The sequence below is a fragment of the Pseudomonas cremoris genome (assembly GCF_014230465.1).
In genome coordinates, this window is record NZ_JAAXCY010000002.1 from 517,588 (window position 1) to 575,258 (window position 57,671).

At 60.5% G+C, this 57,671-nt stretch carries 51 protein-coding genes (2 of these 51 only partly in view); 35 read left to right on the top strand and 16 right to left on the bottom strand.

The window, feature by feature from the left end; all coding sequences use genetic code 11:
- The 5 genes in view from rfbC to HF257_RS05910 are tightly spaced (at most 36 nt apart) and all read left to right on the top strand, a layout consistent with a single transcriptional unit that may run on beyond the window.
- Nucleotides 1–288: the 3' portion of a dTDP-4-dehydrorhamnose 3,5-epimerase gene (rfbC, locus tag HF257_RS05890; protein ID WP_185704638.1), read on the top strand. The gene continues 258 nt to the left of window position 1, outside the view; only the last 288 of its 546 coding nucleotides appear in the window; the start codon falls outside the window, past its left edge; its stop codon occupies nucleotides 286–288.
- Nucleotides 285–1,166 carry a dTDP-4-dehydrorhamnose reductase gene (gene rfbD, locus HF257_RS05895; RefSeq protein ID WP_185704636.1) on the top strand — a complete coding sequence of 294 codons (882 nt, stop codon included), beginning with the start codon at nucleotides 285–287 and terminating at the stop codon, nucleotides 1,164–1,166. The genes rfbC and rfbD overlap by 4 nt, the downstream gene beginning before the upstream one ends.
- A 36-nt stretch (nucleotides 1,167–1,202) precedes the next feature.
- The gene (locus HF257_RS05900; RefSeq protein WP_185704634.1) at nucleotides 1,203–3,011 is read left to right on the top strand and encodes a sensor histidine kinase; all 1,809 of its coding nucleotides are present in this window, start codon (nucleotides 1,203–1,205) and stop codon (nucleotides 3,009–3,011) included.
- Nucleotides 3,008–4,384 carry a sigma-54-dependent transcriptional regulator gene (locus tag HF257_RS05905; RefSeq protein ID WP_185704633.1) on the top strand — a complete coding sequence of 459 codons (1,377 nt, stop codon included), beginning with the start codon at nucleotides 3,008–3,010 and terminating at the stop codon, nucleotides 4,382–4,384. Before HF257_RS05900 ends, HF257_RS05905 begins: the two co-directional genes overlap by 4 nt.
- A 20-nt stretch (nucleotides 4,385–4,404) precedes the next feature.
- Nucleotides 4,405–4,860, top strand: a complete 456-nt coding sequence (locus HF257_RS05910) for a YiiD C-terminal domain-containing protein (RefSeq protein ID WP_185705365.1) — start codon at nucleotides 4,405–4,407, stop codon at nucleotides 4,858–4,860.
- 129 nt (nucleotides 4,861–4,989) lie between these two features.
- Here HF257_RS05910 and cysQ read toward each other — a convergent pair whose 3' ends face one another.
- Together cysQ and nudE are read right to left on the bottom strand one after the other, a co-directional pair.
- A complete protein-coding gene (gene cysQ / locus HF257_RS05915; protein WP_185704631.1) occupies nucleotides 4,990–5,826 on the bottom strand; it encodes a 3'(2'),5'-bisphosphate nucleotidase CysQ in 837 nt (278 codons plus the stop codon).
- Nucleotides 5,823–6,389, bottom strand: a complete 567-nt coding sequence (nudE, locus tag HF257_RS05920; RefSeq protein WP_185704629.1) for an ADP compounds hydrolase NudE — start codon at nucleotides 6,387–6,389, stop codon at nucleotides 5,823–5,825. Before nudE ends, cysQ begins: the two co-directional genes overlap by 4 nt.
- An 87-nt stretch (nucleotides 6,390–6,476) precedes the next feature.
- On the opposite strand from nudE, the gene yrfG reads away from it, so the two are divergent.
- The gene (gene yrfG / locus HF257_RS05925; RefSeq protein WP_185704627.1) at nucleotides 6,477–7,139 is read left to right on the top strand and encodes a GMP/IMP nucleotidase; all 663 of its coding nucleotides are present in this window, start codon (nucleotides 6,477–6,479) and stop codon (nucleotides 7,137–7,139) included.
- Nucleotides 7,140–7,248: 109 nt separating this feature from the next.
- Here yrfG and lysM read toward each other — a convergent pair whose 3' ends face one another.
- Entirely contained in the window at nucleotides 7,249–7,689 is a 441-nt protein-coding gene (gene lysM / locus HF257_RS05930; RefSeq protein WP_185704624.1) for a peptidoglycan-binding protein LysM, read from the bottom strand.
- Nucleotides 7,690–7,821: 132 nt separating this feature from the next.
- Between lysM and HF257_RS05935 the strand changes: the two genes are divergently transcribed.
- From HF257_RS05935 to HF257_RS05950, 4 genes are all read left to right on the top strand, one after another.
- The gene (locus HF257_RS05935; protein WP_185704622.1) at nucleotides 7,822–8,709 is read left to right on the top strand and encodes a LysR family transcriptional regulator; all 888 of its coding nucleotides are present in this window, start codon (nucleotides 7,822–7,824) and stop codon (nucleotides 8,707–8,709) included.
- A gap of 97 nt (nucleotides 8,710–8,806) precedes the next feature.
- Entirely contained in the window at nucleotides 8,807–9,646 is an 840-nt protein-coding gene (gene fdhD / locus HF257_RS05940) for a formate dehydrogenase accessory sulfurtransferase FdhD (RefSeq protein ID WP_185704619.1), read from the top strand.
- Entirely contained in the window at nucleotides 9,643–11,991 is a 2,349-nt protein-coding gene (locus HF257_RS05945; protein ID WP_185704615.1) for an FdhF/YdeP family oxidoreductase, read from the top strand. Before fdhD ends, HF257_RS05945 begins: the two co-directional genes overlap by 4 nt.
- 341 nt (nucleotides 11,992–12,332) lie before the next feature.
- Nucleotides 12,333–12,812 (top strand): glycine zipper domain-containing protein, encoded by a 480-nt coding sequence (locus HF257_RS05950; RefSeq protein ID WP_065899612.1) that lies wholly within the window; start codon nucleotides 12,333–12,335, stop codon nucleotides 12,810–12,812.
- A 148-nt stretch (nucleotides 12,813–12,960) separates the two neighbouring features.
- Here HF257_RS05950 and HF257_RS05955 read toward each other — a convergent pair whose 3' ends face one another.
- Complete coding sequence (locus HF257_RS05955; RefSeq protein WP_185704613.1) at nucleotides 12,961–13,392, bottom strand: acyl-CoA thioesterase; 432 nt, start codon at nucleotides 13,390–13,392, stop codon at nucleotides 12,961–12,963.
- Between the two features lie 23 nt (nucleotides 13,393–13,415).
- Nucleotides 13,416–15,353 carry a RecQ family ATP-dependent DNA helicase gene (locus tag HF257_RS05960; protein ID WP_185704610.1) on the bottom strand — a complete coding sequence of 646 codons (1,938 nt, stop codon included), beginning with the start codon at nucleotides 15,351–15,353 and terminating at the stop codon, nucleotides 13,416–13,418.
- A gap of 163 nt (nucleotides 15,354–15,516) precedes the next feature.
- Between HF257_RS05960 and HF257_RS05965 the strand changes: the two genes are divergently transcribed.
- The 3 genes from HF257_RS05965 to HF257_RS05975 all read left to right on the top strand — a co-directional run bounded on the left by HF257_RS05965 (nucleotide 15,517) and on the right by HF257_RS05975 (nucleotide 18,087).
- Nucleotides 15,517–16,566 (top strand): S8 family peptidase, encoded by a 1,050-nt coding sequence (locus tag HF257_RS05965; protein ID WP_185704608.1) that lies wholly within the window; start codon nucleotides 15,517–15,519, stop codon nucleotides 16,564–16,566.
- A gap of 136 nt (nucleotides 16,567–16,702) precedes the next feature.
- On the top strand, nucleotides 16,703–17,059 hold the full coding sequence (locus HF257_RS05970) for a DUF1493 family protein (RefSeq protein WP_185704606.1): 357 nt from the start codon (nucleotides 16,703–16,705) through the stop codon (nucleotides 17,057–17,059).
- A gap of 164 nt (nucleotides 17,060–17,223) precedes the next feature.
- Entirely contained in the window at nucleotides 17,224–18,087 is an 864-nt protein-coding gene (locus tag HF257_RS05975; RefSeq protein ID WP_233081256.1) for a DMT family transporter, read from the top strand.
- Between the two features lie 57 nt (nucleotides 18,088–18,144).
- Here the strand turns inward: HF257_RS05975 and HF257_RS05980 are convergent, their stop codons facing one another.
- Together HF257_RS05980 and hslO are read right to left on the bottom strand one after the other, a co-directional pair.
- Nucleotides 18,145–19,686 (bottom strand): phosphoenolpyruvate carboxykinase, encoded by a 1,542-nt coding sequence (locus HF257_RS05980; RefSeq protein WP_185704604.1) that lies wholly within the window; start codon nucleotides 19,684–19,686, stop codon nucleotides 18,145–18,147.
- A gap of 179 nt (nucleotides 19,687–19,865) precedes the next feature.
- Complete coding sequence (gene hslO, locus HF257_RS05985) at nucleotides 19,866–20,768, bottom strand: Hsp33 family molecular chaperone HslO (RefSeq protein ID WP_185704602.1); 903 nt, start codon at nucleotides 20,766–20,768, stop codon at nucleotides 19,866–19,868.
- A gap of 105 nt (nucleotides 20,769–20,873) precedes the next feature.
- Between hslO and HF257_RS05990 the strand changes: the two genes are divergently transcribed.
- Nucleotides 20,874–21,671, top strand: coding sequence for a phosphatase PAP2 family protein (locus HF257_RS05990; RefSeq protein WP_185704600.1), 798 nt, complete (start codon nucleotides 20,874–20,876; stop codon nucleotides 21,669–21,671).
- 130 nt (nucleotides 21,672–21,801) lie between these two features.
- Here the strand turns inward: HF257_RS05990 and HF257_RS05995 are convergent, their stop codons facing one another.
- Nucleotides 21,802–22,209 (bottom strand): RNA-binding S4 domain-containing protein, encoded by a 408-nt coding sequence (locus HF257_RS05995; RefSeq protein WP_185704598.1) that lies wholly within the window; start codon nucleotides 22,207–22,209, stop codon nucleotides 21,802–21,804.
- Between the two features lie 298 nt (nucleotides 22,210–22,507).
- Here HF257_RS05995 and rimB point away from each other — a divergent pair, with 298 nt between their 5' ends.
- Both rimB and rimK read left to right on the top strand, forming a co-directional pair.
- Complete coding sequence (gene rimB, locus HF257_RS06000; RefSeq protein WP_005783815.1) at nucleotides 22,508–22,990, top strand: retropepsin-like aspartic endopeptidase RimB; 483 nt, start codon at nucleotides 22,508–22,510, stop codon at nucleotides 22,988–22,990.
- The gene (rimK, locus tag HF257_RS06005; RefSeq protein ID WP_003187674.1) at nucleotides 22,987–23,892 is read left to right on the top strand and encodes a 30S ribosomal protein S6--L-glutamate ligase; all 906 of its coding nucleotides are present in this window, start codon (nucleotides 22,987–22,989) and stop codon (nucleotides 23,890–23,892) included. Before rimB ends, rimK begins: the two co-directional genes overlap by 4 nt.
- Nucleotides 23,893–24,047: 155 nt before the next feature.
- On the opposite strand, the gene HF257_RS06010 is transcribed toward rimK, so the two are convergent.
- Both HF257_RS06010 and ompR read right to left on the bottom strand, forming a co-directional pair.
- Complete coding sequence (locus tag HF257_RS06010; RefSeq protein ID WP_185704596.1) at nucleotides 24,048–25,361, bottom strand: ATP-binding protein; 1,314 nt, start codon at nucleotides 25,359–25,361, stop codon at nucleotides 24,048–24,050.
- A 117-nt stretch (nucleotides 25,362–25,478) separates the two neighbouring features.
- A complete protein-coding gene (ompR, locus tag HF257_RS06015) occupies nucleotides 25,479–26,219 on the bottom strand; it encodes an osmolarity response regulator transcription factor OmpR (protein WP_185704594.1) in 741 nt (246 codons plus the stop codon).
- Between the two features lie 357 nt (nucleotides 26,220–26,576).
- Here ompR and HF257_RS06020 point away from each other — a divergent pair, with 357 nt between their 5' ends.
- The 7 genes from HF257_RS06020 to tauD all read left to right on the top strand — a co-directional run bounded on the left by HF257_RS06020 (nucleotide 26,577) and on the right by tauD (nucleotide 34,783).
- A complete protein-coding gene (locus tag HF257_RS06020) occupies nucleotides 26,577–28,901 on the top strand; it encodes a Tex family protein (protein ID WP_185704592.1) in 2,325 nt (774 codons plus the stop codon).
- Nucleotides 28,901–29,284 carry a PaaI family thioesterase gene (locus HF257_RS06025; RefSeq protein WP_185704590.1) on the top strand — a complete coding sequence of 128 codons (384 nt, stop codon included), beginning with the start codon at nucleotides 28,901–28,903 and terminating at the stop codon, nucleotides 29,282–29,284. Before HF257_RS06020 ends, HF257_RS06025 begins: the two co-directional genes overlap by 1 nt.
- A gap of 214 nt (nucleotides 29,285–29,498) precedes the next feature.
- Nucleotides 29,499–31,082, top strand: coding sequence for a glutamate--cysteine ligase (gshA, locus tag HF257_RS06030; RefSeq protein ID WP_185704588.1), 1,584 nt, complete (start codon nucleotides 29,499–29,501; stop codon nucleotides 31,080–31,082).
- 246 nt (nucleotides 31,083–31,328) lie between these two features.
- Complete coding sequence (gene tauA / locus HF257_RS06035) at nucleotides 31,329–32,306, top strand: taurine ABC transporter substrate-binding protein (protein WP_185704586.1); 978 nt, start codon at nucleotides 31,329–31,331, stop codon at nucleotides 32,304–32,306.
- 16 nt (nucleotides 32,307–32,322) lie between these two features.
- Entirely contained in the window at nucleotides 32,323–33,102 is a 780-nt protein-coding gene (gene tauB / locus HF257_RS06040; protein WP_124526214.1) for a taurine ABC transporter ATP-binding subunit, read from the top strand.
- Entirely contained in the window at nucleotides 33,099–33,935 is an 837-nt protein-coding gene (gene tauC / locus HF257_RS06045; protein ID WP_185704584.1) for a taurine ABC transporter permease TauC, read from the top strand. The genes tauB and tauC overlap by 4 nt, the downstream gene beginning before the upstream one ends.
- Before the next feature lie 11 nt (nucleotides 33,936–33,946).
- Nucleotides 33,947–34,783, top strand: a complete 837-nt coding sequence (gene tauD, locus HF257_RS06050) for a taurine dioxygenase (RefSeq protein WP_185704582.1) — start codon at nucleotides 33,947–33,949, stop codon at nucleotides 34,781–34,783.
- Between the two features lie 126 nt (nucleotides 34,784–34,909).
- Here the strand turns inward: tauD and mgrA are convergent, their stop codons facing one another.
- The 4 genes from mgrA to epsC all read right to left on the bottom strand — a co-directional run bounded on the left by mgrA (nucleotide 34,910) and on the right by epsC (nucleotide 40,869).
- Nucleotides 34,910–35,947: an L-glyceraldehyde 3-phosphate reductase gene (gene mgrA / locus HF257_RS06055; protein ID WP_185704580.1), complete on the bottom strand. Its 1,038-nt coding sequence runs from the start codon at nucleotides 35,945–35,947 to the stop codon at nucleotides 34,910–34,912.
- A gap of 108 nt (nucleotides 35,948–36,055) precedes the next feature.
- Nucleotides 36,056–37,384, bottom strand: coding sequence for an OprD family outer membrane porin (locus HF257_RS06060; RefSeq protein ID WP_185705361.1), 1,329 nt, complete (start codon nucleotides 37,382–37,384; stop codon nucleotides 36,056–36,058).
- Between the two features lie 189 nt (nucleotides 37,385–37,573).
- On the bottom strand, nucleotides 37,574–39,535 hold the full coding sequence (betT, locus tag HF257_RS06065) for a choline transporter BetT (RefSeq protein ID WP_185705359.1): 1,962 nt from the start codon (nucleotides 39,533–39,535) through the stop codon (nucleotides 37,574–37,576).
- A 407-nt stretch (nucleotides 39,536–39,942) separates the two neighbouring features.
- A complete protein-coding gene (gene epsC / locus HF257_RS06070; protein ID WP_185704578.1) occupies nucleotides 39,943–40,869 on the bottom strand; it encodes a serine O-acetyltransferase EpsC in 927 nt (308 codons plus the stop codon).
- A 167-nt stretch (nucleotides 40,870–41,036) separates the two neighbouring features.
- Here epsC and HF257_RS06075 point away from each other — a divergent pair, with 167 nt between their 5' ends.
- From HF257_RS06075 to HF257_RS06130, 12 genes are all read left to right on the top strand, one after another.
- A complete protein-coding gene (locus tag HF257_RS06075) occupies nucleotides 41,037–42,032 on the top strand; it encodes a D-cysteine desulfhydrase (RefSeq protein ID WP_185704576.1) in 996 nt (331 codons plus the stop codon).
- 281 nt (nucleotides 42,033–42,313) lie between these two features.
- Nucleotides 42,314–43,108 (top strand): cystine ABC transporter substrate-binding protein, encoded by a 795-nt coding sequence (gene tcyJ / locus HF257_RS06080; RefSeq protein WP_185704574.1) that lies wholly within the window; start codon nucleotides 42,314–42,316, stop codon nucleotides 43,106–43,108.
- The gene (gene tcyL / locus HF257_RS06085; RefSeq protein ID WP_105699285.1) at nucleotides 43,108–43,773 is read left to right on the top strand and encodes a cystine ABC transporter permease; all 666 of its coding nucleotides are present in this window, start codon (nucleotides 43,108–43,110) and stop codon (nucleotides 43,771–43,773) included. Before tcyJ ends, tcyL begins: the two co-directional genes overlap by 1 nt.
- 3 nt (nucleotides 43,774–43,776) lie before the next feature.
- Complete coding sequence (gene tcyN, locus HF257_RS06090) at nucleotides 43,777–44,523, top strand: L-cystine ABC transporter ATP-binding protein TcyN (RefSeq protein ID WP_185704572.1); 747 nt, start codon at nucleotides 43,777–43,779, stop codon at nucleotides 44,521–44,523.
- Nucleotides 44,524–44,926: 403 nt separating this feature from the next.
- Nucleotides 44,927–45,691 carry a hypothetical protein gene (locus HF257_RS06095; RefSeq protein ID WP_185704570.1) on the top strand — a complete coding sequence of 255 codons (765 nt, stop codon included), beginning with the start codon at nucleotides 44,927–44,929 and terminating at the stop codon, nucleotides 45,689–45,691.
- Nucleotides 45,692–45,878: 187 nt separating this feature from the next.
- Nucleotides 45,879–47,120, top strand: coding sequence for an SfnB family sulfur acquisition oxidoreductase (locus HF257_RS06100; RefSeq protein WP_185704568.1), 1,242 nt, complete (start codon nucleotides 45,879–45,881; stop codon nucleotides 47,118–47,120).
- Nucleotides 47,121–47,146: 26 nt separating this feature from the next.
- Nucleotides 47,147–48,340 carry an SfnB family sulfur acquisition oxidoreductase gene (locus tag HF257_RS06105; protein ID WP_185704566.1) on the top strand — a complete coding sequence of 398 codons (1,194 nt, stop codon included), beginning with the start codon at nucleotides 47,147–47,149 and terminating at the stop codon, nucleotides 48,338–48,340.
- Nucleotides 48,341–49,693 (top strand): LLM class flavin-dependent oxidoreductase, encoded by a 1,353-nt coding sequence (locus HF257_RS06110; RefSeq protein WP_185704564.1) that lies wholly within the window; start codon nucleotides 48,341–48,343, stop codon nucleotides 49,691–49,693.
- Between the two features lie 53 nt (nucleotides 49,694–49,746).
- Nucleotides 49,747–50,562 (top strand): MetQ/NlpA family ABC transporter substrate-binding protein, encoded by an 816-nt coding sequence (locus HF257_RS06115; protein WP_185704562.1) that lies wholly within the window; start codon nucleotides 49,747–49,749, stop codon nucleotides 50,560–50,562.
- Entirely contained in the window at nucleotides 50,559–51,674 is a 1,116-nt protein-coding gene (locus HF257_RS06120) for a methionine ABC transporter ATP-binding protein (protein ID WP_185704559.1), read from the top strand. The genes HF257_RS06115 and HF257_RS06120 overlap by 4 nt, the downstream gene beginning before the upstream one ends.
- The gene (locus tag HF257_RS06125; protein ID WP_071482532.1) at nucleotides 51,664–52,308 is read left to right on the top strand and encodes a methionine ABC transporter permease; all 645 of its coding nucleotides are present in this window, start codon (nucleotides 51,664–51,666) and stop codon (nucleotides 52,306–52,308) included. The genes HF257_RS06120 and HF257_RS06125 overlap by 11 nt, the downstream gene beginning before the upstream one ends.
- 39 nt (nucleotides 52,309–52,347) lie before the next feature.
- Nucleotides 52,348–52,974: a class I SAM-dependent methyltransferase gene (locus HF257_RS06130; RefSeq protein ID WP_185704557.1), complete on the top strand. Its 627-nt coding sequence runs from the start codon at nucleotides 52,348–52,350 to the stop codon at nucleotides 52,972–52,974.
- Between the two features lie 116 nt (nucleotides 52,975–53,090).
- On the opposite strand, the gene HF257_RS06135 is transcribed toward HF257_RS06130, so the two are convergent.
- Nucleotides 53,091–55,271: a glycoside hydrolase gene (locus HF257_RS06135; RefSeq protein ID WP_185704555.1), complete on the bottom strand. Its 2,181-nt coding sequence runs from the start codon at nucleotides 55,269–55,271 to the stop codon at nucleotides 53,091–53,093.
- Nucleotides 55,272–55,479: 208 nt separating this feature from the next.
- A protein-coding gene (locus tag HF257_RS06140; RefSeq protein ID WP_185704553.1) for an efflux RND transporter permease subunit crosses the window boundary here: on the bottom strand, nucleotides 55,480–57,671 show its 3' portion. It continues 874 nt past the right edge of the window; the window shows 2,192 of its 3,066 coding nt (coding positions 875–3,066); the start codon falls outside the window, past its right edge; the stop codon is at nucleotides 55,480–55,482.

The following is a 57,671-nucleotide window of genomic DNA, read 5'->3' on the forward strand; positions in this document are numbered from 1 at the left end:
ATCCGAAAGAGCTCACCGGCCTTCGGCAAGTGGGCAGGCGTTAGACTGTCGGCCAACAATAGCCGCCAACTGTGGATTCCACCTGGGTTTGCCCATGGTTTCGTGGTACTCAGCGAGTACGCCGAATTCCTGTATAAAACGACCGACTACTACACACCGTCAGCCGAGCGCTGCATTCGTTGGGACGACGCGGAACTCAATATTGACTGGCAACTCAACGGCGCTCCCACGTTGTCCGCCAAGGATCAAAACGGCAAGAGTCTCAGAGACGCGGATCTATTCCAATGACCGTGCCCCTGAAAACCCTCATCACCGGCCAACACGGCCAAGTCTCCCAAGCGCTGCAACAGCAACTTCAAGGCCTAGGCGAGTTGATCGTACTGGGCCGCGACCAACTGGACCTGGCTAACACCGACCAGATTCGCACGCAAATCCGCGCCCACCAGCCCGACCTGATCATCAACGCCGCCGCCCACACCGCCGTCGACCTGGCAGAAAGCGAGCCAGATGCGGCCTTCGCCATCAACACCATCGCCCCTGGCATCCTCGCCGAAGAAGCCAAGGCACTGGGCATTCCACTGATCCACTACTCCACCGACTACGTGTTCGACGGCAGCAAACCCACGCCCTACAACGAAGCCGATACGCCCAACCCCCTGGGCGTCTACGGCCAGAGCAAGCTGGACGGCGAGCGGGCGATTGTGGCCGTGGGCGGCGAGTACCTGATCCTGCGCACCAGTTGGGTCTACTCCAACCACGGCAAGAATTTCCTGCTGACCATGAAGCGTCTGCTGCAAGAAAAACCCCACATGCGCATCGTCGCCGACCAGATCGGTGCACCGACCTGGGCTGGCACCATCGCCGCCAGTACCCGTGCCCTGATCGAGCGCTGGCAGTCCGGTGAAGCTGGGGCGTGGGGTATCTACCACCTGACCGCCCAAGGTGAAACCTCGTGGTTCGGCTTTGCCGAGGCAATTGGCGAACACCTGCGCGCCCAGGGCAAGGCATGTGCTGAGCTGGAGGCCATCCCTTCCAGCGCCTACCCAACGCCCGCCAAGCGCCCACTGAATTCGCGGCTCGATTGCAGCCGCCTGCAACAGCAATGGCACGTCAGCCAACCGCAGTGGCAAGACGCATTGCGCGAGTGTCTTGCAGAGCAGCACTAGGCATAATGCGCCTGTACCCACAGGCGCACGACTCCCATGACTCCACCCCTTCCGCGAAGACCCCGTTGGCGCAGCCTCGCCTTGCTGGCGCTGTGCCTGGCGCCGCTGCTGTGGCCGCTGGAGCACTTGGCCGAGCGCTATTACCGCAGCGAACTGGCTGGGCAAAACCGCCAGACCCTCGACCTGTACGTCGCCAACCTGTTGGGAACCCTGCACCGCTACGAGGTGTTGCCGCAAATCCTCGGCGATTTGCCGGCGCTACGCACCGCGCTGGACGCACCCGACGTCAGCACTAACCTGGTGAACGCCAACCTGCTGCTTAAGGATGTAGCAGCCCAGGCCGGGGTGGAAGTGATGTACCTGATGGACACCACCGGCAAGACCCTCGCCGCCTCCAATTGGGACAAACAGGACAGTTTCGTCGGACGCAATTTCTCGTTCCGGCCGTATTTCAGTGAAGCCATGGCTGGACGCCTCGGGCGGTTCTTTGGCCTGGGCACCACCTCGGCCAAGCGCGGTTACTTCTTCGCCGCCGCCGTACGCGATGGCAACACCATCATCGGCGTGCTGGTGGTGAAGGTCGACCTGGACCATACCGAAAGCCTGTGGGGCAACACGCCAGAACAACTGCTGGTCACCGACCATAACGGCGTGGTGATCCTCACCTCGCGCCCGCAATGGCGATTCCGAGCCACCCGACCACTGACCGCAGAAGAACGCCAGGCCATTATCGCGATCCAGCCCTACCCGACCCGCGACCCGCAGCCGCTGACCCTGAGCAGCACCGCCTGGCTGCGCCAGTCCACGGCCATCGCCGAGACTGGCTGGAATGTTGAAATCCTCGCGCCGCGTTCGCTCATCACCCGTCCCGTACGTACGGTGGTTGCGGTCGGCGGCGCGACATTGCTGGTGCTGATGTTGCTGCTGGGCCTGATGATGCAACGCCGTCGACACTACCTGGAACGCATCGCCTTCGAAGCCAAGGCCCGCCGTGAACTGGAAGCGCGGGTAATCGAGCGCACCAGCGATCTGGAAGGCCTCAACCGACGCCTGAAACAGGAAGTGTTGGAGCGCGAACATGCCCAGCAGGAGTTGGTGCGCGCCCAGGATGACCTGGTGCAAGCCGGCAAACTCTCGGCGCTCGGCACCATGTCGGCAAGCATCAGCCACGAGCTCAATCAACCGCTGGCGGCGATTCGCAGCTACGCGGAAAACGCCGAGATCTTGTTGGACCACGAGCGTACCAGCGATGCCCGAGGCAATCTCAAGCTGATCAGCGAACTGACCGGGCGCATGGCCTCGATCATCGCCCACCTGCGCGCCTTCGCCCGCCGCGACCGCCATGCGCCGGAGAGCGTGGCCCTGCAACCAGCACTGGACGATGCCCTGGCATTGCTGGCCAAGCGGCGGCGCTCGATGGAAGTGGAACTGATCCGCGATTTACCCGAGGCAACCTTGTGGGTACAGGCCGGCGAAACTCGCTTGCGCCAAGTGCTGGGCAACCTGCTGGCCAACGCCCTCGACGCCCTCACCGAAAAAGGCCCGCCGCGCAAACTCTGGCTGAGTGCCGAAACCACCGAACAGGGCGTCAACCTGTACATTCGCGACAACGGCCCGGGTTTTTGCATGGAGGCGCTGGGGCGCGCCAGCGAGCCGTTCTACACCACCAAGACCCGCACCCAGGGCCTGGGGTTGGGCCTGGCGATCTGTGACACGTTGATGCGCGCCTTTGGCGGCGAACTGCTGTTTGCCAACCACAAGGAAGGCGGCGCGCTGTTAACCTTGAAATTACGTGCCGGCTCGCCGGGCGTCAGTCTGCAACCGTCCGAGGACCGCAGCGTATGAGTATCGATAACGGGATTCAGGTGGTGTTGATCGACGACGATCCACACCTGCGTCAGGCCCTGTGCCAGACCCTGGACCTGGCTGGGCTGAAAGTCCTGACCTTGGGCGAAGCCACCGGCCTGACTGCGCGCCTGTCGCGGGACTGGCCGGGCGTGGTGGTCAGCGACATTCGCATGCCCGGCATGGACGGCCTGGAGTTGCTCGCCGAACTACATGGCCAGGACCCGGAGCTGCCGGTGCTGCTGATCACCGGCCACGGCGACGTGCCACTCGCCGTGCAAGCGATGCGCGCCGGCGCCTATGACTTCCTCGAAAAGCCCTTCGCCAGCGACGCCCTGCTCGACAGCGTGCGCCGCGCCCTGGCCCTGCGTCGTCTGGTGCTGGACAACCGCAGCCTGCGCCTGGCCCTCAGCGATCGCCAACAACTGAGCACGCGGCTGGTGGGGCACTCGCCACAAATGCTGCGCCTGCGCGAGCAGATCGGCGCATTGGCCGCGACCAAGGCAGATGTGCTGATCCTCGGCGAAACCGGCGCCGGCAAAGAGGTGGTCGCGCGCGCACTGCACGACCTGTCGAGTCGGCGCAGCGGCCCCTTTGTGGCGATCAACGCCGGCGCGCTGGCCGAATCGGTAGTGGAAAGTGAACTGTTCGGCCACGAACCCGGCGCGTTTACCGGCGCGCAAAAACGCCGTATCGGCAAGTTCGAATTCGCCAACGGCGGGACGCTGTTCCTGGATGAAATCGAAAGCATGAGCCTGGATGTGCAGGTCAAGCTGCTGCGCTTGCTGCAAGAGCGGGTGGTGGAGCGTTTGGGGGGCAACCAGCTGATCCCGCTGGATATCCGCATCATTGCCGCCACCAAGGAAGACCTGCGCCAATCCGCCGACCAGGGCCGTTTCCGCGCCGACTTGTATTACCGGCTCAACGTTGCGCCGCTGCGTATTCCGCCGCTGCGCGAGCGTGGCGAAGATGCGTTGATGCTGTTCCAGCATTTCGCTGACGAAGCCAGCAGCCGCCACGGCCTGCCGCTGCACGAACTGCAGCCCGGACAACGCGCGTTGTTGCTGCGCCACAGCTGGCCCGGCAATGTAAGGGAATTGCAGAACGCCGCCGAACGCTTTGCCCTCGGCCTGGAACTGGCGCTGGATGCCACGCCGGACAACCCTTCCGCCAGCGTGCTGACCTCCACACCCGGCGGCCTGAGCGAGCAGGTCGAGCAGTTCGAAAAAAGCCTGATCGCTGCCGAACTGACCCGCCCCCACGGCTCCATGCGCAGCCTCGCCGAAGCCCTCGGCGTACCGCGCAAGACCCTGCACGACAAATTGCGCAAGCACGGCCTGAACTTTGCCAACCAAAGTGCCGACGACGAATGAGCCCCTCTAAAGAGTTCACCATGAACCGCGACAGCCGTTACCTCGAATCCGTCCTTCACCATGACATCCCCCTGACCCGGGAGATGGGCCTCAAGGTGCGTGACTGGCAAGATGCAAGGCTGGAACTGCATCTACCCTTGCAAGCCAATATCAATCACAAGAGCACCATGTTTGGCGGCAGTCTCTACTGCGGCGCCGTGCTGGCGGGCTGGGGTTGGCTGCATTTGCAGTTGCGTGAGGAAGGTATTGAAGACGGGCATATCGTGATTCAGGAAGGGCAGATCAGTTACCCGCTGCCGGTCACGCGCGATGCGACCGTTGTATGCCAAGCGCCGGAAGATAAGGTGTGGAAGCGGTTTGTGGCGACGTACAAGCGTTACGGCCGAGCACGGTTGACGCTGGAGACGTGGATTGTGAATGAGGGCAGCGAGGAGCGGGCAGTAGCCTTCACCGGCCAATACGTCCTGCACCGCTAGAAGCCTTCATACAAAACCAAATGTGGGAGCGGGCTTGCTCGCGAATACGGTGTATCAGCAACACATTCAGTGACTGACACTCCGCGTTCGCGAGCAAGCCCGCTCCCACATTTTAAATCTGCTGAGGGCTTAAGACCGTGCCAGGCTGAGCAAGCGCTCTCGCCACGCAGCCTTCGCTGGCAACGCCAAAAAGAACGGGTTCAACAACGATGCCCGCGCCGGATAACTGAACGGCTCACCGCTTAACTCCAGCACCTCGCCCCCTGCCCCTTCCAGCACACCTTGGGCGGCTGCGGTGTCCCACTGCGAGGTCGGCGCCAGGCGCGGGTAACAATCGGCACTGCCCTCGGCCAACAGGCAGAACTTCAACGAACTGCCGATATTCGCCAACTTCAACGCGCCCAACCCTTCGCTGAGCCCCTCCAGCAACCGCTCCTGCTCGGGGCTGGAATGCCGGCGGCTGGCCACCACGGTGAACGACTCACCGGTCGCCGGCGCTTCACGCACCTGGATCTGCTTGGGCGGCTCACTCACATCCGAACGCCAGGCGCCAAGCCCAGCACCACCGAAGTAGCAACGACCACTGGTAGGCATCGACACCACGCCAAACACCACGCGACCCTGTTCGATCAGGGCGATATTGACGGTGAACTCCTCGCTGCCGGCGATAAATTCCTTGGTGCCATCCAGCGGGTCTACCAGCCACCAGCGCTGCCAGCCTGCACGTACGCTCTGATCGATATCCGCGTCTTCCTCGGACAGCACCGGAATGCTGGGGTCGAGTGTGGTGAGGCCTGCAAGGATCAGGTGATGGGCCGCCAGATCGGCAGCTGTCACCGGTGAATCGTCAGCTTTGGAGGTCACTGCCACATCGGCGCGCCAGTAGGGCAGGATCACTTCACCGGCCTGGCGAGCCAACTCGATCACGGGCGCAATAAACGGGTGGCCTAAAAACAGTTCGCTCATGCGTTAAACACTCCACGCTGGGTCAACAGATCGCGTACCAGGTACAACGCAGCCAGGGCACGGCCTTCGCTGAATTGCTCGTTTTGCGCAAGCATCGAAAGCTCACGCAGATTGACCTTGTCTACACGCATTGGCTCGGGTTCATCGCCTTCAAGGCGTTCTTCATAGAGGTCGGTGGCCAACACCACCTGGATTTTCTGGCTCATGTAGCCAGGAGACAGCGAGAGCTCGGTGAGGTGTTCCAACTGGCGCGCGCCATAGCCGGCCTCTTCCTTGAGCTCGCGGTTCGCCGCCGCCAGCACATCCTCGCCGGGCTCGATCAAGCCTTTGGGCAAGGAGAGTTCATATTCATCGGTACCGCCGCAGTACTCTTCCACCAACAGCGCGTGATCGTCATCGATCATCGCCACGATCATCACCGCACCGTAACCGGCACCGCGACCTACCAGGCGTTCGTAGGTCCGTTCAACGCCATTGGAAAAGCGCAATTGCACTTCCTCCACGCGGAACAAACGGCTACTGGCGACTATTTCGCGGGCGAGGACGGTGGGTTTCTGGCGCATAAGCGGCTCCTTGGCGTGATCGGGTTACTATACCGTGGCTTTTCCGATTGTCTGTGTCGGATATCTTTACTTACATGAGAACTGCCCATGCCCTCTTTGCCCTGGCACGCCATCGATACTGTCCTGCTGGACATGGACGGCACTCTGCTCGACCTGCATTACGACAACCATTTCTGGATGGAGCATCTGCCCCAGCGCTACGCCGAGTTGCATGGAGTGAGCCGGGCCATGGCCGAGATGGAACTGCAGCCGCTGTTCGAGCGTAATGCAGGACAATTGCAATGGTATTGCCTGGACTTCTGGAGCGCGGAGTTGAAGCTGCCGGTGCGCGAACTCAAGCTGGAAACCGCCCACCTGATTGCCCTGCGCCCGGATGCAGACACGTTCCTGGCAGCGATCAAACAGGCTGGCAAGCGGGTGATCCTGATCACCAATGCTCATCGTGATTCGCTGTCATTGAAGCTGGAACGCATTGAACTGGCGCCATATTTCGAACGTTTGATCAGCTCCCACGACTACGGATTCGCCAAGGAAAACCCGCAATTCTGGGATGCACTGCAGGCCGATATCGGATTCGACCCAACGCGTAGCCTGTTTATTGATGACACGTTGCCGATTCTGCGCAGTGCCAAAGCGTACGGCGTGAATCATTTGCTGGCGGTCAAAGAGCCTGACAGTAAAAAAGGTGCCAAGGACACAGGTGAGTTCGAGGCAGTCGATGACTACCGCGACCTAATTGCCGGACTCTGAACCCAACGTGGGAGCGGGCTTGCTCGCGAAAGCGGTGTATCAGACACACATTCCGTGACTGACACTCCGCTTTCGCGAGCAAGCCCGCTACCACATGTTGGTCTGCGTTTTACTCAGGAATACGCAATGTCTGCCCTGGGTAGATCTTGTCCGGGTGCGACAACAGCGGCTTGTTCGCCTCGAAAATCTTGTTGTACTGGTTGGCGTTGCCATACACCGCCAGGGAAATCGCGCTCAACGTGTCGCCCTTTTTCACCACGACAAAACGTGCCGCCGCAACCACCGGGCCGGAGACCGTAATCTGGTCCTCCACGCTAGCAACCCCAGCAATATTGCCCGCTGCCAGAATGATTTTTTCTTTCTCTTCCTGGCTGGCCACTTCACCGCTGATCGTCACCTTGTCACCGTCGACGGTGGCGTGCACGTTCGGGTTGCCCAGCCCCACATCTTCAATATGCTTTTTCAAATCATCACTGGCGTTGGCATTACCGGGTGTCAACAGCTTGACCAGCTTCTCGCCAGCTTCCTTAACAAAGCTAAAAATGCTCATAGTGCGCTCTCCTTGGTATTTGAATTCCAGATGCCCAAGACTAGACCAGTCCTACGGATTTGGGTTCCAGGCCGGCCAAAGACCTAAACGCGCTAGAATCCCCCCGCCATTGGAATAAGCCCTGGAGCGAAGATGGACATCAAACAGCTGAAATTCCTCATCGCCCTCGACGAGACCCGTCACTTCGGCCAGGCAGCGGCGCGTTGCCACATTACCCAGCCAACGCTGTCGATGCGCCTGCGCAGCCTCGAAGAAGAGTTGGACTTGCCGCTGGTCAATCGCGGCCAGCGCTTCGAAGGCTTCACCGCGCCAGGCGAGCGCGTCCTGGCCTGGGCGCGCACGGTGCTCGCCGCCTACGACGGCTTGCAGGCCGAGGCTGCGGCCTGCCGGGGCAACCTGGTGGGCACACTGCGCCTGGGCGTGGTGCCGCTGTCGAGCTTTGACCCCTTGGCACTCATGCAAAAGCTGCACAAAGAACACCCAAGCCTGCGCTTCGAACTGTCGGCCCTCAGCTCCGAGCAAATCCTTGAGCAGTTGGCAAGCAATCGCCTGGACTTGGGGGTTTCCTATCTGGAACGCCTGGACAGCGAGCGATTCGACTCACTGGCCTTGGGCGAAACCCGTATGGGCCTGCTCTACGACCAACGGTTCTTCAGTTTCGGTGACAAGCCCTTGAGCTGGGAGGCGCTGATCGAATTGCCCCTGGGCATGCTCACCGGCGGCATGCATTTTCGCCAATCCATCGACCACAATTTCCACAGCCGGGGGCTCAACCCGCAGCCGCTGCTGCAAACCGACGCCGTGCATCAATTGTTACAAGCTGTGCATGGCGGCCTGTGCTGTGCGGTCATGCCGCTGGACGGAGGCCTCGACGCCTTGACCGAACACCTGCGCCTGCAACCTATCGCAGATGCGCACACCCTGGCTCGCTTGGGCCTGATCATGCGCCGCAGCGCACCGCGTTCCGCGCTCGCAGAAGCGTGTTTTGCGCTGTACCAAAAATCGCTGCAGGCGTCTTGATCGACGGTATCTATCGGTAGATCAGTACTGACGATTAGACGCGACCCTTTGTCGCGCCTAGTCTAAACATTGATCAATCCGCCGGTGGTACTGCCCCATGAACGCCAAGCGCCCAGTTTGCGCGGCGCCCGCCCTCGCAACGCCCGCGCCATCCGCCAGCCAGAGCTACCAGTTTTGCAATCTCGAACACACTGAAGTCGCCAGCACAGCGTTGGCGGAAGAAGTGGCGTTGGCGATTGCCTACAACGACATCAGCCAGGCGGTGATGCTGGTGACGCCCACCGACCTGGAAGACTTTATTGTCGGCTTCAGCATCGGTAGCGGCATTATCGCCGACGTTAGCGATATTTATGACCTTAAACTCAGCGGATCGGGCTCAACTCAATACGCCCAGGTGCAGATTTCCAGCCGCTCGTTCTGGAACCTCAAGCAGCAGCGCCGCCAACTGGCGGGTACCAGCGGTTGCGGTCTGTGCGGTGTAGAGGCGGTGGAGCAAGCCCTGCCAGACCTTCAAGTATTGCCCCGCGCGCCCTTGCCGCCCGCTGCATGGCTTGATGGCCTGCGCCAACGCATCAGCGCGTTTCAGCCTTTGGGCCAGTACAGCGGCGCGGTGCACGCCGCCGTGTTTATGAACAATCAAGGCGAATTGCTGCTGGGCCGCGAAGACATCGGGCGGCATAACGCCTTGGATAAGTTGATCGGCGCACTGATCCGCCAAAAGATTCCGACCGAAGGCGGCCTGGCGATTGTCACCAGCCGCTGCAGCCTGGAGCTGATCCAGAAGGTCCTGCGCGCCGGCATCCAGACCCTGGTCAGCCTGTCGTCACCCACCGGCCTGGCCCTGCAATGGGCCCGTCGGCATAACCTCAATCTCATTCACCTGCCGCAGAAAAGTGCGCCGCGGGTCTACAGCCCCGCGATGGAGAACCAGCCGTGAGCAATCATAATCAAGCCGACCAAACCCCAACCCCGCGCTACAAGCCCTACAAAGGCGCGGCCGGCGGCTGGGGTGCATTGATCAGCGTGGCGCAGGCCTGGCTGACCAGTGACAACGCGCTGAAAAACCTGCGCATGATGCTCAAGACCAACCAGAACGGCGGCTTCGACTGCCCGGGCTGCGCCTGGGGCGATTCGCCAGAAAGCGGCATGGTCAAATTCTGCGAAAACGGCGCCAAAGCCGTTAACTGGGAAGCCACCAAGCGTCGCGTAGACGCTGCGTTCTTCGCCAAGCACAGCGTCACCGCGCTGCTGGAACAGAGCGACTATTGGCTGGAATACCAAGGCCGCCTGACCGAGCCAATGCGCTACGACGCAGAAACCGACCGTTACGTACCCGTCAGTTGGGAAGACGCGTTTGACCTGGTGGGCAAGCACCTCAACGCATTGCCAAGCCCGAACATGGCTGAGTTCTACACGTCAGGGCGCGCCAGCAACGAGGCGGCCTACCTGTATCAGCTGTTTGTGCGCGCCTACGGCACCAACAATTTCCCGGACTGCTCGAACATGTGCCACGAGGCCAGCGGCGTGGCCCTGGCGCAAAGCGTGGGCGTCGGCAAAGGCACTGTGACCTTTGATGATTTCGAACATGCCGATGCGATTTTTGTGTGGGGCCAGAACCCTGGCACCAACCATCCACGCATGCTCGAACCCTTGCGCGAAGCGGTAAAACGCGGCGCCCAAGTGGTGTGCATCAACCCGCTGAAAGAGCGCGGCCTGGAGCGCTTCCAGCACCCGCAACACCCGATTGAAATGCTCACCAACGGCGACAAACCAACCAACACCGCCTACTTCCGCCCGGCGCTGGGTGGCGACATGGCTATCTTGCGCGGCATGGCCAAATTCCTGCTGCTGTGGGAGCGCCAGGCCCAGGCCGAAGGCAAGGAAGCGGTGTTCGACCACAACTTCCTCAACGAACACACCGCCAACGTGCTGGATTACCTGGGCAAGATCGACGACACCTCCTGGGATGAAATCGTCGAGCAGTCCGGCCTGACCCTAGTTGAGATCGAGCAAGCGGCGCGCATGTACGCCAAAGGCAAGAACGTGATCATGTGCTGGGCGATGGGCATCACCCAGCATCGCCACTCAGTGCCGACCATTCAGGAAATCGCCAACCTGATGCTGCTGCGCGGCAACATCGGCCGCCCAGGCGCGGGGCTGTGCCCGGTGCGTGGCCACAGTAACGTGCAGGGCGACCGCACCATGGGCATCAACGAACGCCCTCCGGTGGCGTTCCTTGATTCCCTGGAGCGTCGCTTCCAATTCCAGGTGCCGCGCGACAATGGGCACAACGTGGTCGAAGCGATTCACGCCATGCTTGAAGGCCGCTCCAAAGTGTTTATCGGCCTGGGCGGCAACTTCGCCCAAGCCACGCCAGACAGCCCGCGCACTTTCGAAGCCCTGCGCAACTGCGACCTGACCGTTCAGATCAGCACCAAGCTCAACCGCAGCCACCTGATGCACGGTAAAGACGCGCTGATCCTGCCTTGCCTTGGCCGTACCGACATCGACATCCAGGCCGACGGCCCGCAGGCGGTGACGGTCGAAGACTCCTTCAGCATGGTGCATGGTTCCAACGGCCAACTGCAGCCGCTGTCGAAGCTGATGAAGTCCGAGCCCGCCATCCTCGCCGGCATCGCGGCTGCGACGCTGGGCAGCAAACCGGTGGACTGGAATTGGCTGGTGGCCGACTACGGGCGCATCCGCGACCTGATCGCCGATACCATCCCTGGGTTCAAGGACTTCAACGAGAAGATCAAGAATCCTGGCGGCTTCTACCTGGGCAATTCCGCCGGCGCACGTCGCTGGAACACTCCATCGGGCCGCGCCAACTTCCGCCCGAACATCCTGCCCAAAGACCTGATTCACGAACGCACTCATGCCACAGGCCAGGTGCCGGACTTGATCATGCAGTCGATGCGCTCCCACGATCAATACAACACCACCATTTATGGCCTGGACGATCGCTACCGTGGCGTAAAAGGTCAGCGCGATGTGTTGTTCGTCAACGAAGCCGACATTATCCGCCTGGGCTTCAAGCCGGGGCAAAAAGCCGACATCGTGTCGCTGTGGGAAGACGGTCGTGAGCGTCGTGTGAAAGGCTTTACCTTGCTGGCATTTGATATTCCAGCGGGGCAGGCTGCGGCTTACTACCCAGAAGTAAACCCACTGGTGCCGCTGGAAAGCACGGGCGATGGCAGCCATACGCCAACGTCGAAATTCGTGGCGATCCGATTAGAGGCAGCGAGTGACAACGGGCTAATCATGGCCCGCTCGGCCTGATGTAGTGAGCGGGCTTGCCCCGCGCAGGGGGGCGAAGCCGCCCCAATAACGGCGTCGCGGTGTTTCAGGTAGACCGAGGCGTCTGGATTTAGGGCGGCTTCGCCCCCCAGCGCGGGGCAAGCCCGCTCACTACAGATGTTAAATTTCGGACACAAAAAAGGCCGCTTTTGCATAAAAGCGGCCGTTCCGAAGTAGTTAAAGACCCGCCAAATCGACTTAAGTTCCCCAGTAAAAACAGTAACTTATAGAATTGTGTACAACTCGTGTTACTGGTCGGATTTCTATTGCCACAATCTCGATACAACCTCAGGATCGCGCCGTCATCCTCTTGAGGTCTCCCTATGAAGTTCTCCTCGATTCTCTTGTTGTCCCTTGGCCTGGTCAGTGGCGCAGCCATGGCCGGTGGCACCACCGAAGCCGGTGTAGGCGGCGCATTGGGCGGGGTTCTAGGTTCGGTTGTTGGCCAGCAGATTGGCGGTAACACCGGTTCCGCCATCGGTGCAGCGTTGGGCGGCGCGGGCGGTAGCGCGGTCGGCGCGGACAAACGCAGTCGTGGCGAAGCGGCCATTGGCGGTGCCCTGGGCGCAGCCGGCGGCAACGTGGTCGGCCGCAGCATGGGCGGCAACACCGGCAGCCTGATCGGCGCAGCCGCCGGCGGTGGCGCAGGTGGCGCACTGGGCAACTACATGGGCAACAAGAGCGATGACGACGACCGTCGTTCTCGCGGCCGCGACAACCGTCGTTATGACCGTGATGATCATCGTGGCCGTGGACATGCTTATGGGCATCGCAAGAACAAGCACCACTATCGCCATCGATAAGCCCGCGGGCTAACATGCGCCATAGGTCCATGTGGGAGCGGGCTTGCTCGCGAGTGCGGAGTGTCAGTCACTGAATAATTGGCTGATACGCCGCATTCGCGAGCAAGCCCGCTCCCACATTTAGCTCCCTGTATTCGCAAGCTATGTGTCAAACCACCAACCGCTGCAACGCCTCGCGCAGCATCCCCGGAATGGCCACCGGCTGGTTAGACCCTCGGTCCACAAACACATGCACGAACCTTCCTGCCGCACAGGCCTCGTCCTCGCCCGCCTTGAACACCGCCAACTCATATTGCACTGAGCTATTGCCCAACTTGCCCACTCGCAAACCGACTTCAATGCGCTCGGGAAAGGCAATCGACGCAAAGTAATCACACGCCGAACTCACCACAAACCCCACCACTTCGCCGTCATGGATATCCAACCCGCCCTGTTCGATCAGGTAGGTGTTTACCGCTGTGTCGAAGAAGCTGTAGTAGGTCACGTTATTCACATGACCATACACATCATTGTCGTGCCAGCGGGTGATGATCGGCTGGAAGTGAAGGTAGTCGGCACGCTGTGGCACTGAATCAGGCATGGGCACATCTCGTGAAGGTGGGTTTACAAGTCATTCAAATGGGTCTCGGCCCACTCGCGCACTTCGGCGTAGGGATAGACTTCCAGCGCAGCAAAACCCGGAATCCCTCGCGCCTTCAACTTGGTGAACAACGGCACGCTGATGCCGCCGAGAAAACGCGTCAGGCGCTCCGCACCAGGCAACTGACCGGTGTGTTCATGATGCCTGTGGATAAAATCACCGCACAGCCCCATGAAGTTTTTATCCACAAGCAACGGTAACCCGGGCGCTTGCGGCAGTTGCGCAACGTGACCGTGGCAAACCGAGCAATGCCCGCAACGCTGGGGCGCTTTTTCATCACCAAAATACTGCGCCAGACGCTGCCCCAGACAGCGTTCAGTGGCGAATAGATCAAGCATGGCGTGGATCCGCGCCACCTCCCCGACTTCGTGTTGCTTGAAGCCTGTGTATAACTCGGCGCTCAGTACCTGTGGGTCAAAGTCAGTGTTCAGCAAACTGTAGACTTCGGTCATCTGCTTGCTTTCCAACTCGATCAGGCCTTGCTCCTGGAAATAATCCAGCGCCTTCACCACTCGCCCGCGCTCGGCATTGTGCTGTTGGTACAGCGCGTCGAAATCCACGGTTGCCCAGGTTCTGGCCCGTTTGCACACTTGGACAATTGCCGCGACAAACTGCTGCCGCTCGCCGGAAAATCGAGCTAGCAATGCCTCGGGCTCGACCAAGTACTTGAAACGGTATTCGGCATAAAACGCGTAGCGTGGCGCGATCACGCCCCTGAGTTCCAACTGCACCAGCAACGTCTTGAGCGGCAACTCGCGGATGTTGCTGTCGTCCGATAACGAGCGCAGTAAAAACTCCCACTGCCCATCGCCTCGTGCCGCCTGTAATTGCTCCAGCACACGAAGAATACCCTCCTGCTCTGGCGTGTCGCCGTACACGAAGTTTTCCAGCACATTCAGGCTGTCGCGATTGGCCAACACCAGGCAGTCGGACGGCTCTCCATCACGCCCCGCACGGCCGATTTCCTGGCTGTAGTTCTCGATGGACTTGGGCAGGTCAAAATGCACCACGTTGCGGATATCGCTCTTGTCGATGCCCATGCCAAACGCGATGGTGGCGACGATGCAATTGGAGCGCCCACCCATGAAGCGCTGCTGGATACCCTCACGCTTATCAAAGGGTAAACCTGCGTGGTAAGCCTCGGCCTGGATGCCGTTACGGTTCAAATGCTCGGCAATCTGCTCAGCGGTTTTTTGCAGAGTGACGTAGACGATGCTCGGCTGATCCGCACGCTCGCTCATCCATTGCACTAGCCGGCGGCGCTTGTCCGCACCGGACACCGGCTCCACCAGCAGGTTGAGATTGGGCCGGTAGAAGCCCGTGGTCACCACATCGTCGGGCGCAATGGCAAACTTCGCCTGCATATCGGCAATCACCTTGGGCGTCGCTGTAGCCGTCAGCAGCAGTGCTTGTGGGATATTGAACTGGCGCTGGTAGTCCGGCAGTTTTAGATAGTCCGGGCGGAAGTTGTGGCCCCACTCGGAAATGCAGTGCGCCTCATCCACCACCAGCAGCGAGATCCGCACGCTTTGCAAGAAGTTACGAAAGCGCTCGTTCTTTAGGCGCTCCACGGAAACCATCAGGATCTTCAGCTCACCGGAACGTGCACGTGCCATTACGTCGTTGGCCGCATCGCGGCTCTGGGCCGAATCGATACTCCCCGCCGAAATACCGTGACGCTGCAGGAAGTCCAACTGGTCCTGCATCAACGCCAAGAGCGGCGACACCACCAGCGTCAGGTGCGGCAACAACACCGCAGACAGTTGGTAACAAAGGGACTTGCCTGAACCCGTAGGAAAAATGGCTGCCGCCGAACGACCGGCCAATACGGCACTGACGGTTTTTTCCTGGCCCAAACGAAACTGTGGGTAACCAAAGACCTGTTGGAGGGTGTCGTGCATAGGCTGTCACTCCGTTGACCGCTGTATCGAGTCAAAAACATAGATCAGCGACCGAGAAAGGCTGGGGATAAAACGCTACAAACTGATACAGAGAAAACCAGCAGGCCCGCGCAAAAACGCAGACAGTAGCACGCCTGATCAACCGGCTCACAAGGAGTCAGCCATGCACCCACCGCTCTACAACACACTACGACGTGCCAGTCTGTTCGCCCTGCCCCTGGTTCTGCTCGGATGCGCCAACACTCCAGTCTCTGCACCTGAGAAGCTCGACACCCGCGCTTTTGAAACCCCAGAATATTTCGCGCAAAAAGCCTTGCCCATCGTCAAGGCCTCCTCCCTATATGCCCGTGGCGGTACTGGCCAGGGCGTCAGGGTGGCGCTGATAGATTCGGGCTTGAACAGGCAATTGCCCGAGTTCGAGGGGCGCGTTGCCGATCCGGGCTTTGACTTTGTGCGCAAGGTCCCCGGCACCATCGACACCAAGGGCCACGGCACCCAAATGGCCGGCATTCTTGCCGCCAACAAAGATGACCAAGGCATGCACGGCATTGCCTTCCAGGCCCAACTGATCCCCATGCGGTTTGGCGACGATAAAGAACCCTTTTACTTCGACACTGAAATCGCTCAAGCCTGGACCCAGGCTTATGAAAAAGGCGCACGCATATTCAGCAACTCATGGGCCAACCCCATTGAAGCCAATACCAACGAACTACCGATCTATGAACGACTGATGGGCGATTCGCTGGAGGTCGCCAAGAAGCTGGTGGCCAATGGTGCCGTGTTCGTCTTTTCCACCGGAAATGAAATCAAGCGCGAACCCCTCGCCGAGCCCGGCCTTCCCGCACTGGCGCCCGAATTGGAAAAGGGTTGGATCGCCGTCATGGCACTCAAGAGCGATGGCACCGCTATCAACCAGAAGTCCAATTACTGTGGCCTGGCCGCTCATTGGTGTATCGCCGTACCGGGTGGTGATGGAGGGGCCGGTTTATTAACCACCAGCAAGGACGGAGGCTATGGCCCGACTGCGGGCACCTCGCCAGCCGCTGCGCTGGTTAGCGGAGCATTGGCCGCACTGCAAAGTCGCTACCCGCATATGAGCCCACAACAACTTCGCGAGCGCCTGCTCAGCACCGCCAATCGAACGGGTATCTACGCCAACAGCGAAGCCTATGGGCGCGGCTTGATGGACTTGGAGGCGGCTTCACGGCCTTAAATCGACCATTACGTATGTTCACGCACAAAACCCTAGTCAGTGGTTCTACCTAACTGTGTTTGTATTCCTGATAGGCTTGGCACTCTTCATCACTCGAAGCAAATACCGTCCTCACCCACTCCTGCGTGCCCCCACCATGAACCTGGCTCCCGACCTCCCCGATGACCACGAGATGCAGCAACTCCTGCAGTTGCTCCACGAAGAAATCGGCCTGCCTCAACACAAGGCCGTCCGCCTGCAAACCTCGATCAACTTCGACCTGGGCTGCGACGGTGACGAGGCCAAGCAATTCATGGAAGCCGTGGAGCAAGCGTTTGAGCTCGACCTGGGCGACTACGATGCTTACCGTTACTTCAACCCACCGGTATTCGATGTATTCCTCAAACACCGCGCCAAGGGCCGTGGTAAAAAAATCCCGCTGACCATTGGCATGCTGTACCTGGCTATCAAGACCCATGGCTGGGACACGCAGACCCTCGAAAAACTGGGCTAATCCAAAGCACAACGTAGATCGAATGTGGGAGCGGGCTTGCTCGCGAATGCGGTGGATCAGTCGACCTCTTCAGTGACTGAAACTGCGCATTCGCGAGCAAGCCCGCTCCCACACTTGTTTTGCGTTAACCTGACGAGCTGCGCTTACAACACCAAGGACCTTACATGGACGTAACAATGGGCCTGCTGGCCGCCCTGCTCTGGGGCGGTACGGATTTTCTCGTGGGCCTCAACGCCCGCGCCGTCGGCGTAAAGCGCGCCGTGTACTTCGGCCAAGCCCTAGGCTTCCTGATCATGACCCTGCTGTTGGTCATCGTTCCTACCTTCCTGTCCAAATCCCTCGACGCCCCTCTAAGCGTCTGGCTGTTGGGTATTGCCGCCGCCCTGCTCACGGTGTCTGGTGCCCTCGCATTGTCCAAGGCCTTCGCCCTGGGCAAGGCCGCCATCGTCGCGCCGCTGGTGACGTCCTACGGCGTAGTGACCACACTGCTGTCGTGGGCCAGCGGCGAACACATCAGCCTGATCCAACTCGGCTGCATCGCCCTGTGCGTGGTAGGCGTAATACTCTCCAGCATCCACAAGGACAACGGCACGCCCCACAACAACCCACGCCTGTCCATCGCCTACGCCATGCTCGCCGCCTTGCTGTATGGCACCAGTTTCTGGTTGCAAGGCCGCTACACGCTGCCGGCACTTGGGCCGATCACCATGCTGTGGCTGGGCTACCTGGTCGGCCTGTGCGTATTGGTAGTGATGGTATTGAAGGTCAAAGACGGCCTGAAAATCCCGCCACTGAAAAACTGTGCGACGTTGACCGGCGCCAGTTTGATGAACCTGGGTGGGTTCTCGGCGTTTTCATGGGGGGCGATGGCGGGGTCGGTGCCGGTGGTGACGGTGATCAGTACATTGTCGGGCGGGATCGCGGCAATTCTGGGGTATGTGTTTTTCAAGGAGCGGTTATCGGCGGTGCAGGTGCTGGGAGTCGTATTAGTGCTGGTCGGCGCGGTGGTCTTGCACGTCGCTGACTAACCTCTCGCGCACAAAAAAGCCGCCCACAAGAGGCGGCTTTTCCACAACGGCTGAATCTTACAACTTAGGACCGGCAGCCTTGATCGCATCGCTCACTTCGAACTTCTTGAAGTTCTCGATGAACAAGCCAGCCAGTGCCTTCGCCGCTTCATCGTAGGCAGCTTTGTCAGCCCAAGTGTTACGTGGGTTCAACAGGCCAGTCTCAACGCCCGGTACGGCCAACGGCACGTCGAGGTTGATGGTGTCGAGGTGTTCGGTTTCAGCACCGATCAACGCGCCGCTCTGGATCGCTGCGATCACGCCGCGAGTGGTCGGGATGTTGAAGCGGTTGCCGACGCCGTAGCCGCCGCCGGTCCAGCCGGTGTTGACCAGGTAGACCTTGGAACCGAAGCCGCGAATGCGCTTGATCAGCAGCTCAGCGTATTCGCCAGCTGGGCGCGGGAAGAATGGCGCGCCGAAGCAGGTGGAGAAGGTCGACTTGATGCCGCCGCCGGAGCCCATTTCGGTCGAGCCCACCAGAGCGGTGTAGCCGGACAGGAAGTGGTAGGCCGCTTGTTCTTCGCTGAGGATCGACACCGGTGGCAGCACGCCAGTCAGGTCGCAGGTCAGGAAGATCACAGCGTTTGGCTCGCCGCCCAGGTTCTGCTCGGAACGCTTGGCAACGTGTTCCAGCGGGTAGGCGGCACGGCTGTTCTGGGTCAGGCTGACATCGGTGTAGTCAGCGTGCTTGGCGTCGTTGATCACGACGTTTTCCAGCACAGCGCCATGCTTGATGGCTTTCCAGATAACCGGCTCGTTCTTCTCGGAGAGGTCGATGCACTTGGCATAGCAACCGCCTTCGATGTTGAACACCACGCCTTCGCCCCAACCGTGTTCGTCGTCACCGATCAGGTAACGGCTTTCGTCGGCGGACAGGGTGGTTTTACCGGTGCCCGACAGACCGAAGAACAGGGTCACGTCGCCTGCTTCACCAATGTTGGCGGCGCAGTGCATCGGCAGCACGTCGGAAGCCGGCAGCAGGAAGTTCTGCACCGAGAACATGGCTTTCTTCATTTCACCGGCGTAACGCATGCCGGCAATCAGCACTTTCTTCTGGGCGAAGTTGAGGATCACGCAACCGTCGGAATTGGTGCCGTCACGTTCTGGCACGCATTCGAAGTTGGCCACGTTGAGCACTTGCCATTCTTCACGGCCGGCCGGGTTGTACTGGGCCGGGTTGATGAACAGGCAACGACCGAACAGGTTCTGCCAGGCAGTCTGGGTGGTCATTTTCACGGCCAGGTAGTGGTCTTGCGCAGCACCTACGTGAACGTGGGAAACGAAATGCTCTTGCGCGTTATTGAAGGCCTCGACGCGAGCCCACAGGGCATCGAACTTGTCGGCCGGGAACTTGCGGTTGATCGGGCCCCAGGCGATAGCATCCTGGGTAGTCGGCTCTTCAACGATGAAACGGTCGACTGGCGAACGGCCGGTACGGTGACCGGTTTCTACGACCAGCGCGCCAGTATCGGCAAGCACGCCTTCACCGCGCTGCAGGGCTTCTTTGACCAGATCGTCAACACTCAGATCGGTGTATACGGCGTTATTGGCTTGCGTCATGAGGTTCCCCGTCGGCCTATGGCCGAGTGCTCCAAACGTTTTGTAGTAGAAAGTTGCGCACTACTACCGCGAAAAAAGTGGGCCGGATTATGCCAGAAAAGCCCAAAAAGAGTAGGGCCCTCCCGTCAGAACTGCGCTAATCCGGCGTTTGTCAGGTGATTTACCTGTGCTTAAACGTTTTAGTGGCGGGTGTCGGAAGGGGTGTCGATGCCAGCCCCTGCAAACAATTGCACTACATCGGCAGCATCGAACAGGTAGCGCTGGTTGCAGAACTGGCAGTCGATCTCGATGTTGCCACCGTGCTCCACCACCAGGTTCTGCGCGTCTTCCAGGCCCAAGCTGACCAGTGCATTGGCCGAACGCTCGCGCGAGCAGCTGCAGTGGAAGCGCAGGTTCTGTGCGTCAAACAGCCGCACGGCTTCCTCGTGATAGAGACGGTGCAGGATGGTTTCGTTGCTCAGGCCCAGCAATTCTTCGGCCGTGAGGGTGCCGGCCAGGGCAGTGAGGCCGCGCCAGCTTTCCGCACGATCGTCGTCATCCTTGATCCGGTCGGCCGGCAACTGCTGCAGCAACAGGCCGCGAGCGCGGTGGCCATCGGCGTTGAGCCAGAAACGCGTGCCAACCTGCTGGGACATCACGAAATAGTTGGTGAAGCAGTCCGACAGGGTTTCGCCATCGAGGTCGACAATGCCCTGGTAGCGCTGGCCTTCAGTCGGGTCGACGGTGAGCGCCAGGACGCCGTTAGGCATCAGGTCCGACAGGGTGGCATCCGGGGCAATCAGGTCAGCCTCGTAACGGGCCAAACCACGGATGTCACGCTCGCTGGAACACTCGATCATCAGCAACGGGATCGGGCCTTCGGAGCGCGCTTGCAAGATCAGCAAACCGTCAAACTTCATGGTGCCTACCAGCAGCGCAGCCGCCGCCATCAGCTCACCGAGCAGTTGCGCGACCGGCTCCGGATAAGGGTGCTTGGCAAGGACTTCGGCGTAGCTGCGCTCCAGCGACACCAGCTCGCCGCGGGCGTCGGTCTCGTCGAAGATGAAGCGTTGGGTGAAGTCGGTATCCGGTAGATCAGTCATAGGTCTGGGTATCTGAATTGATGACAAATTGATTACAAGGTTTATAGAATTAAACGCTTTAGCACCAATTTGGTGCGGTTTTTTTAAAGCACAGAGGGACAGTTTATGAACAATCCGGGTTTGTTCCAAGCCAAGTGGAACCTCGGGCGATGGGCCGTTTGCAATCTACTCGCAATCGGGTTGTTGTGTTTTTGGCTATGGCCCACGGGCCAGATGCTGTGTGTGGTATTCGACGAGTGGCTGTTTCATCTGCTCAATGACCCGCTGGCGACCAATACAACCTGGCTACACGTGTGGGCCGTCGCCAGTTTGCGACCGTTTGATGCAGTGGTCGGCGTGATCCTGCTGACGCTGCTGATTCGCGCAGATTGGGTATTCAAGGCCGTGCAGGTGCGTCAGGCGGTGTTAGGTTTTGTCGGCATTTTGTTGCTGCTGCTGTTCATCCGCATGCTGTTTTCCAAACTCGCCGCACAAATGGGCTGGCAACACCATAGCCCGTCGATGGTGATCAGCGGCGCAATCCAGATGAGTGACTATTTCCCAGGGCTGGAAAAGACCTGGGAATTGAAGGACCGTTCGAGCCAGAGCTTTCCGGGGGACCATGCCTCGGTGTTGTTGATCTGGGGAATGTTCATGACGGTGTTCGCCAAGCGGATTGGCCAGGTGCTGGTGATCTGGGGCCTGGCGTTGCTGTTCATGATGCCGCGTCTGGTGGCAGGTGCGCATTGGGGGCAGGACGACTACATCGGCGGGGTGTTGCTGGCACTGTTGGCGCTGGGGTGGGGGTACTACACGCCGTTTGCGGCGAAGGTGTCGCAGGGGTTGTTACGGCTGACGGCACCGGTGTTTGGAATACTTAAGCGCGTGCCAATGATCAACCGACTGAGCGTCATACGCGTGTAGTGAGCGGGCTTGCCCGCGCTGGGGGGCGAAGCCGCCCCAACAAGGACGCCTCGTCGTGTCAGGTACACCGAGGTATCAGAATTTAGGGCGGCTTCGCCACCCAGCGCGGGCAAGCCCGCTCACTACACGGTCAGTCGTCGTTGCCACTGCCGCGGAACTTGAACAGGTCGCGGCGTTGCTTTTTGCTCGGTTTGCCGTCGGTGCTCAAACCCATGGCGCCAGCCTTGCGCATCGCCGCCGCATTTTCGCGCTTGGCGATGCTGGCTTCTGTTTCAGCGTACAGCGCCTGCGCCTCGGGCGCGCCGCGGCGCACGATGGAAAGTGCCTGCACTACGACGGTTTTTTCATCGAAGCCAGTACGAATCTGGAACTCATCGCCGATACGCGGCTCTTTGCCCGGCTTGCAGCGTTCACCGCGATGGTGCACCTTGCCGCTCTCGATGGCGGCCTTGGCCAGGGCACGGGTTTTATAAAAACGCGCCGCCCACAACCACTTGTCCAAACGGACCTTTTCTTCCTCTTCCTGCTTTTGAGCCACTTGAATTCCTCGCTCTGAAAAATGTCGCAACTTTACCGTTGAAACCCTTCGACGCATAAACCTCAAGGCTCACCTAAGATACGCCAGACACCGCGAGATTTGCGCGGCTTTCCCATCCGGCGGCTGATTACCGCAGCCTGAGAGATATCTGTCGCCATTTACCGAATATTCTGCGTGAATACCGCGAATTCGGCACCGAACCCTCAACGAAGGTTTGGCGATTGTCACAATCCGTGAGCAGTTGGACGTTACTGTCCTCGACGACTACGAAACATTTCTGAATTACCGGTTACCCATATTGAAGACATTTGACCATTTGACCGTTGTCGGTCTGCGTGAGTGGGTGGCACTTCCCGATTTGGGAGTGGCTGGCCTGCGCGCGAAGATCGACACCGGCGCCAGCACCTCCAGCCTGCACGCCACCGATATCGAGCCGTTTGAGCGCGACGGTGAGAAGTGGGTGCGCTTTACCGCGCACCTGGGCAGCGTGGTGCAACTGCGTCACCGTCGCTGCGAAGCGCCCCTGGTGACGATGAAAACCATCAAGAGCTCCAACGGCCATGCGCAGGTGCGCTATGTGATCAGCACCACCCTGGCGTTGGGTGATCGGGTATGGCGGGTGGAGTTCACCCTGGCCTGCCGCAAAGCCATGCGTTATCGCCTGCTGCTCGGCTCCAAGGCGCTGATTGACGGCCAATTGGTGGTCAACCCCGGCGTCAAGTACGTTCAAGACAAGCCGGTGTTCCCGGTCTCTACTATTTCTGCCCCAGGTGCTGCATGAAGATTGCTGTGCTGTCGCGAAACCCGCGTCTGTATTCCACCCGCCGCCTGGTCGAGGCCGGCACCGAGCGTGGCCACGAAATGGTGGTGATCGACACGCTGCGTGCCTATATGAACATTGCCAGCCACAAGCCGCAGATCCATTACCGGGGCAAGCCGCTGGAAGGCTTCGATGCGGTGATCCCGCGCATCGGCGCCTCGGTCACCTTCTACGGCTGCGCCGTATTGCGCCAGTTTGAAATGATGGGGGTATTTCCTCTCAATGAATCCGTGGCCATTGCGCGCTCGCGGGACAAGTTGCGCTCGCTGCAACTGCTGTCGCGCCGTGGCATCGGCTTGCCGGTCACCGGTTTTGCCCACTCCCCGGACGACATCCCCGACCTGATCGAGATGGTCAACGGTGCGCCATTGGTGATCAAGGTGCTGGAGGGCACACAGGGCATCGGCGTGGTGTTGTGTGAAACCGCAACAGCGGCGGAGTCCGTGATCGAAGCGTTCATGGGCCTCAAGCAGAACATCATGGTGCAGGAGTACATCAAGGAAGCCGGCGGTGCGGATATCCGCTGCTTCGTGGTGGGCGACAAGGTGATCGCCGCTATGAAACGCCAGGCCAAGCCCGGTGAGTTCCGCTCCAACCTGCACCGTGGCGGCAGCGCCAGCCTGATCAAGATCACCCCGGAAGAACGCATGACCGCGCTGCGGGCGGCCAAGGTGATGGGGTTGAGTGTGGCGGGCGTGGATATCTTGCGTTCCAACCACGGGCCGCTGGTGATGGAGGTGAATTCATCGCCGGGGCTGGAGGGGATTGAAACCACCACGGGCAAGGATGTGGCGGGGATCATCATTCAGCACTTGGAGAAGAATGGTGGACCGAATATGACCCGGACCAAGGGCAAGGGCTGACAACACATAGCTTTCGAAACACTGCAAATCAATGTGGGAGCGGGCTTGCTCGCGAATGCGGTGGTTCAGTTGAAGTATCTGTGACTGATATACCGCATTCGCGAGCAAGCCCGCTCCCACACAAGCCAGCTACCACATTTGATTTGCAGTAATCGTTAGACCGCGTCCCTGGGCAACATCAGACCCAAAGGCAAGCGTACCCGCGCTTCCAGCCCCCCGCCTTCACGGTTGCGCAATTCAACATTGCCGCCATGCATCGAAGCAATCCGCCGCACAATCGCCAGGCCCAGGCCTGTGCCCTTGCCACCCCGGGCTCGGTCGCCACGGGTAAACGGGTTGAAGATACCTTCCAGCTCATCCGGGTCGATACCCGCCCCGCGGTCCATGACACTCAGCACCACATAGGGCGCGGCGCTGTCACCGGACACGTACGCCGCCACTTCCACATCCGAGCCGGCATGGTGCAAAGCGTTGCCGATCAAATTGTTCAGCAGGCGTTTCATCGACACCCGGCGCAAGGCAAACGGCTGGATCGGCTCCAGGCGCGTGCGCACCTGTTCGCCATTCTGGTTGTACGGCGCAACCACCTCGCGAACCAAATCGGTAAGGTCGACTTCCTCAACCACCTCATCACGGCCATCACGAATAAATGCCAGGAACTGGTCAAGAATCGCGTCCATGTCCTCGATGTCGCGGACCATATCGTCGGTGAGATCGTTATGGTTACCCATCAGCTCCAAGGACAGCCGTAAACGCGTGAGGGGTGTGCGTAAATCGTGGGACACCCCCGCCAGCATCAGTTCGCGCTCGCGTCCGGCCTGTTCGACGTCCTCCGCCATTTGATTGAAGGCGCCGTACACCTCAGTCATTTCACTGGGCGTATCACTGACCGGAAGACGCACGCTACGCCCCTGTCCGAGTTGGCGCGCTGCAAATACCAGGCGTTTAAGGGGTTGGTTGAGCTGACGCACAAAAATCCACGCAGACGCCGTGGATAACAACCCAATCGCCAGGAACCAACCCAGCACGTTCCAGATCTTCTGCCCCCGCAGCGGGTGCGGATACAACGGCACTTTCAGCCAGTCCTCGCCCAGACTCGGCGCACGCACCCACAGCGCGGGGGACACATGCATCCGCAACCGCACCTCGGTGTCTTCACCGAGTTCTGCCTGCATCTGGCGTTGGTAAATCTCGCTGTAGGGCCAGTGCTGCTCGCCCTCTGGCACGCCGGCGCCCGCGACGCGTACCAACGTCGCTGCCTTGGCGATTTTCTCGCGGTTTTCAGGGTCGGCCGCCCAATACGCGCGCAGCGTCAGCGCGACGCCGTGGCTGTACTGTCGGTCCACCAACACGTCTTCGTTCATCAGCAGATAAACCAACGTGAGTGCCTTGGAAAACAGAACGACGATCAGCACCAGCCAAAGGGTGCGGGAGAAGAAACTTTGCGGGAACCACAGAGGGGTTTTCATAGAAGACAGCTAGACACCTTGCAGGAACGAGCGGCGCTCGCAGAATTGCAGACGCCGGGCACCCCGTCGCCCCTCATGGAGCCAAACGCCAGGATACCCGCCTCTGCAAATCATCGGTCACTTTGTTGCGGTGCCATCCGGCACAAACACATAACCCACGCCCCAAACCGTCTGGATATAACGCGGCTTGGACGGATCCGGCTCGATCATCCGGCGCAAACGGGAGATCTGCACGTCGATGGAGCGCTCCAGGGCATCCCATTCGCGACCACGGGCCAGGTTCATCAGCTTGTCGCGGGTCAGCGGTTGGCGTGCGTTCATCACCAAGGCCTTGAGCACCGCGAATTCGCCGGTGGTCAGCATGTGCACTTCATCGCCACGCTTGAGCTCACGAGTTGCCAGCGACAGTTCGTAGTCGCCAAACGTGACGCTCTCATCTTCGCTGCCTGGCGCACCCGGCACCGGCGGCGCCTGGCGGCGCAGTACTGCTTTTACGCGCGCCATCAACTCGTCAGGGTTGAAAGGCTTGGCCAGGTAGTCATCAGCGCCCAGCTCCAGGCCCTTGATACGGCTCAACTCATCGCCCTTGGCGGTGAGCATGATGATTGGAATCTGGTTGTTCGCGCCGCGCAGGCGCTTGCAGGCGGTCAGGCCGTCTTCGCCGGGCAGCATCAGGTCGAGCACGACCAGATTGAATACTTCACGCCCCAACAGGCGGTCCATCTGCTCGGTGTTTGGCACCGCGCGGGCACGGTAGCCCTTGGAGTTGAAGAAACGCTCCAGCAGGCTGCTCAGCCCAGGATCGTCATCAACGATGAGAATTTTTTCGCCTTCAGCAGTTTGTACAGTGCTGCTCATTGGATGCTCCTCTTATCTCGGCGCGCATTATGGCGTAGCTGCCGTTATACGCACCGTGTGCATTGTTAGCAGATTTTTCCTCTACCGCCAGCGAACACGTGCCCTGCAACCGCTGGCGCAATCCCCCCCAAGGGCAGAACGCTGGTTATAATGCGGCGCCTTCGTGCAGGGCAACGTCAGATCGTTACCATTTACTGCCGGGCTTTTTTTCACCCGCTTGTCGTGATTTTTTCGATTTCGAGGGTCAATAGGCTGCCTCTTGACCCAGGCAGCGGCGCCAGTCGGGCCGCTCAACCAGCACCGCCGGGCCTTGTTTTCCGGGCCTGCCGGGCTGCTTTCAGAATTTCAGGTGGTTTTATGGACAGCATCAACAGCCGCATCGCCGAAGAACTCGGCGTACGCCCACAACAGGTCGAAGCGGCCGTCGCTCTACTGGATGAAGGCTCCACGGTGCCTTTCATTGCCCGTTACCGTAAAGAAGTGACCGGCAGCCTCGACGACACCCAACTGCGTCACCTGGAAGAGCGCCTGCGCTACCTGCGAGAACTCGACGAACGGCGTATCAGCATCCTCGCCAGCATCGAGGAACAGGGCAAGTTGACCCCGCAGCTTGAGCGCGACATCAAGCTCGCCGACACCAAGACCCGCCTCGAAGACCTGTACCTGCCCTATAAACAGAAGCGTCGCACCAAGGGCCAGATCGCCCTGGAAGCTGGTCTGGGCGAGCTGGCCGACGGCCTGTTCAACGACCCGTCGCTGACCCCGGACACCGAAGCCGCACGCTTCATCGACGCTGAAAAAGGCGTTGCCGATGTCAAGGCTGCCCTCGAAGGCGCCAAGTACATTCTCATGGAGCGCTTTGCCGAAAACGCCAGCCTCCTGGAAAAACTGCGTACCTACCTCAAGCAGGAAGCCATCCTCAGCGCCCGCGTTATCGCCGGCAAAGAGGAAGAAGGCGCCAAGTTCCGCGACTACTTCGAGCACGACGAACCGCTCAAGAGCATGCCGTCCCACCGTGCACTGGCGATTTTCCGTGGCCGCAACGAAGGCATTCTCAGCTCTGCACTCAAAGTCGGCGACGAACTGCCGGGCACCATGCACCCGTGCGAAGGCATGATCGGCCAACAATTCGGCATCCAGAATCAGAACCGTCCTGCGGACAAGTGGCTGGGTGAAGTCGTGCGTTGGACCTGGAAGGTCAAGCTCTACACCCACCTGGAAACCGACCTGCTGGGTGAGCTGCGCGACGGCGCAGAAACCGAGGCGATCAACGTATTCGCCCACAACCTGCACGACCTGCTGCTGGCTGCACCGGCCGGCCCACGTGCCACCCTGGGCCTGGACCCGGGCCTGCGCACCGGCTGCAAGGTCGCCGTGGTCGACTCCACCGGCAAGCTGCTGGACCACGCCACCGTGTACCCGCATGTGCCACACAACAAGTGGGACCAGACCTTGGCAATCCTGGCTGCGCTGTGCGCCAAGCACGCCGTGGATTTGATCGCCATCGGCAACGGCACCGCCAGCCGCGAGACTGACAAGCTGGCCGCCGAACTGATCAAAAAATACCCAGCCATGAAGATGACCAAGGTCATGGTCTCCGAGGCCGGCGCATCGGTGTACTCGGCGTCGGAACTGGCCTCCAAGGAATTCCCGGACCTGGACGTGTCGATCCGCGGTGCAGTGTCCATCGCCCGTCGCCTGCAGGACCCACTGGCTGAGCTGGTGAAGATCGACCCTAAATCCATCGGTGTCGGCCAATACCAGCATGACGTGTCGCAATTGAAACTGGCCCGCGGCCTGGATGCGGTGGTGGAAGACTGCGTGAACGCCGTGGGCGTGGACGTGAACACCGCGTCCGTGGCGTTGCTGGCACGTATCTCCGGCCTCAACGCGACCTTGGCGCAGAACATCGTGACCCACCGCGACGAAAACGGCGCGTTCAAAACCCGTGCCGCGCTGAAGAAAGTCGCGCGTTTGGGCGAAAAAACTTTCGAACAAGCTGCCGGCTTCCTACGCGTTATGAACGGCGACAACCCGCTGGATTCGTCCGCCGTTCACCCGGAAGCCTATCCGCTGGTGCAACGCATCGCCGCCGAGACCGATCGTGACATCCGTTCGCTGATCGGTGACGCCGCGTTCCTCAAGCGCCTGGACCCGAAGAAGTACACCGACGAAACCTTCGGCGTGCCCACCATCACCGACATCCTGCAAGAGCTGGAAAAACCTGGCCGCGATCCGCGCCCCGAGTTCAAGACCGCCGAGTTCCAGGACGGCGTCGAAGACCTCAAGGACCTGCAGTTGGGCATGATCCTCGAAGGCGTGGTGACCAACGTGACCAACTTCGGCGCGTTTGTGGACATCGGCGTGCATCAGGACGGTTTGGTGCATATCTCCGCGCTTTCGGAGAAATTCATCAAGGACCCACGTGAAGCGGTCAAAGCCGGCGACGTGGTCAAGGTCAAGGTCATGGAAGTCGACATCCCGCGCAAACGCGTTGGCCTGTCGATGCGCATGAGCGACACCCCCGGCGAAAAAATCGACGGTGCCCGTGGCGCCCGCCCAGGTTCTGCACCGCGCCAGTCGCAAAACAATGCACCGCGCAAAGAAACGACAGCCGCCGCGCCGAGCAACAACGCCATGGCCTCGCTGTTCGCCAACGCCAAGCAGCTGAAGAAACGCTGATGGAGATGCCGGCCGGTTTGACCCAGAGCGCGTTCAGCGAGCTGATCGGCTGCCGCCTGCAACGCCTTGAAGAAGGTGTTGCCGAGGTGGCCCTGACCTTGGAGCCGCACCTGCGCAACCGCGCGGGCAAGCTCCACGGCGGGGCGATTTTCAGCCTGGTAGATATAACGATGGGACTGGCCTGTTCCAGCGCCCATGGTTTCGACCAGCAAAGCGCGACCATCGAATGCAAAATCAACTACATCCGTGCCGTGGAAAACGGTGACGTGTTGTGCACCAGCCGAGTGATTCACGCTGGCCGACGCACCTTGGTGGTCGAAGCGGATGTGTACCAGGACGAAAAACTGGTCGCAAAAGCACAAGGCACCTTCGCTGTCCTATAGCTCCCCACCCTCGATTTGAGTTAATTTCGGCGCTGCACACACGGCGTCGGAATTTTCTTGCTGCGCTATAGCCCAATTCATGGAGTGAAGTCGGCTTTTTCAGAGCGGGTCAAATCGACTGTTAACCAGGCGAAAACGCCAGTTTTAACTTCACCCTTGTAGACCGTCCTGCCCACCCCCATATTGGGGCGACTGACGCGTGAAGGAATCCAACTTGAGCGAACTTCTCAACCGCCGCCTGGCTCTGCTTGGCAAGCGCGAACACCTCTCCCTGCTAGAGCAGTGCTTGCACGGCATCGAGCGTGAATGCCTACGCGTGACAGGTGAAGGTCGCCTGGCGCAAACGCCGCACCCTGAAGCACTGGGCGCCGCGTTGACCCACGAACAGATCACCACCGACTACTCGGAATCGCTGCTGGAGTTCATCACTCCCGCCCTGCCTAACCCGGCCGACACCCTGAGCAGCCTGGACAAGATCCACCGTTTTGCCTACAGCAAGCTCGGCAGCGAGTACCTGTGGAGCCCATCGATGCCGTGCCCGTTGCCGGCCGAGGAAGACATTCCGATTGCCTACTACGGCACCTCCAATATCGGACAGCTCAAGTACGTGTACCGCAAAGGCTTGGCCCTGCGCTATGGCAAGACCATGCAGTGCATCGCCGGCATCCATTACAACTTTTCCCTGCCGGAACAGTTGTGGCCATTGCTCAAGGAGACTGAAGGATTTGTCGGCACCGACCGCGATTACCAGTCCACGGCCTACATTGCACTGATCCGTAACTTCCGTCGTTACAGCTGGCTGCTGATGTACCTGTTTGGTGCTTCGCCGGCCCTGGACGCCGGTTTCCTGCGTGGTCGCTCGCATCAGTTGGAAGTGCTGGACCCCGACACCCTCTACTTGCCGTACGCCACCAGCCTGCGCATGAGTGACCTGGGTTACCAGAGCAATGCCCAAGCCGGTCTCACGCCGTGCTACAACGATTTGAACAGCTACACCGACAGCCTGCGCGAAGCGGTGGCAACGCCCTACGCGCCGTACGTCGAAATCGGCACGCATAAGGACGGTGAGTGGGTTCAGCTCAACACCAACATCCTGCAGATCGAAAACGAGTACTACTCCAACATCCGCCCCAAGCGCGTGACCTACACCGGCGAGCGGCCGATCCAGGCGCTGATGGCGCGCGGCATCCAGTACATCGAAGTGCGTTGCCTGGACATCAACCCGTTCCTGCCTATGGGTATCGACCTGCAAGAGTCGCGCTTCCTCGACGCGTTCCTGCTGTATTGCGCGCTGAACGACAGCCCGCTGTTTGCCAGCAATGAGTGCGGTAACGCTACCTCCAACTTCCTCAGCGTGGTCAAGGAAGGCCGTCGTCCAGGCCTGCAACTGCAGCGTCAGGGCCAGCCTGTGGACATGAAGGAATGGGCTACCGAGCTGCTGGAAAAAATCGCACCGCTGGCTGCCCTGCTTGATGAAAGCCACGGCATCACCGAGCACAGCCAGGCAGTGGACGCCCAACTGGCGAAGGTCAAGGATCCCTCACTGACGCCGTCAGCCCAGGTGCTGGCAGCGATGGCCGAGCGTAAAGAGAGCTTTGCGCAATTCTCCCTGCACCAGAGCCAGGTGCATGCCGAACACTTCCGCAGCGAACCGTTGCCGGCAGAGGAACAGGCACGTTTTGAAACGCTGGCGCGTACATCGCTGGCGCAACAGGCGGAACTGGAGCAGAACGAAGTGGGCGATTTTGATGTATTTGTAGGGTCGTACCAGGCAAGCATCCTGGCGATCAGTAACTAAGGCCACACGCAAAACCCTTGTGGGAGCGGGCTTGCTCGCGAATACGGAGTATCAGTCACCCAACGTATCGACTGATCCATCGCATTCGCGAGCAAGCCCGCTCCCACATTTGTTCAATGCGCCTTCAAGATTCGCGCTCACTTCTCCTAATAAGCTAATTCGAAAATGTTATTTATTTTCGAGTTCTTAGATCATTTATTCTCCTCACACGCCGACCCTCGGCCGCCTGATTGAGGAGCTTTCCCCTTGAAACTACTGACCCCTCTGCGCCTCTTGGCGGCGCTCTCCCTGGCCGGTGCCAGCCTGTTTGCCCAGGCGGCGGATGTGACCGTCGCTTACCAGACCACCGTAGACCCGGCCAAAGTTGCCCAGGCCGACGGCGCGTATGAAAAAGCCACCAACGCCAAGATCAACTGGCGCAAATTCGACAATGGCGCCGACATCATCGCCGCCATCGCCTCCGGCGACGTGCAGATCGGCTACCTCGGTTCCAGCCCGCTGACCGCTGCGATCACCCGTAAAGTGCCCGTGGAAACCTTCCTCGTCGCCACCCAGATCGGCGGTGCCGAAGCCCTGGTCGCCCGCAACGGCTCGGGGATCAACAGCCCGCAGGACCTGATCGGCAAGAAAGTCGCCGTACCATTCGTGTCCACCGGCCACTACAGCCTGCTGGCCGCCTTGAAACACTGGAACATCGACCCCTCGAAAGTGACCATCCTCAACCTGGCTCCGCCGGCAATCATCGCCGCCTGGAAACGTGGAGATATCGACGCAACCTACGTATGGGACCCGGCCCTGGGTGTGGCCAAGGAAAACGGCAAGGTGCTGATCACCTCCGGCGAACTGGCCAAATTCGGCGCGCCGACCTTCGATGCCTGGATCGTGCGCAAAGACTTCGCCGAGAAGCACCCGGAAATCGTCACCGCCTTCGCCAAGGTCACGCTGGATGCCTACGCCGCCTACCGCAAAGACCCACAAGCCTGGATCGCCGACAAAGGCAACGTCGACAAGCTGGTAAAACTCTCCGGCGCCAAGGCCAGCGATATTCCGCTGCTGCTACAAGGCAACGTCTACCCACTGGCCGCTGACCAAGTGACCCTGCTGGGCGCCCCGACCACCAAGGCCGTGACGGATACCGCTGCGTTCCTCAAGGAGCAAGGCAAGGTCGACGCCGTGCTGCCGGACTACGCCCCTTACGTCAGCGCCAAGTTCATTACCAACTGATCAGGAGTTCATCGCGATGGCCTTGCTACAACTGGAGCGCATCAGCGCACAGTACCCAGGCGCCACAGAACCGGTACTGTCTGACATCTCAATCGACCTGGGGCCCCAGCAATTGCTGGTGGCCCTCGGCCCGTCCGGCAGTGGCAAGACTTCGCTGTTGAACCTGATTGCCGGATTTGTCGAACCCTCCTCCGGGCGCATTACCCTCGACGGCGTGCCGGTCAAGGGCCCCAGCGCCGAACGCGGCGTGGTATTCCAGGACGACGCCCTGCTGCCCTGGCAGGACGTGCTGGCCAACGTCGGCTTCGGCCTCGAACTGGCCGGCGTGCCCAAGGCGCAACGAGAAGTACGTGCCCGGGAAATGCTGGCATTGGTTGACCTGGCCGGTTTCGACAGCCGCCGTATCTGGCAGCTCTCCGGCGGGCAGAAACAACGCGTCGGCTTGGCCCGCGCCTTGGCCGCCGACCCGCGCGTGCTGCTGATGGACGAGCCCTTCGGCGCCCTCGACGCCTTCACCCGTGAACAGATGCAGGAGTTGTTGCTGCAAGTCTGGCGGCGCACGGCCAAGCCGGTGTTCCTGATTACCCACGACATTGAAGAAGCAGTATTCCTCGCCACCGACCTGATCCTGCTGGCGCCCAACCCAGGGCAAATCGTCGAACGCCTGAGCCTGGACTTCGGCCAGCGCTACGCCGCCGGTGAGTCGGCACGGGCGATCAAGTCCGACCCGCGCTTTATCGAAACCCGCGAACACGTGCTGGGCAAAGTGTTCTCCCAACGGCAGGTGTCCGCATGAGCAGCTACGAACTTCCCGCCACCGCCGCCAAGCCGGTGGTACACGCGGTTATTCCGGTACGCCGCAGCCTGAGCACGCGGTGGATCAGCGTGCTGACGCTGGTCACTTTGTTGGCGCTCTGGTGGGCCGTGACCGCCACGGGTTTGATCGAACCGCTGTTTCTGCCACCACCGTCTGCCGTGCTGCAAAAAGGCTGGCTGCTGGTGACCACCGGCTATATGGATTCCACCCTGTGGCAGCACTTGGGTGCGAGCCTGGGCCGTATCGGGCTGGGCCTCGGTTTTGCCGTACTGACCGCCGTGCCGGTAGGGATTGCCATCGGTTCCAACCGTATCGCCCGTGGCATTCTCGACCCACTGATCGAGTTTTACCGGCCGATCCCGCCCTTGGCCTACCTGCCGTTGATCGTGATCTGGTGCGGCATCGGCGAACTGTCCAAGGTGCTGCTGATTTACCTCGCGATCTTTGCACCGATCGCCATTGCCACCGCGACCGGCGTGCGCACCGTCGACCCGGCCAAGCTGCGCGCAGCGCAGTCGTTGGGCGCCACCCGCGCCCAGCTGATTCGCCACGTGATCCTGCCGAGCGCGCTGCCCGACATCCTCACGGGCGTGCGCATCGGGCTGGGCGTGGGCTGGTCCACTTTGGTCGCCGCCGAATTGATCGCGGCCACCAGTGGGCTGGGTTTTATGGTGCAGTCGGCGGCGCAGTTCCTGGTCACCGATGTGGTGGTGCTGGGCATTCTGGTTATCGCCCTGATCGCCTTCGCCATGGAAATGGGCCTGCGTGCCCTGCAGCGTAAATTGGTGCCGTGGCATGGCCAGGCACATTGAGTGAGAACCGCATGAGCAGCCTGACCGTTACCCCAATAAGCACCGCCTTGGGCGCCCAGATCAGTGGCGTCGATATCACCCAGCCGCTTAACCTCGAACAGCGCGACGCCATCGAGCAGGCGTTGCTCACGCACTCGGTACTGTTCTTTCGCGGCCAGCCAATTACCCCGCAGCAACAAGCGCGGTTTGCGGCGAATTTCGGCGACCTGCATATTCACCCGATCTACCCCAACGTGCCGGAACAGCCCGAAGTGCTGATCCTCGACACCGCCGTCACCGACGTGCGCGACAACGCCGTGTGGCACACCGACGTCACCTTCCTGCCCACCCCGGCGCTCGGCGCGGTGCTCAGCGCCAAGCTGCTGCCGGCGTTTGGCGGCGACACGTTGTGGGCCAGTGGGATTGCCGCGTATGAGGCACTGTCGGAGCCGTTGAAGCGGTTGCTCGATGGGCTGACCGCTACCCACGACTTCACCAAATCCTTTCCGTTGGAGCGCTTTGGCAACACCGCCGAAGACCTGGCGCGCTGGGAAGAAACCCGCAAGAAGAACCCACCGCTGTCGCACCCGGTGGTGCGCACGCACCCGGTGAGCGGGCGCAAGTCGCTGTTTGTCAGTGATGGGTTCACCACCAAGATCAACGAGCTGGAGCCGGCGGAAAGCGAGGCGATTTTGAAGCTACTGTTCGCCCACGCGACGCGTCCAGAGTTCACCATCCGCTGGCGCTGGCAGGAAAACGACGTAGCGTTCTGGGACAACCGCGTGACCCAACATTACGCGGTGGATGATTACCGGCCGCAACGGCGGGTGATGCACCGGGCGACAATCTTGGGCGACGTACCGTTCTAAGCCACACTGAAGAACAAATGTGGGAGCAGGCTTGCTCGCGAATGCGGCGTGTCAGTCAACAGATTCAGCGACTGATACACCGCATTCGCGAGCAAGCCCGCTCCCACATTGACCGCGTACTGCCTTTTACTCAGCAGTGGATGGCTTTTCCCACAAGTTGATACCGCCTTCCTGCGCAAACCGATCAATCTCCGCCAGCTCTTCTGCACTGAAGCTCAAGTTCTTCAAAGCACCGACGTTCTCGATAATCTGCTCAGGCCGGCTCGCGCCGATCAGTGCGCTGGTCACCCGTGGATCACGCAGGGTCCAGGCCAATGCCAACTGCGCCAAACTCTGGCCACGACGCTGGGCGATTTCATTCAGTGCACGCACGTGGGCAATGTTCGCTTCGGACAAGTGCTTGGTCTGCAACGACCCGCCGCCCGGGCGGTTCACGCGTGCATCCGCCGGTACGCCGTTGAGGTATTTGTCGGTCAACAAACCCTGGGCCAACGGCGTGAATGCAATCACCCCGGCACCGAGTTCTTCAGTGGTCTCCAGCAGGTCTTTTTCCACCCAACGGTTGAGTAGGTTGTAGGCCGGTTGGTGGATCAGCAACGGCACTTTCCACTCTTTGAGCAGGGCCGCGATTTCGCGGGTTTTCACCCCGGAATACGACGAGATACCGATGTACAACGCCTTGCCTTGTTGCACGGCAGTGGCGAGGGCGCTGGCGGTTTCTTCCAGTGGGGTGTCGGCGTCATAACGGTGGGAGTAGAAGATGTCCACGTAGTCGACGCCCAGGCGTTGCAGGCTCTGGTCCAGGCTTGCCAGGATGTATTTGCGCGAACCTCCGCCCTGGCCGTAAGGGCCTGGCCACATGTCCCAACCTGCCTTGCTGGAGATGATCAACTCATCGCGGTAGTGCTTGAAATCTTCGCGCAGCAAACGGCCGAAATTGATCTCGGCGCTGCCGTACGGGGGGCCATAGTTGTTGGCCAGGTCGAAGTGGTTGATACCCAGGTCGAACGCGGTGCGCAGCAGCGCGCGCTGGGTGTCGATCGGGGTGCTGTCGCCAAAGTTGTGCCACAGCCCCAGGGACAGTGCAGGCAGCACTAATCCACTGCGGCCTACGCGGCGATACGGGATAGATTCATAGCGGTTTTCGGCAGCAATGTACGTCATCGAATCCTCTCTGGGCTTAGGGCAAATAAGGCCTGGGAATAAGGTTATTCCCAGGCCTTTTAAGCCGCTGAATCGCTTAAGTCTGCCCTTCCGTTTTACAGCAATTTCCTACCAGAGTGGAACGACGTAGCTGACATAAAAGCGGTTTTCATCCTGCACGGTGGCACCGGTAATGTCCGGGCTGGCATGGGCATTTTTCCAGGTCACGCCGAGGCCTTTGAGGGTCCCTGTGGGCACTTGGTACGCCACGGCAACGTTGCGTTCCCATTCGCTGGTGTTGCCTTGCGCGGTGCGGATGTCGTCGCCATGGGCGTAGGCGGCGGAGAACGTCAGGCCGTTGAGGCCGAGCTTGCCGAAGTCATACTTGTACTGCGCCAGCCAGGTGCGCTCACCCGCGTGCTGGAATTTGTTCAACTGCATGTTGGTCAGTGCCGGGGTGTCGGCGCCTGAGCCTGGGCCCTGGCGGTTATCGCCGCTGTTCAAACCAGAGTCGAGGTACGGGAAGTCGCTGTCGCCGCTGTTCTTCTGGATACCCAGGCCGACGGTATGCCCGTCCAGGCTGTAGCTCTCAAGCAAGCTGGCGGTGGTCTGGTTGATGCGGCCCTTGTTCACGCCGTTCTCGTAGAGACCGCTGGCTGCATAATCCTTGTCGCCATCGGCGTTGCCGCCCACACCGAGACTGCGGAACACGCGGATATCGGTGTCGATCGCGCCCACCGACAATGCGTCATGCCGCTTGGCGCCGAGGAAGAACTGCTGGTAGTAGTCCTCAAGGTTCGAATACCACAGGCTGACCGTGGTGTTCTGGATGCCGGTGTAGTCAGCGCCGCCGAACAGGAAGCGGTCGCTTTCTTTGGTACCGCCGGCCGTGATCATGCCCTGGTCGCCGGTTTCGTTGCGGATCTTGGTCTTGAGGATATCGCCGCCGGTGAAGGTGAAGTCGCTGAGGTCCTTGGACACCAACTGCACACCGGTGTTGGTCTGTTGGTACAGGCGACCGTCGGTGTTGGCCAGTACCGGGTTGTTGCCGTACAGCGTACCGATGCGCAATTCATCCTTGGCGAAACGCATCTTGAACGTCGGGCTGAGCACGCCGAACTGGTCGGCGGATTTGCCGTTGTCCAGCGGGAACATGCTGCCGGGGTAACGGCCCTGGTGATCCTTGTCGTTGAGGTCGCCGCCGGAATCCAGCTTCAAGCCGTAGAACGCCTGCAAATCAAGACCAAAACCCACTGGTCCGTCGGTGTAGCCGGACTTGAAGTTGAACTCGAACCCCTGGCCCCAATCCCGAATGCTGTGAGCCTTGGCGTTGCTGTTCACCACATCACGACCTTGCTGGTTGAGATAGCGATTGAGCAGGGTCACATCGGCGTGGCTGTCATCGATAAAATCGGCATGGGCGGACAGCATAAAGCTCGCCATGGCGGCACCCACCATAGGGCTTAATAACGTCTTCATTGTTACCGGTCTCCGTCACTGTTCTGAAATGAAAGCGTCAAACGCTTCACACAATTACGCAGTGGCCAGATGACAGTTGCGCGTCAAAACGCGGTTATGACGGATGAAATTATATTTAAGAAATCCCCGTATAACGGGGCTTTGCGAGGTTTTTGACAGGTTATTAGGCTAGCGCACCAAGTGCAAAAACTGCAGGTGTCGTTCGTACTGGTCGAGGATGTCGTTGATGATCTGCTCCTTGGTGTAACCCACCAGATCGTAGTCTTGACTGCCCTCGGCCAAGTGCACTTCCGCACGGTAATAGCGACGGTTGTTGATCTCTTTGGAGCCCATGCCACCCCGGGCAAACGACGGCGTGAAGTAGCCGCGCATCTGTACCTGGTAGACGAACGGATGCTCCTCGCCATGGCCGATTTCCAGGCTGACACTGTCGTTGGACGGGTCGGGTTGCGTGACCACATTCAGGCCTTTTTCGACGAACACCGCGGTCACTTCTTCAATGGCCGGGCGCACTGTCGATTCGAGGAAGCGATACACCTCATCCCGCGACGGGAAGTGCACCGCCTGGCTCAAGCGCTGGCGCCAGCCGCCACGGCCCTTGCGTGAGGCCGAGACCGGTGCCAGCGAATGCAGTTGGGCAATCTGCTTTTGCGACTCCAGGTAGAACGCCTTGTGCAGCCCCCACATCATCAACAACAGGATCATCGAGAACGGCAACGAGGTCAGCACCACCGCGGACTTCAACGAATCGATGCTGCCGGCAAACAGCAGTGCACTGGTGACCAGCCCGGTCATCACACCCCAGAACACCCGTAGCCATTTGGGCCCGTCTTCATCGGCGTTGCCGCCCTTGGACGACAGGGTCGACAGCACCACCGTGCCGGAGTCGGCCGAGGTGACGAAGAACACGAAGCTGATAAACACCGTGACCGCGATCACGACCTTGCTCCACGGGTAGGTTTCCAGCAGCAGGTAGAGGCTCATCGACGGATCATCGATGGCCGACTGACCGAGCGCCGCCATGCCATGGTTGAGCACTTGGTCGATGGCGCTGTTGCCGAAGATCGACATCCACGCCAAGGTGAAACCCAGCGGGATCAACAGCACGCCGAACACGAATTCACGGATGGTACGGCCCCGGGAAATACGCGCGATAAACAGGCCCACGAAGGGCGACCATGCGATCCACCAAGCCCAGTAGAACACGGTCCAACCGCCCAGCCAGTCGCTGGGTTTGTCGTAGGCGTATACGTCGAAACTCTTGGTCGGCAATGCGCCCAGGTAGTCCCCGAGGTTCTGGATCAGGGTGTTGAGCAAGTGCTGGGTGGGCCCGGCGAACAACACGAACAACAGCAGCGCACAGGCCAGCAACATGTTGATGTCGGACATCACCCGCACGCCCTTGTCGACGCCCGCCACCGCGACAATGATCGCGGCGCCCATCATCAGGGTGATCAAGCCGACCTGAATCCACTGGGTATGGGCAATGCCAAACAGGTAGTCGAGACCGGAGTTGAGGTGCAGCACCCCAAAGCCCATGTCGGCGCCGAGGCCGAACACCGTGGCGATGATGCCGAAGCCATCCACCGCGTAGCCGATGGGGCCGTTGATGCGCTTGCCAATCAGCGGGTACAGCGCCGAACGCAGCGCCAGCGGCAGATTATGCCGGTAGGCAAAATACGCCAGGGCCATGCCGACAAACGCAAACACGCCCCAGCCGTGCAGGCCCCAGTGCAGAAACAGAATCTGCATGGCCTGGCGCGCGGCATCGGCGTTCATCGGCGCGCCTTGGGGCGGTTGCACCAGGTGAGTCAGCGGCTCGGAGACGCAGAAGAAAAACAGCGTGATGCTGATCCCGGCGGCGAACAGCATGCCGGCCCAGGACAGGTAACTGAATTCGGGCTCGTCGTGGTCGGCACCGAGTTTTATCTTGCCGTAGCCCGATAACGCGGTGACCACCACGAAGACCAGATACAGGGTCATCGCTAGCATGTAGTACCAGCCGACCGTGTTGGCCGCCCAGTTTTGCGCAGCCAGCAGCCAGGCACCGGCCTGTTGCGGGATAGCGATGACAATGACACCGAACAGCAAAATGAACGTTGCAGCGAAGTAGAAGACCGGCGCATTCATGCGCACCAGGCCGCTTGCAGGGGTGGACGATGCACTCATGAACGATGCACCCCGAGGGTAGGGAATGTGGCTGTATAAAACGGACTCAGCAAAGGTAAGCCTCCTGTTGTGAGCGGGCAGCGAACCACCGGGTTTAACTTGAACGAGCATTCAAGTTAAACATGGATAGGCGGTTTGGGACTAATCGCAGGGCTGAGTGGTAGGTAATTCCTACACTAGCTCAAGGAAAGGTATGACGTGTGCGGCTGACAAATCGTTCAGCGACTACGCATGCAAAAACGTGGAACGCGGTAAAAAATGTGGGAGCGGGCTTGCTCGCGAATGCGGTGGTTCAGCCAACTGATTCAGTGACTGACACACCGCATTCGCGAGCAAGCCCGCTCCCACAAGGTATTTGTGTAGGCTCGTTACTTTTGCGTACCGTCATCGTGTTGCAGATTGGCCTGGGTGATATTCGCCCCTGCCGGTACGCTGCGGGTCAGCCACACGTTGCCGCCAATCGTCGAACCCTTGCCGATGGTGATACGCCCCAGGATCGTCGCACCGGCATAAATCACCACATCGTCCTCGACAATCGGGTGGCGCGGATGGCCTTTCTGCAACTGCCCGTCCTCGTCCGCCGGGAAGCGCTTGGCCCCCAGGGTCACGGCCTGGTAAATGCGCACACGCTCGCCAATGATCGCGGTTTCGCCGATCACCACGCCGGTCCCGTGGTCGATAAAAAAACTCGGGCCGATCTGCGCGCCAGGGTGGATGTCGATACCCGTCGCCGAGTGAGCAATCTCCGCACTGATGCGCGCCAGCAACGGCAGCCCGGCGCGGTACAGGTGGTGCGCCAGGCGATGGTGAATCACCGCCAGGATGCCGGGGTAGCACAGCAGCACTTCATCCACGCTGCGCGCTGCCGGGTCGCCGTGGTAAGCGGCGAGTACGTCGGTGTCCAACAGGCTGCGCAGGGAAGGCAAGGCCAGGGCGAAATCCTGGATCAGGCGGATGGCCAGGGCATCGACTTCGCTGTCATCCTTGGCGCCTTGTCGCGCGGCGTAGCGCAGCTCCAGGCGGGCCTGGGCGAGCAACGCATTCAACGCCACATCCAGGGTGTGGCCGACGTAGAAGTCTTCACTTTCTTCACGCAGGTCCACCGGCCCCAAGCGCATCGGGAACAGCGCGCCGCACAACGCTTCAAGAATCTGCGCCACCGCCTCGCGCGACGGCAATTCGCGGCCGCCATGCTCGCCGCTCAAACGGCCATTGCGCGTTCGCCACTGGTCCCGGGCGCCGCGCAACTGGCTGACGATGGTCTGTAATTGCCAATGACTGGAACGCTCACTCACGGTATTCACTCCTGACGAAATGCCCATCACTTTACGGTATGCACCCTGGCCGCCCTTAAGAACCAATGGTGTGATGCTAAGAACCATCCGGCATAACGTGATTGGCGGTTGCCCGATGAAAAGTGCCTGCCTATAGTCGCCCCATCACTTAGCAACCGTGCGTAGCCATGATCAAACAACAGCTCGACCGCTTTAACCGTCTGGAACTGCTGGGCGGCGCCACTGCCCTGGAAAAACTTGAACGGCTATCGGCCTGGCTGGGCCGGGACATCTACGTCAAGCGCGACGACACCACGCCCCTGGCCATGGGCGGCAACAAGCTGCGCAAGCTCGAATACCTCGCCGCCGATGCCATCGCCCAAGGCGCCGACACCCTGGTGACCGCTGGCGCGATCCAATCCAACCACGTGCGCCAGACCGCCGCGCTGGCCGCCAAGCTCGGCCTGGGCTGCGTCGCCCTGCTGGAAAACCCCACCGGCACCGAAGACCCCAACTACCTGGGCAACGGCAACCGCCTGTTGCTGGAGTTGTTCGACGCCAAAGTCGAACTGGTCGAGAACCTGGACAACGTTGACGACCAACTCAACGCCCTCGCCGACCGCCTGCGCAGCAACGGTAAAAAACCGTACCTGGTGCCTATCGGCGGCTCCAATGCCCTCGGCGCGCTGGGCTATGTACGTGCCGGGCTGGAATTGGCCGCACAGATCGAAGACAGCGGGATCGAATTTGCCGCCGTGGTACTGGCCTCCGGCAGCGCCGGAACCCACAGCGGCCTGGCGCTGGCCTTGAGCGAAGTACTGCCGAACCTGCCGGTGATTGGCGTCACGGTGTCCCGTACCGACGAAGCCCAGCGCCCTAAAGTTGAAGGCTTGGCGGAACGCACGGCCGAGTTGCTGGGCGTGGATATTCCCGAGGCATTCAAGGTGATCCTGTGGGACGAATACTTCGGCCCGCGCTACGGCGAGCCGAATGCGGGTACCTTGGCGGCGATCAAGCTGCTGGCGAGCCAGGAAGGCCTGCTGCTGGACCCGGTCTACACTGGCAAGGCCATGGCGGGTTTGCTGGACGGTATTGGGCGTCAGCGGTTTGAGGACGGGCCGATCATTTTCCTGCATACCGGCGGGGCACCGGCGTTGTTTGCCTACGATGCAGTTTTTAGCTGAATAAACTCGGATAAAAATGTGGGAGCGGGCTTGCTCGCGAATGCGGTGTGTCAGTCGCCGGATTCGCTAGCTGATCCACCGCTTTCGCGAGCAAGCCCGCTCCCACATTGGAAAATCGACATATTCCACAAAGGAATAACAAGTTTATTTTATATTATTTTCAAGTCTTAAAAACCCGCTCTATCATCGCGCCGTAGGCGAAGACGCGCTACGCGCTTTAAGGCAGGATACGACTACTGCGTCACCTGCTTCGCACAACACAAAAAACACAGGGGCTCTTCATGACTATTTCTGTATTCCGTCGCACATTGCTGGTGGGCACTTTGGGCCTGGCACTCGGCGCTGGCCTGATCGGCCAAGCGGTCGCGGGTGAACAGCTGGACAACATCAAGAAAGCAGGCGAGATCAAGATCGGCCTGGAAGGCACCTACCCGCCGTTCAGCTTCGTCGATGAAAGCGGCAAGCTCAGCGGCTTCGAAGTGGAGCTGTCCGAAGCCCTGGCCAAGGAGCTGGGCGTGAAGGTCAAGCTGCAAGCCACGCCATGGGACGGGATCCTCGCGGCCCTGGAATCCAAGCGCCTGGACGCTGTGGTCAACCAAGTGACCATCTCCGAAGAGCGCAAGAAGAAGTATGACTTCTCCAAGCCTTACACCGTCTCCGGCATTCAAGCGCTGACCCTGAAGAAGAACGTCGACACCATCAAGACTGCCGACGACCTGGCCGGCAAGAAAGTCGGTGTGGGCCTGGGCACCAACTACGAACAATGGCTCAAGGACAATCAGCCGAAAGCCATCATCAAGACCTACAACGATGACCCAACCAAGTTCCAGGACCTGCGCATCGGCCGTACCGACGCCATCCTGATCGACCGCCTGGCCGCCCTGGAATACGCCAAGAAAGCCACGGACACTGCCGCCGCCGGCGCTGCCTTCTCCCGCCAGGAAGCCGGTATCGCCCTGCGCAAAGACGAGCCAGAACTGCTCGACGCGGTGAACAAGGCCCTCGACAAGCTGCGCGCTGATGGCACCTTGAAGAAGCTGTCCGAGAAGTACTTCAACGCTGACGTCACTCAATAATGGAAGCAGGTTTCCAACTCGCGCTGGACTCCGCGCCCTTTCTGCTCAAGGGCGCGTATTACACGGTGATCCTCAGCCTCGGCGGGATGTTCTTCGGCTTGCTGCTGGGCTTCGGCCTGGCCTTGATGCGTCTTTCGCGCTTCAAGCTGGTGAGCTGGCTCGCCCGAGTCTACGTGTCGTTCTTTCGCGGCACGCCCTTGCTGGTACAGCTGTTCTTGATCTACTACGGCTTGCCGCAAGTGGGCATCGAGCTGGATCCGATCCCGGCGGCCATGATCGGCTTTTCGCTGAACATGGCCGCTTACGCCTGTGAAATCCTGCGTGCCGCCATCGGTTCCATCGAGCGCGGCCAGTGGGAAGCTGCGGCCAGTATCGGCATGACCCGCGCGCAGACCCTGCGCCGGGCCATCCTGCCGCAAGCTATGCGCACGGCCTTGCCGCCGCTGGGCAACAGCTTTATTTCGCTGGTCAAGGACACCGCGCTAGCCGCCACCATCCAGGTGCCCGAGCTGTTCCGCCAGGCCCAACTGGTGTCTGCACGAACCTTCGAAATCTTCACCATGTACCTGTCCGCTGCCCTGATCTACTGGATCCTGGCGAGCCTCCTGGCGCATTTGCAAAATCGTCTGGAAGACCGGGTCAACCGGCATGACCTGGAGTCTTGAAGCATGATCGTGGTTGAAAAACTGACCAAACAATTCAAGGGTCAGGTGGTGCTCAACGGCATCGACCTTGAGGTCAAGGAAGGCGAAGTGATCGCCATCATCGGCCCCAGCGGTTCCGGCAAGACCACCTTCCTGCGCTGCCTGAACTTCCTCGAACAACCCACCAGCGGTCGCATCAAGGTGGGCGACATCGAGATCGACACCAGCAAGCCGATCAACCAGCAGCAAGGCCTGGTGCGGCGCCTGCGCCAACACGTGGGTTTTGTGTTCCAGAACTTCAACCTGTTCCCCCACCGCACGGCGCTGGAAAACGTCATCGAAGGCCCTACCGTGGTCAAGAAGATGCCGCACGAAGCGGCGGTCGCCCTCGGCCGCAAGTTGCTGGCTCGGGTGGGCCTGGCGGGCAAGGAGGACTCATACCCAAGGCGCCTTTCCGGTGGCCAGCAACAGCGCGTGGCGATTGCCCGGGCGTTGGCCATGGAGCCGGAGGTGATTCTGTTCGACGAACCTACTTCCGCCCTGGACCCGGAGTTGGTGGGTGAAGTGCTGGCGACTATCCGCAGCCTCGCCGAAGAAAACCGCACCATGGTCATCGTCACCCACGAGATGAGTTTTGCGCGGGATGTGGCCAACCGCGTGATCTTCTTCGACAAGGGCGTGATCGTCGAGCAAGGCGAAGCCAAGGCACTGTTTGCCAACCCCAAGGAAGAACGCACCAAGCAGTTCCTGAGCAAATTCCTGGCGCACTGAGCCAGTGCTCTATTTGGAATTCCCTTGCACCCCAAGCCTGGCACAACTCCAAATGTGGGAGCGGGCTTGCTCGCGAATGCGGTGTATCTGCCAACTGATTCAGTGACTGACACTCCGCATTCGCGAGCAAGCCCGCTCCCACATTTTTAACTGCATTCCAACCGGTAAAACACCCCGCCACACCTGTCCAGAAATCCCCCTCCCCGTCAGACCCTTCTGAATCTGCTCCAACCCACCGATTAGCCTTTTGCCGCCATTGACGCTCCTTGACCAACCCTCTTATCTAACGCCCAGAGGATTGGATCCTATCCCGGCTATTCACTGAATCGTTCTTTTCGGCCCCTTCGCGCACCCGCGCCAAAAGCCGGAACGATTGCTGCTGGCTGCATCAAGGAGATTACTTATGACGCACACCCCGCTCACCGCCCCGACGCTGCCCCAAGCCTTGCGCAACGGCATCAATGCCCTCGCCGCCGCCCAACTGCAGGTCGACATCGCGCCCTATCCCGGCATGGGTGAGGGCGACTTGATCGAGCTGTTCTGGAACAACTGCTTTGCCGCCTCACGGCGGGTGACCGCGTGCAAGGTCGGTATGCCTACCCATCTGCGGGTGCCAGAGAGTTTCGTGCTGGATGGCGCAGCGCAGGTGCATTACCAGGTCATGCAGGTCGGCCGCTGTCCTGCCCGTTCGGCAGTGACCCGGGTGCGCGTGAAGACCCAGTATCCGGGTGGCCAGCCCTTGCCGTTGTACAGCGATGAAAACCAGAGCCTCGCACCTGTGGGCCTGCCCGACAGCATTCGCCGTTACGGCGTCAACGCCAGCCAGGTCGGGCGCGGTATTCCGCTGACCATCGAGCCCTATCTGAACATGAGCACCGGTGACGCCATCACCCTGCGCTGGGGCGATGCGCGCCTGGATTTGCCGAAGGTCCAGGCCAAGAACGTCGGCTTGGCCGTACAGGTGTGGGTGCCTGGGGCGCTCATCATCGAAGCCGGTGATGACAGTCGGCTGGACGTCACCTACTGCATTCTGGATCGCGTGGGCAACAACTCACGCTGGGCGCCAGCGCGCACGTTGCGCATCGCCGCCACAGCGTCATCCCGCAGGGCTGGGGCGATGTTGATCTACCAGCCTCGCACGCTCGGCTCACCGTGTGAGCCGGGGTAACAGACCTTCTATGCTTATTCCAAAACGCACGTTTATTTAAATATTTAACGCGCTTAAGGTATATGCACCGGACCACCGGACATCTCTGATTTTTCTGTTTTTATTTCATTGAATGCGAGGTCGGTATGGTCAGAATTACCCCGGTGCATAACGCCAGGGCATTACGTGCAGCCAAGGAGCGGCGCTGATGTCTAACTTGGCTCAAACACCCCCCCAGAGCGATCTGGATGTAGCCCCGCTGTTGTTGCCTGCCACCGTGCTGCGCAACGACGCCGAGGCCCTGAACGCAGCTCATGCGCTGGCCCAGGCGGCGCGCTTGCAAGCCGCCAAACGCGATCAGCAACGCAAGCTGCCATGGGCACAGATCGAGCAGTTCACCCGCAGTGGGCTGGGCAGTATTTCCATTCCCCGCGAATACGGCGGCCCCCAGGTGTCCTTCGTGACCCTGGCCGAGGTGTTCGCGATCATCAGCGCGGCAGACCCGGCCCTCGGCCAGATCCCGCAGAACCATTTCGGCATCCTGCACCTGTTGCAGGGTGCCGCCACCGAGCGCCAGAAAAAGCAGCTGTTCCAGAGCGTCCTCGACGGCTGGCGCATCGGCAATGGCGGCCCGGAGCGTGGCACCAAGAACACCCTGGAACTCAAGGCGCGTATCACTGCCCAGGGTGACGGTTATGTGATCAGCGGCCAGAAGTTCTACTCCACCGGCGCGCTGTTTGCCCACTGGGTCGCGGTCAAGGCGCTGAACGATGACGGCAAACAGGTCATGGCCTTTGTACGCCGTGGCACCGAAGGGCTGCGCATCGTGGATGACTGGTCCGGCTTTGGCCAACGCACCACCGCCAGTGGCACAGTGCTGCTGGACCAAGTGCCGGTGGACGCAGAACTGGTCGTTGAAAACTGGCGCATCGGCGAAACGCCGAATATCCAAGGCGCCGTTTCGCAACTGATCCAGGCCGCCATCGACGCCGGCATTGCACGGGGTGCGCTGGATGACACCATCGCCTTCGTCCGCGAGCGCTCGCGCCCCTGGGTCGACGCCAAGGTCGAACGCGCCAGCGATGACCTGTATGTGATCGCCGACATCGGCAAGTTGAAGATTGAATTGCACGCCGCCGAAGCGCTGCTGCGCAAGGCCGGCCAGGTGCTCGACCAGGTCAGCGCCGCGCCGGTCACCGCGCAATCCGCAGCCCGTGCCTCGATTGCCGTGGCCGAAGCAAAAGTGCTGACCACCGAAGTATCGCTGCTGGTCAGCGAAAAACTCTTCGAACTGGCCGGAAGCCGCGCCACCCTCGCTGAATTCAACCTCGACCGTCACTGGCGCAACGCCCGGGTGCACACCCTGCACGACCCGGTGCGCTGGAAGTATCACGCCATCGGCGCCTTCCGACTCAATGGCACCCTTCCGGCCCGCCATTCCTGGATTTAACCGACCAGACCTCTGGAGAAATACGCATGACCCTTTCTCATCACGTCGCGGTCATAACCAGCGATGAACAAGCCCTTATTGTCGCCAGCGACCTGGCCGAAGACTTCCGTCGCGACAGTGCCCAGCGCGACCGCGAACGCCGCCTGCCCCTGCCCGAACTGGACGTGTTTTCACGCTCCGGCCTGTGGGGCATCAGCGTGCCGAAGGAATACGGCGGCGCAGGCGTGTCCAACGTCACGCTGGCCAAAGTCATTGCGCTGATCGCCCAGGCGGACGCCTCGTTGGGCCAGATCCCGCAAAACCATTTCTACGCACTCGAAGTGCTACGTGTGAACGGCACGCCAGCGCAGCAAAAACGCCTGTACGCCGAGGTGTTGGCCGGCCAGCGTTTCGGCAATGCGCTGGCCGAACTGGGAACCAAGACGGCCCATGACCGCGTCACCTCCATCACTCGCGACGGCGATGGTTTTCGCATCAGCGGCCGCAAGTTCTACTCCACCGGTGCGATCTATGCCCAGCGCATCCCAACGTCCGTAGTGGATGAACAGGGCGTGCAGCAACTCGCGTTCGTGCCGCGTAACAGCGAAGGCTTGACGGTGATCGACGACTGGAGCGGCTTCGGCCAGCGCACCACCGGCAGCGGTTCGGTGGTGTTCGACAACGTGTGGGTCGCCGCCCACGATGTGATTCCATTCCAGAGCGCCTTTGAGCGTCCGACCACTGTCGGCCCTCTGGCGCAGATCCTTCACGCCGCCATCGACACCGGCATCGCCCGCGCCGCCTTCGAAGATGCGCTGCACTTTGTGCGCACCAAGACCCGCCCGTGGATCGATTCCGGCAACGACAAAGCCACAGAAGACCCGCTGACCCTGAAAAGCTTCGGCCACCTGAGCATCCGCCTGCACGCCGCCGAAGCGCTGCTGGAACGCTCAGGTGAATTTCTCGACCGCGCCCAGGCCGACAGCAATGCCGAGACCGTCGCTGCCGCCTCGATTGCCGTCGCCGAAGTGCGTGCCCTGAGCACCGAGATTTCACTGGCCGCTGGCAGCACCTTGTTTGAACTCGCCGGCAGCCAGGCAACCCTGGCCGAACACGGCCTGGACCGCCACTGGCGCAACGCCCGTGTGCACACCCTGCACGACCCGGTGCGCTGGAAGTACCACGCGGTGGGCAATTACTACCTCAACGATGAAAACCCGCCACTGCGGGGGACCATCTAAATGGCCAAGAAAAAAATCCTGCTCAATGCCTTCAACATGAACTGCATCGGGCATATCAACCACGGGATGTGGACGCATCCACGGGACACATCGACCCAGTACAAGACCCTTGAATACTGGACTGAATTGGCGCAAACCCTGGAGCGCGGCTTGTTCGATGGCTTGTTCATCGCCGACATCGTCGGCGTGTACGACGTCTACCAAAACTCCATCGACGTGCCGCTTAAAGAGTCGATCCAGCTGCCGGTCAATGACCCGTTGTTGCTGGTCTCGGCGATGGCTGCCGTGACCAAGAACCTGGGCTTCGGCCTCACCGCCAACCTCACCTACGAACCGCCGTATCTGTTCGCTCGGCGCATGTCCACCCTCGACCATCTGAGCCGTGGCCGGGTGGGCTGGAACATCGTCACCGGCTACCTCGACAGCGCCGCCAAGGCCATGGGCCTGACCGAACAAGTCGAACACGACCGCCGCTACGACCAGGCCGACGAATACCTGGAAGTGCTCTACAAACTCTGGGAAGGCAGTTGGGAAGACGACGCGGTGGTCAACGATCCACAGGCGCGGGTCTACGCCCAGCCGGGCAAGGTGCACAAGGTCGAGCACCACGGCGAGTTCTACCAGGTGGAGGGTTATCACCTGTGCGAACCCTCACCGCAGCGTACGCCGGTGCTGTTCCAGGCCGGCAGCTCGGATCGCGGCTTGCTGTTCGCCGGGCGCCATGCCGAGTGCGTATTCATCAGCGGGCAGAACAAGGCGTCGACCAAGATCCAGGTGGACAAAGTGCGCGCCAGCGCGGTCGAGGCCGGGCGCAACCCGGATGACATCAAGGTGTTCATGGGGCTCAACGTGATCGTGGGCGCCACCGAAGAATTGGCCTGGGCCAAGCACGCCGAGTACCTGAGCTACGCCAGCGCGGAAGCCGGCGTGGCGCACTTCTCGGCGTCCACGGCGATCGACTTTGCCCAATACGAACTGGACGAACCGATCCAGTACGTGAAGAGCAACGCGATCCAGTCGGCCACCAAGAACTTGCAGAACAACGACTGGACTCGGCGCAAATTGCTGGAGCAGCACGCCTTGGGCGGTCGCTATATCACCCTGGTCGGTTCGCCTGAACAGGTGGCGGATGAACTGGAATCGTGGATCAGCGAGACCGGGCTGGATGGCTTCAACCTGACGCGGATTGTGACGCCGGAAAGCTATGTGGATTTCATTGACCTGGTGGTGCCGGAGCTTCAAAAGCGCGGGTCGTACAAGACCGCGTATGAGACCGGCACGTTGCGCGAAAAAGTCTTCCACAACACCGCGCGCCTGCCCGAGCAACACACCGGTTCCAACTACCGACACTAATCAAAAATGGATCTTCATTGTTTTCACCAATACCTTATGACTGGAAATTGATAATGAAAAAGACACTGCTCTCCCACCCAGTCAAAGCACTGGCCCTGGCTTTTGGACTGTTCAGCTCGGCTGTATTCGCCAGCGACGCGCCGTTGAAAGTCGGCACCACTGCCGCTTTCGCCATCCCGTTGGAAGCCGCCGTGGCCGAAGCCGGCAAGCAAGGCCTGAAAGTCGAACTGGTGGAATTCACCGACTGGATCGCTCCGAACGTCAGCCTCGCCGCCGGCGATATCGACGTGAACTACTTCCAGCACATCCCGTTCCTGGAAAACGCCAAGGCCGCTGCCGGGTTTGACCTGGTGCCGTATGCACCGGGCATCATCAACAACGTCGGCCTGTACTCGAAGAAGTACAAAAGCATCAATGACCTGCCCCAGGGTGCCAGCGTGGCCATCGCCAACGACCCGATCAACAGCGGTCGCGGCCTGCAACTGCTGGCCAAGGCTGGCTTGATCACCCTCAAGCCGGGCGTGGGCTACAAGGCCACCGAAGAAGACATCGTCAGCAACCCGAAGAAGATCAAGATCTTGCAGGTCGAGGCCGTGCAACTGGTACGCGCCTATGACGATGCCGACCTGGTGCAGGGCTACCCGGCGTATATCCGCCTGTCCAAGACCTTCGCTGCCGAGTCGGCGCTGCTGTTCGACGGCCTCGACCACCCGGAATACGTGATTCAGTTTGTCACCCAACCCAAAGGCACTACCGACCCACGGGTGATCAAGTTCGTCGACATTTACCAGCACTCGCCGGTGGTGCGCGCCGCATTGGATAAATCCCTCGGCAAGCTCTACCAAGTCGGCTGGGAAGCTAAAAAATGACCGCCGCCCACTCTCAACTGCGCGACCTGGGCACACCGCCCAGGGACGCCGAGCAGACAGAACTGCACCCTGACCTGAACCGCGCCCACGTGCGCTTCATCAACCTGGGCAAGAGCTACGACGGCAAAGTACAGGCCTTGCAAGGCATCGACTTGGCGATTCAACGCGGTGAGGTGTTCGGCATCATCGGCCGCAGCGGCGCCGGTAAGTCCTCGCTGATCCGCACCATCAACCGCCTGGAGCAACCCAGCAGCGGGCGGGTGCTGATCGATCAGGTGGACATCGGCGACTTCGACGAAGACCACCTTGTAGCGCTGCGTCGGCGCATCGGCATGATCTTCCAGCACTTCAACCTGATGTCGGCCAAGACCGTGTGGCAGAACGTCGAGTTGCCGCTGAAAGTGGCCGGCGTGCCCAAGCTGCAACGCGAGCGGAAGGTGCGTGAACTGCTGGAGCTGGTGGGTTTGCAAGACAAGCACAAGTCCTACCCGGCGCAGTTGTCCGGCGGGCAGAAACAGCGCGTGGGCATCGCCCGCTCGCTGGTGCATGACCCGCAGATTCTGCTGTGCGACGAGGCCACTTCGGCCCTCGACCCGGAGACCACCCAGTCGATCCTCGGCCTGCTGCGCGAGATCAACCAACGCCTGGGCTTGACCATCGTGTTGATCACCCACGAGATGGCGGTGATCCGCGAGATCTGCGACCGCGTGGTGGTGCTGGAGCACGGCCGTATCGTCGAGCAAGGCCCGGTGTGGCAAGTGTTTGGCAACCCGCAGCATGAAGTCAGCAAGACCTTGCTGGCACCGCTGCAACACGGCTTGCCGGAAGAACTGCAAAGCCGTTTGCAGGCTACACCGGCATCAGCCGATGCCGCCGTGGTGCTGCGTTTGCAGTTCACCGGCAGCGATACCGACGAACCGGACCTGGCCGCCCTGTTCAGCGCCCTCGGTGGCCGCGTGCGCTTGCTGCAAGGCGGCGTGGAACGCATCCAGGGGCATGCCTTGGGGCAATTACTGTTGGCGGTGAGTGGCTCGACCCACAGCGCTGAGGAACTGCGCAACCGCGCCGGCAATTGGGCACAACAGGCAGAGGTGCTGGGCTATGTGGTTTGATCGTTTATTGCAGGGCGCCATCGACACCCTGTTGATGGTCGGCGTGTCGTCGCTGATCGCGTTGCTGGTGGGCATTCCGCTGGCGGTATTTTTGGTCACCAGCGACAAGGGCGGCATCTACCAGGCCCCAGCACTGAATCGTGTGCTGGGAGCGTTCGTCAATCTGTTCCGCTCGATTCCGTTTTTGATCTTGATGGTGGCGTTGATTCCGTTCACCCGGCTGATTGTTGGCACCACCTATGGCGTGTGGGCCGCCGTCGTACCGCTGACCATCGCCGCCACGCCGTTCTTTGCGCGAATCGCCGAAGTGAGCTTGCGCGAAGTTGACCATGGTTTGATCGAAGCGGCGCAAGCCATGGGCTGCCGCCGCTGGCACATCATCTGGCATGTGCTGCTGCCGGAGGCGCTGCCAGGAATCGTCGGTGGGTTCACGATTACGTTAGTGACCATGATCAACTCGTCGGCCATGGCCGGGGCAATTGGTGCGGGCGGCCTGGGCGACATTGCCTATCGCTATGGCTACCAGCGGTTTGACACGCAGATCATGCTCACCGTGATTGTACTGCTGGTGATTCTGGTGGCGGTGATCCAGTTGGGCGGCGACCGCTTGGCGCGAGTACTCAACAAGAGGTGAGGTATAGTCGGGCCATTCCAGCGCCCGGTATTACCCACCATGACCCTCAAGCCCGACGACCTCGACCAGATCACCTCCACCACCCTCGGCCACTACAACAAGGTGGCCGAGGACTTCCGCGAAGGCACCCGCGACCACGATGTGAGCCAGAACATCGATGCGTTGTTGCGGCATATACAAGGCTCAGCGCCATTTACCGTGCTGGATTTCGGCTGTGGGCCGGGGCGGGATTTGCAGACCTTTACCCGCATGGGGCATATCGCCGTGGGCCTGGATGGCTCAGAGCGGTTTGCGCAGATGGCACGCGAGGACAGTGGGTGTGAGGTGCTGCAACAAGACTTCCTGAAACTGGATCTGCCGGCTGAACGCTTCGACGGGATCTTCGCCAACGCCGTGCTGTTTCATATCCCCAAGCAGGAGCTGCCGCGTGTACTCAAGCAATTGCAGGGGGCGTTGAAGCCTGGGGGCGTGTTGTTCAGCTCCAACCCTCGGGGTGAGAACCAGGAAGGTTGGAATGGACCGCGGTACGGGTCTTATCACGATCTGACGGCGTGGCAGGCACTGCTGGCCGAGGCGGGTTTTGTGGAGTTGGAGCATTACTATCGGCCGGCGGGGTTGCCCCGCGACCAGCAACCCTGGTTGGCCAGCGTCTGGCGCAAACTTTAGGTTGCCTGGTCTGACGCTTTCGCGAGCAAGCCCGCTCCCACATTTGACCGAGTTCCAAGTTTGGAATGCGATCAAATGTGGGAGCGGGCTTGCTCGCGAAGGTCTCGAAGGCGCGGCTAATCGACCTGATACACCACCGGTTCCTGACCGACCACCTGTGCAGTCACACTCCGACCGGCGTAACCAACCTTCGCGGATGCAGAAAAATTCGCCACCAACCGCGTCCCATCGGCAAACGTGGTTTCCTGCACCTGCCTATCCGCCGTCAACCACCGAAACCCGGTCATCGCCTGCATCGCCAAGCGCTGGTGCAACGGTCGGAAAAACCGGTCCTGACGCTCAATCACCGGCAATCGCTGCTTAACCGTCGCCGCACTCAAGTGATACAGCGGGGGCACGTTGTAGAGCAGTTGGGTCAGTTCATTCTCAGCCTGCACATTGCTCAGTTTCAGGCTGTCGAACAGCCAATGATGGGTGGTGATCACCGAACCGTGAAACACGGCTTGGTATAACGGCAGACGCATGCTCGGCTCGAAATGCACGGTGCGCAACGGTTCGTTGAGCGGCACCGGCTTAAAGAACACCGTCGGCTGCTCGGGCGGGTACCAGTTGCCCACGTAGTAGGGCGATTGCTTGTCCTGGGTCATGGCAGGATCACCCCAGCCAATCACCGGCGTCTGCATGCCATGGGCGAACAGAATGCCTTGGGCGGTGATGGCATTGCCGTCTTCAGAGCCGGCGGGCAGTTTGAGCGTGGTATTGAGCCAACGGGACGCATCGATATTGCCTTCGGCGTTTTGCGCCTGGGTCATTGAGGCGCCATGACGATAGCTGTCGAACACCATGCTGGTGGCGTAGGCATCCAGGAACCAGGCGTTGAAGCCAGCCTTGGCTTGGACTGCCTTCACCCTGGCTTCGAGCAACGGCCGCACACAGCGCGGGTCGGTGTAGTGACCCGATTGCTGGAAGCCGGTTTTCAGCTTGCCGGTGCTCAACACAATCGCGCAGTCACGATAGGCCTTGCTGCCCAGGTGGGCCGTGGTCCAGTCGGGGTTTTCCGTGGTGGACAAGGCCGTTTCGTAAGAATCGTAAGGCGCCATCAGGAACCCTGCAGCGACACCCGCGCGGATCGCCTCCGGGTGCCAGAGCCCACCCTCCCAGCCCTCGCCCAGGGTCACCAGCAAGCGTGAAAGGTCAGCGTTGACCAACGATTGAATCGTGGTGCTGCCCCAGGTATCAGGGGTATCACTCAACGCGCCGGCAAACGCGACCGCCAGCTGATCGCGTAGCTCACCATAACGCGCAGCGAGGCGCGACATATCAGGCTCGTCTACCTGCCAACTCTGCCGTGCTTTTTTGCTGATCGCGCCATTGAGCCCACGCAGCAGCACCGTTTGCTCATAGCGATTCAACGCAGTGTTTTGCACCAGGACTTTCGTGGCTTCCTTGTCCAGCAAGCCTTTGAGTTCGTGATTGCGCAGCCGCTTGAGCAGCAGCGGCCAGTCGCGCACGTCCTGCGCGGCCAATAGATCATTACCCCACACATAAACATGGCTCGCGCCCAGCAGCTTTCGCGCTTCGGGTGTCTGGCGCAGTTTGTCCGCCAGGGGTTCATAGCGCCCCTGCTCCACCAACCACTGGCGATAACGCTTGGCGCCGGCCAAGGGATCGGCATCGCCCAGGTGCAACAACAGCGTCATGGGCGCAGCAGGGTCGAGCACCGTAAACTCATGAGCCACTGACAGGGCCTGGCCGTCCTGCCAGTGCAGGCGGTTGTTGTAGGGGTTAGTCAGCAGCCAATTCAAGGTGAAGCTACCGTGGTCCATACCCCACAGCGGCAGGCTCAGGTCCTGAGTGGTGTTGAGGTTGCCTTGCGCTTGCAGAAATGCCGTCCATGTTGCATTGCCCGCCGGCACGTAATGGCCTTCAGCTAACGGCCAGATCAAACCCTTGCCCATGGCACTGGCCGGTTGTTGAAGGATCGCCAGTTCGCCAGGCTCCCGCGCGCGGATGGTTAGCGTTAAGTCACGTTGTTCAAGGGCGGCGTTCACACGAAAGGCGCCTTCATCCCATTGCCAATCCGCTTGCAAGGCACTTTGCGAAAGCTGACTGACAACGCGGGCCACTACGCCGCTGGAGGCTTGCACCGGCGATTGGCCGCTGGGCGTGACGCGAATGGCGAGGGTGGCGGGGTCGAGTTCGACGCGCCACAGGGCGTTTTCCAGGACGGTAGCGGCAAAGGCCAGCGGTGAGATGAGGAACGTGCAGACCAGTAAAATAGGACGTTGCCAGTTCATGGTGTTCGACCGGGTGGGGTGGAGGTCGGGAGGGTAGAACACTGCGCGGCCTCAAACGACAGTGGTAAAGATTCCAGGAGGTTTCCCACAAACCATGTGGCATGTGGAGATCCCAATGTGGGAGCGGGCTTGCTCGCGAATGCAGTGCGTCAGTCAGTACATCTGATACTGCTACACCGCTTTCGCGAGCAAGCACGCTCCCACATTTTTAACCGCGTTTTTCCTGTTGGTCTGGCTTCGGCTCGCGGATCTTGTACCAGGCCACATACAGCGCCGGCAGGAACAGCAGCGTCAGCAATGTGGCGATGATAATCCCGCCAATCATCGCGTACGCCATCGGCCCCCAGAACACTTCGCGGGCGATGGGGATCATGCCCAGGCTCGCCGCAGCGGCCGTCAGCAGGATTGGCCGGCGCCGATGTTCGGTGGCTTCTACCACCGCGTCCCACGGCGTGTAGCCGTCGCGCTCGTACGCATCGATTTGCGTCACCAGGATCACCGAGTTGCGGATGATGATGCCGATCAGCGCCAAGATGCCCAGGATCGCCACAAAGCCCATCGGCGTGCCCGTGGGGATCAGCGCCAGCACCACGCCGATCAGCCCCAGCGGCGCGACGCTCGCCACCAGGAACATCTTCTGCACACTGTGCAGTTGGATCATCAGGAAGGTGGCCATCAGGAACAGCATCAACGGCACCACGCTGGCAATCGGGCCCTGGGCCTTGCCGCTTTCTTCCACGGTGCCGCCGGTGGCGACCTTGTAACCCACCGGCAACTCGGCATTGAACTTGTCGATGGTCGGCGCCAACTGCTTGACCAGGTCCGTCGGCTGCATCTCATCGCGCACCGAGGCCTTGATGGTGATGGTCGGCTTGCGGTCGCGGCGCCACACCAGCGGCTGCTCTAGCTCATAGCGCACGGTGGCGAACGCCAGCAATGGAATCGAGGTGCCGTTAGGCGTGACGATCTGCAGGTTCTGCAAGGTTTCCGGGGTGCCGCGCTCGGCGTCTTCGGCGCGGCCGACCACGTTGATCAGGTAGATATCGTCGTGCACTTGGGTCACCGAGGCGCCGCTGACCACGCTGTTCATCAGTTGCGCCACATCTTCTGACGACAGCCCCAGTTGCCGCGCCTTGTCCTGGGCGATGTCCACGCGCAGCACTTTGCCGGGCTCGTTCCAGTCGTAAATGATCTCGCCCAGGTGGGTGTTTTGATCGAGCAACGTCGCCAGTTCGATGGCGTGTTTGCGCACCTGGTCGATGTCCTTGCCAGACACTCGGTACTGGATCGGGCGTCCCACCGGCGGGCCCATTTCCAGGGGTTGCACAAAACTGCCGATACCGACGAAGTCATCGCGCAGGCGTTTTTGCAGGCGCTTGATCAGCTCACCGCGCTCTTCCAGGCCTTTGCTGACGATCACTAACTGCGCGTAGTAGGGGTTTTCCAGTTGTTGGTCCAGCGGCAGGTAGAAACGGATCGCGCCCTGGCCGATGTAAGTGCTCCAGCGCGCAATGTCCGGGTCGTCCTTGATGATCGCTTCCAGGCGGTCGACGGCCTTGCGGGTCTCGTTAATCGAGGCGTTTTGCGGCAGGTTCAGGTCGACGAGAATTTCCGGACGGTCCGACGACGGGAAGAACTGGTTCTGCACGAACTGCATGGAAAACACCGACGCCACGAACAACGCAACGGTGATGCCGATGGCCCACCAACGGTTACGCATGGCCCACAGCATGCCGCCATTGAACGCACGGCCTACCCGGCCCGGCTCGGCGTTGTGGGGTTTCACGTTGGCACTGAGGATGTGCACGCCAATCACCGGTGCAAACAGCACCGCCACCACCCACGACACCAGCATCGCCACGGCAATCACCGCGAACAGGGTGAAGGTGTATTCGCCGGCCGAGCTGGCGTTGAGGCCAATCGGCACGAAGCCCGCGACCGTCACCAACGTACCGGTAAGCATCGGGAACGCCGTGGACGTATAGGCGTAGGTCGCCGCCTGCTCCTTGGTTTCGCCTTTTTCCAGGCGCGTGATCATCATCTCCACGGTAATCATCGCGTCGTCCACCAACAGGCCGAGGGCGATGATCAATGCGCCCAGCGAGACCCGCTGCATGGTGATGCCGCTGTATTCCATGAACACGAACACCAGCGCCAGCACCAACGGGATTGAACACGCCACCACCAAACCGGCGCGCATGCCCAGGCTGATAAAACTCACCACCAGCACAATGATCACCGCCTCAAACAGCGCACTGGTAAAGCCACCGACGGCTTCTTCCACCACTTCCGCCTGGTCCGACACCTTATGCACGCCCACGCCCACCGGCAGGTCGGCGGTCAGTTCGTCCATGCGTTCATGCAGGGCCTTGCCAAACGCCTGGATATTGCCGCCCTTCT

Bases quoted from the DNA above. Each gene is read 5' to 3' on its own strand.
- HF257_RS05900 (WP_185704634.1), top strand. From the start codon at position 1,203: ATGACTCCACCCCTTCCGCGAAGACCCCGTTGGCGCAGCCTCGCCTTG.
- HF257_RS05980 (WP_185704604.1), bottom strand. From the start codon at position 19,686: ATGACGCAAGCCAATAACGCCGTATACACCGATCTGAGTGTTGACGAT.
- rfbD (WP_185704636.1), top strand. From the start codon at position 285: ATGACCGTGCCCCTGAAAACCCTCATCACCGGCCAACACGGCCAAGTC.
- yrfG (WP_185704627.1), top strand. From the start codon at position 6,477: ATGCCCTCTTTGCCCTGGCACGCCATCGATACTGTCCTGCTGGACATG.
- nudE (WP_185704629.1), bottom strand. From the start codon at position 6,389: ATGCGCCAGAAACCCACCGTCCTCGCCCGCGAAATAGTCGCCAGTAGC.
- HF257_RS06020 (WP_185704592.1), top strand. From the start codon at position 26,577: ATGGACAGCATCAACAGCCGCATCGCCGAAGAACTCGGCGTACGCCCA.
- HF257_RS06095 (WP_185704570.1), top strand. From the start codon at position 44,927: ATGACGCACACCCCGCTCACCGCCCCGACGCTGCCCCAAGCCTTGCGC.
- HF257_RS06105 (WP_185704566.1), top strand. From the start codon at position 47,147: ATGACCCTTTCTCATCACGTCGCGGTCATAACCAGCGATGAACAAGCC.
- tauD (WP_185704582.1), top strand. From the start codon at position 33,947: ATGAGCAGCCTGACCGTTACCCCAATAAGCACCGCCTTGGGCGCCCAG.
- tauC (WP_185704584.1), top strand. From the start codon at position 33,099: ATGAGCAGCTACGAACTTCCCGCCACCGCCGCCAAGCCGGTGGTACAC.
- HF257_RS06010 (WP_185704596.1), bottom strand. From the start codon at position 25,361: ATGAAAACCCCTCTGTGGTTCCCGCAAAGTTTCTTCTCCCGCACCCTT.
- HF257_RS05990 (WP_185704600.1), top strand. From the start codon at position 20,874: ATGAACAATCCGGGTTTGTTCCAAGCCAAGTGGAACCTCGGGCGATGG.
- HF257_RS06025 (WP_185704590.1), top strand. From the start codon at position 28,901: ATGGAGATGCCGGCCGGTTTGACCCAGAGCGCGTTCAGCGAGCTGATC.
- HF257_RS05960 (WP_185704610.1), bottom strand. From the start codon at position 15,353: ATGCACGACACCCTCCAACAGGTCTTTGGTTACCCACAGTTTCGTTTG.
- HF257_RS05975 (WP_233081256.1), top strand. From the start codon at position 17,224: ATGGACGTAACAATGGGCCTGCTGGCCGCCCTGCTCTGGGGCGGTACG.
- HF257_RS06060 (WP_185705361.1), bottom strand. From the start codon at position 37,384: ATGGTGGGTGCCGCCATGGCGAGCTTTATGCTGTCCGCCCATGCCGAT.
- HF257_RS05905 (WP_185704633.1), top strand. From the start codon at position 3,008: ATGAGTATCGATAACGGGATTCAGGTGGTGTTGATCGACGACGATCCA.
- HF257_RS06115 (WP_185704562.1), top strand. From the start codon at position 49,747: ATGAAAAAGACACTGCTCTCCCACCCAGTCAAAGCACTGGCCCTGGCT.
- HF257_RS05970 (WP_185704606.1), top strand. From the start codon at position 16,703: ATGAACCTGGCTCCCGACCTCCCCGATGACCACGAGATGCAGCAACTC.
- HF257_RS06135 (WP_185704555.1), bottom strand. From the start codon at position 55,271: ATGAACTGGCAACGTCCTATTTTACTGGTCTGCACGTTCCTCATCTCA.
- HF257_RS06100 (WP_185704568.1), top strand. From the start codon at position 45,879: ATGTCTAACTTGGCTCAAACACCCCCCCAGAGCGATCTGGATGTAGCC.
- HF257_RS05935 (WP_185704622.1), top strand. From the start codon at position 7,822: ATGGACATCAAACAGCTGAAATTCCTCATCGCCCTCGACGAGACCCGT.
- tauB (WP_124526214.1), top strand. From the start codon at position 32,323: ATGGCCTTGCTACAACTGGAGCGCATCAGCGCACAGTACCCAGGCGCC.
- HF257_RS06110 (WP_185704564.1), top strand. From the start codon at position 48,341: ATGGCCAAGAAAAAAATCCTGCTCAATGCCTTCAACATGAACTGCATC.
- HF257_RS06130 (WP_185704557.1), top strand. From the start codon at position 52,348: ATGACCCTCAAGCCCGACGACCTCGACCAGATCACCTCCACCACCCTC.
- hslO (WP_185704602.1), bottom strand. From the start codon at position 20,768: ATGACTGATCTACCGGATACCGACTTCACCCAACGCTTCATCTTCGAC.
- HF257_RS06125 (WP_071482532.1), top strand. From the start codon at position 51,664: ATGTGGTTTGATCGTTTATTGCAGGGCGCCATCGACACCCTGTTGATG.
- rimK (WP_003187674.1), top strand. From the start codon at position 22,987: ATGAAGATTGCTGTGCTGTCGCGAAACCCGCGTCTGTATTCCACCCGC.
- cysQ (WP_185704631.1), bottom strand. From the start codon at position 5,826: ATGAGCGAACTGTTTTTAGGCCACCCGTTTATTGCGCCCGTGATCGAG.
- lysM (WP_185704624.1), bottom strand. From the start codon at position 7,689: ATGAGCATTTTTAGCTTTGTTAAGGAAGCTGGCGAGAAGCTGGTCAAG.
- fdhD (WP_185704619.1), top strand. From the start codon at position 8,807: ATGAACGCCAAGCGCCCAGTTTGCGCGGCGCCCGCCCTCGCAACGCCC.
- betT (WP_185705359.1), bottom strand. From the start codon at position 39,535: ATGAATGCGCCGGTCTTCTACTTCGCTGCAACGTTCATTTTGCTGTTC.
- tcyL (WP_105699285.1), top strand. From the start codon at position 43,108: ATGGAAGCAGGTTTCCAACTCGCGCTGGACTCCGCGCCCTTTCTGCTC.
- mgrA (WP_185704580.1), bottom strand. From the start codon at position 35,947: ATGACGTACATTGCTGCCGAAAACCGCTATGAATCTATCCCGTATCGC.
- HF257_RS05950 (WP_065899612.1), top strand. From the start codon at position 12,333: ATGAAGTTCTCCTCGATTCTCTTGTTGTCCCTTGGCCTGGTCAGTGGC.
- HF257_RS05965 (WP_185704608.1), top strand. From the start codon at position 15,517: ATGCACCCACCGCTCTACAACACACTACGACGTGCCAGTCTGTTCGCC.
- ompR (WP_185704594.1), bottom strand. From the start codon at position 26,219: ATGAGCAGCACTGTACAAACTGCTGAAGGCGAAAAAATTCTCATCGTT.
- HF257_RS06120 (WP_185704559.1), top strand. From the start codon at position 50,559: ATGACCGCCGCCCACTCTCAACTGCGCGACCTGGGCACACCGCCCAGG.
- tcyJ (WP_185704574.1), top strand. From the start codon at position 42,314: ATGACTATTTCTGTATTCCGTCGCACATTGCTGGTGGGCACTTTGGGC.
- HF257_RS06075 (WP_185704576.1), top strand. From the start codon at position 41,037: ATGATCAAACAACAGCTCGACCGCTTTAACCGTCTGGAACTGCTGGGC.
- tcyN (WP_185704572.1), top strand. From the start codon at position 43,777: ATGATCGTGGTTGAAAAACTGACCAAACAATTCAAGGGTCAGGTGGTG.
- HF257_RS05955 (WP_185704613.1), bottom strand. From the start codon at position 13,392: ATGCCTGATTCAGTGCCACAGCGTGCCGACTACCTTCACTTCCAGCCG.
- HF257_RS05910 (WP_185705365.1), top strand. From the start codon at position 4,405: ATGAACCGCGACAGCCGTTACCTCGAATCCGTCCTTCACCATGACATC.